38 protein-coding genes are annotated in these 52,962 nt (G+C 63.6%); 22 read left to right on the forward strand and 16 right to left on the reverse strand.

All coding sequences use genetic code 11. The annotated features are described in order from the left end of the window. Positions 1-76: 76 nt before the first annotated feature. The 3 genes from G533_RS25250 to G533_RS0116645 all read right to left on the reverse strand — a co-directional run bounded on the left by G533_RS25250 (position 77) and on the right by G533_RS0116645 (position 2,567). Complete coding sequence (locus G533_RS25250) at positions 77-208, reverse strand: hypothetical protein (RefSeq protein WP_276202575.1); 132 nt, start codon at positions 206-208, stop codon at positions 77-79. Positions 209-501: 293 nt separating this feature from the next. After that, the gene (locus G533_RS0116640; RefSeq protein ID WP_027950948.1) at positions 502-864 is read right to left on the reverse strand and encodes a YajD family HNH nuclease; all 363 of its coding nucleotides are present in this window, start codon (positions 862-864) and stop codon (positions 502-504) included. A 23-nt stretch (positions 865-887) separates the two neighbouring features. After that, positions 888-2,567: a M28 family peptidase gene (locus G533_RS0116645; RefSeq protein WP_035528658.1), complete on the reverse strand. Its 1,680-nt coding sequence runs from the start codon at positions 2,565-2,567 to the stop codon at positions 888-890. 295 nt (positions 2,568-2,862) lie between these two features. Here G533_RS0116645 and G533_RS22435 point away from each other — a divergent pair, with 295 nt between their 5' ends. Both G533_RS22435 and G533_RS22440 read left to right on the forward strand, forming a co-directional pair. Then, entirely contained in the window at positions 2,863-3,285 is a 423-nt protein-coding gene (locus G533_RS22435; RefSeq protein ID WP_035528662.1) for a nuclear transport factor 2 family protein, read from the forward strand. Between the two features lie 185 nt (positions 3,286-3,470). Further along, the gene (locus G533_RS22440) at positions 3,471-7,511 is read left to right on the forward strand and encodes a hypothetical protein (RefSeq protein WP_144079922.1); all 4,041 of its coding nucleotides are present in this window, start codon (positions 3,471-3,473) and stop codon (positions 7,509-7,511) included. A 355-nt stretch (positions 7,512-7,866) separates the two neighbouring features. Here the strand turns inward: G533_RS22440 and recD are convergent, their stop codons facing one another. The 4 genes from recD to G533_RS22455 are packed head-to-tail and all read right to left on the reverse strand — an operon-like array spanning position 7,867 to position 17,219. Further along, positions 7,867-9,636 carry an exodeoxyribonuclease V subunit alpha gene (gene recD / locus G533_RS22445; RefSeq protein ID WP_051230526.1) on the reverse strand — a complete coding sequence of 590 codons (1,770 nt, stop codon included), beginning with the start codon at positions 9,634-9,636 and terminating at the stop codon, positions 7,867-7,869. After that, positions 9,633-13,085 (reverse strand): exodeoxyribonuclease V subunit beta, encoded by a 3,453-nt coding sequence (recB, locus tag G533_RS0116665; protein WP_027950950.1) that lies wholly within the window; start codon positions 13,083-13,085, stop codon positions 9,633-9,635. Before recB ends, recD begins: the two co-directional genes overlap by 4 nt. Beyond that, a complete protein-coding gene (recC, locus tag G533_RS22450; RefSeq protein ID WP_051230528.1) occupies positions 13,078-16,362 on the reverse strand; it encodes an exodeoxyribonuclease V subunit gamma in 3,285 nt (1,094 codons plus the stop codon). Before recC ends, recB begins: the two co-directional genes overlap by 8 nt. Before the next feature lie 14 nt (positions 16,363-16,376). Further along, positions 16,377-17,219, reverse strand: coding sequence for a phytanoyl-CoA dioxygenase family protein (locus G533_RS22455; RefSeq protein ID WP_051230530.1), 843 nt, complete (start codon positions 17,217-17,219; stop codon positions 16,377-16,379). A gap of 143 nt (positions 17,220-17,362) precedes the next feature. Between G533_RS22455 and G533_RS0116680 the strand changes: the two genes are divergently transcribed. From G533_RS0116680 to G533_RS22460, 3 genes are all read left to right on the forward strand, one after another. Beyond that, positions 17,363-18,274: an AEC family transporter gene (locus tag G533_RS0116680; RefSeq protein WP_027950951.1), complete on the forward strand. Its 912-nt coding sequence runs from the start codon at positions 17,363-17,365 to the stop codon at positions 18,272-18,274. 95 nt (positions 18,275-18,369) lie between these two features. After that, positions 18,370-19,848: an amidohydrolase family protein gene (locus G533_RS0116685; protein ID WP_027950952.1), complete on the forward strand. Its 1,479-nt coding sequence runs from the start codon at positions 18,370-18,372 to the stop codon at positions 19,846-19,848. A 125-nt stretch (positions 19,849-19,973) separates the two neighbouring features. Further along, positions 19,974-20,456: a type IV pilin protein gene (locus tag G533_RS22460; protein WP_051230532.1), complete on the forward strand. Its 483-nt coding sequence runs from the start codon at positions 19,974-19,976 to the stop codon at positions 20,454-20,456. A 56-nt stretch (positions 20,457-20,512) separates the two neighbouring features. Here G533_RS22460 and mmsB read toward each other — a convergent pair whose 3' ends face one another. The 5 genes from mmsB to G533_RS0116715 are packed head-to-tail and all read right to left on the reverse strand — an operon-like array spanning position 20,513 to position 25,923. Continuing rightward, the gene (mmsB, locus tag G533_RS0116695; RefSeq protein ID WP_027950953.1) at positions 20,513-21,403 is read right to left on the reverse strand and encodes a 3-hydroxyisobutyrate dehydrogenase; all 891 of its coding nucleotides are present in this window, start codon (positions 21,401-21,403) and stop codon (positions 20,513-20,515) included. Between the two features lie 20 nt (positions 21,404-21,423). Next, positions 21,424-22,536, reverse strand: coding sequence for an enoyl-CoA hydratase/isomerase family protein (locus G533_RS0116700; RefSeq protein WP_027950954.1), 1,113 nt, complete (start codon positions 22,534-22,536; stop codon positions 21,424-21,426). A 10-nt stretch (positions 22,537-22,546) separates the two neighbouring features. After that, entirely contained in the window at positions 22,547-23,335 is a 789-nt protein-coding gene (locus tag G533_RS0116705; protein ID WP_027950955.1) for an enoyl-CoA hydratase, read from the reverse strand. Beyond that, positions 23,332-24,492, reverse strand: coding sequence for an acyl-CoA dehydrogenase family protein (locus G533_RS0116710; protein ID WP_027950956.1), 1,161 nt, complete (start codon positions 24,490-24,492; stop codon positions 23,332-23,334). The genes G533_RS0116705 and G533_RS0116710 overlap by 4 nt, the downstream gene beginning before the upstream one ends. Before the next feature lie 12 nt (positions 24,493-24,504). Next, positions 24,505-25,923, reverse strand: a complete 1,419-nt coding sequence (locus G533_RS0116715) for an aldehyde dehydrogenase family protein (protein ID WP_027950957.1) — start codon at positions 25,921-25,923, stop codon at positions 24,505-24,507. A gap of 299 nt (positions 25,924-26,222) precedes the next feature. On the opposite strand from G533_RS0116715, the gene G533_RS22465 reads away from it, so the two are divergent. The 4 genes from G533_RS22465 (at position 26,223) to G533_RS0116735 (ending at position 33,647) form a co-directional block, all read left to right on the forward strand. Continuing rightward, entirely contained in the window at positions 26,223-26,678 is a 456-nt protein-coding gene (locus G533_RS22465; protein ID WP_051230534.1) for an acyl-CoA thioesterase, read from the forward strand. Continuing rightward, entirely contained in the window at positions 26,666-28,279 is a 1,614-nt protein-coding gene (locus G533_RS22470) for a Na/Pi cotransporter family protein (protein WP_051230536.1), read from the forward strand. The genes G533_RS22465 and G533_RS22470 overlap by 13 nt, the downstream gene beginning before the upstream one ends. 133 nt (positions 28,280-28,412) lie before the next feature. Then, complete coding sequence (locus G533_RS22475; RefSeq protein ID WP_051230539.1) at positions 28,413-30,572, forward strand: PQQ-dependent dehydrogenase, methanol/ethanol family; 2,160 nt, start codon at positions 28,413-28,415, stop codon at positions 30,570-30,572. 132 nt (positions 30,573-30,704) lie between these two features. Next, positions 30,705-33,647 carry a diguanylate cyclase domain-containing protein gene (locus G533_RS0116735; RefSeq protein WP_027950958.1) on the forward strand — a complete coding sequence of 981 codons (2,943 nt, stop codon included), beginning with the start codon at positions 30,705-30,707 and terminating at the stop codon, positions 33,645-33,647. Here G533_RS0116735 and ppnN read toward each other — a convergent pair. Beyond that, on the reverse strand, positions 33,635-34,987 hold the full coding sequence (gene ppnN, locus G533_RS0116740; RefSeq protein ID WP_027950959.1) for a nucleotide 5'-monophosphate nucleosidase PpnN: 1,353 nt from the start codon (positions 34,985-34,987) through the stop codon (positions 33,635-33,637). The two genes, G533_RS0116735 and ppnN, sit on opposite strands and share 13 nt — an antisense overlap. A gap of 2 nt (positions 34,988-34,989) precedes the next feature. Further along, on the reverse strand, positions 34,990-35,310 hold the full coding sequence (locus tag G533_RS0116745; protein WP_027950960.1) for a DUF6482 family protein: 321 nt from the start codon (positions 35,308-35,310) through the stop codon (positions 34,990-34,992). 126 nt (positions 35,311-35,436) lie between these two features. On the opposite strand from G533_RS0116745, the gene G533_RS0116750 reads away from it, so the two are divergent. Both G533_RS0116750 and G533_RS0116755 read left to right on the forward strand, forming a co-directional pair. Further along, positions 35,437-38,112, forward strand: a complete 2,676-nt coding sequence (locus G533_RS0116750; protein ID WP_027950961.1) for a TonB-dependent receptor — start codon at positions 35,437-35,439, stop codon at positions 38,110-38,112. A 75-nt stretch (positions 38,113-38,187) separates the two neighbouring features. Beyond that, entirely contained in the window at positions 38,188-40,044 is a 1,857-nt protein-coding gene (locus G533_RS0116755; RefSeq protein ID WP_035528697.1) for an AsmA family protein, read from the forward strand. A gap of 10 nt (positions 40,045-40,054) precedes the next feature. Here G533_RS0116755 and G533_RS0116760 read toward each other — a convergent pair whose 3' ends face one another. Further along, complete coding sequence (locus G533_RS0116760; RefSeq protein WP_027950963.1) at positions 40,055-41,923, reverse strand: N-acyl-D-amino-acid deacylase family protein; 1,869 nt, start codon at positions 41,921-41,923, stop codon at positions 40,055-40,057. 215 nt (positions 41,924-42,138) lie between these two features. Between G533_RS0116760 and G533_RS0116765 the strand changes: the two genes are divergently transcribed. The 7 genes from G533_RS0116765 to G533_RS22490 all read left to right on the forward strand — a co-directional run bounded on the left by G533_RS0116765 (position 42,139) and on the right by G533_RS22490 (position 50,636). Beyond that, positions 42,139-42,582, forward strand: a complete 444-nt coding sequence (locus G533_RS0116765) for a MarR family winged helix-turn-helix transcriptional regulator (RefSeq protein ID WP_035528666.1) — start codon at positions 42,139-42,141, stop codon at positions 42,580-42,582. A gap of 7 nt (positions 42,583-42,589) precedes the next feature. Beyond that, entirely contained in the window at positions 42,590-43,657 is a 1,068-nt protein-coding gene (locus tag G533_RS22480; RefSeq protein ID WP_051230543.1) for an HlyD family secretion protein, read from the forward strand. Next, complete coding sequence (locus tag G533_RS22485) at positions 43,654-45,162, forward strand: DHA2 family efflux MFS transporter permease subunit (protein WP_035528668.1); 1,509 nt, start codon at positions 43,654-43,656, stop codon at positions 45,160-45,162. Before G533_RS22480 ends, G533_RS22485 begins: the two co-directional genes overlap by 4 nt. A gap of 18 nt (positions 45,163-45,180) precedes the next feature. Beyond that, complete coding sequence (locus G533_RS0116780; RefSeq protein ID WP_027950965.1) at positions 45,181-46,671, forward strand: protein adenylyltransferase SelO; 1,491 nt, start codon at positions 45,181-45,183, stop codon at positions 46,669-46,671. Between the two features lie 117 nt (positions 46,672-46,788). Next, positions 46,789-48,399 carry a tRNA-dihydrouridine synthase gene (locus tag G533_RS0116785; protein ID WP_027950966.1) on the forward strand — a complete coding sequence of 537 codons (1,611 nt, stop codon included), beginning with the start codon at positions 46,789-46,791 and terminating at the stop codon, positions 48,397-48,399. A gap of 9 nt (positions 48,400-48,408) precedes the next feature. Next, positions 48,409-49,284, forward strand: coding sequence for a crotonase/enoyl-CoA hydratase family protein (locus G533_RS0116790; protein WP_205622644.1), 876 nt, complete (start codon positions 48,409-48,411; stop codon positions 49,282-49,284). Then, complete coding sequence (locus G533_RS22490; protein WP_051230546.1) at positions 49,278-50,636, forward strand: sigma-54-dependent transcriptional regulator; 1,359 nt, start codon at positions 49,278-49,280, stop codon at positions 50,634-50,636. Before G533_RS0116790 ends, G533_RS22490 begins: the two co-directional genes overlap by 7 nt. A 37-nt stretch (positions 50,637-50,673) precedes the next feature. Here the strand turns inward: G533_RS22490 and G533_RS0116800 are convergent, their stop codons facing one another. Further along, positions 50,674-50,910 carry a PRC-barrel domain-containing protein gene (locus G533_RS0116800; RefSeq protein ID WP_084639071.1) on the reverse strand — a complete coding sequence of 79 codons (237 nt, stop codon included), beginning with the start codon at positions 50,908-50,910 and terminating at the stop codon, positions 50,674-50,676. A 476-nt stretch (positions 50,911-51,386) separates the two neighbouring features. On the opposite strand from G533_RS0116800, the gene G533_RS24850 reads away from it, so the two are divergent. From G533_RS24850 to G533_RS0116820, 4 genes are all read left to right on the forward strand, one after another. Next, positions 51,387-52,022 (forward strand): BON domain-containing protein, encoded by a 636-nt coding sequence (locus tag G533_RS24850; RefSeq protein ID WP_051230547.1) that lies wholly within the window; start codon positions 51,387-51,389, stop codon positions 52,020-52,022. Between the two features lie 76 nt (positions 52,023-52,098). Continuing rightward, positions 52,099-52,266 (forward strand): DUF1328 domain-containing protein, encoded by a 168-nt coding sequence (locus G533_RS24100; protein WP_027950969.1) that lies wholly within the window; start codon positions 52,099-52,101, stop codon positions 52,264-52,266. A 62-nt stretch (positions 52,267-52,328) separates the two neighbouring features. Beyond that, complete coding sequence (locus tag G533_RS0116815) at positions 52,329-52,610, forward strand: hypothetical protein (RefSeq protein ID WP_027950970.1); 282 nt, start codon at positions 52,329-52,331, stop codon at positions 52,608-52,610. Between the two features lie 96 nt (positions 52,611-52,706). Beyond that, on the forward strand, positions 52,707-52,962 hold a 256-nt coding region (locus G533_RS0116820; RefSeq protein ID WP_144079923.1), incomplete at its 3' end, for a helix-turn-helix domain-containing protein.

Here is a 52,962-nt window from a genome sequence, read left to right on the forward strand (position 1 = left end):
ATCTCGCCACACAAAATAAGGTAGAACTGCGCGAGCTACCCCTGCCACAAGTCCTGGCCACTGCATATCCTGTGGTTCAATTGGCGCTTACGTAGTAGTAGCTGTAGGCAGGCTGGTAGAGCCAGTACCAACCACCGTTCAAGGTGGCGAGTTCTTCGCTGCTCAGGGCGCTGTTGGTGTTCAGGTCGTTTACAGTGATTGTGCTCATGGTCTATCTCCCCGGGTGTCTGTTTGGTTGGGAGTCGCTGTTTGCTGCTCCTTGCCATGGGTATTGCAGAAACAATGCCAACTTTTCAGATACCGCCAAGAAAACTTATAACCCATTGATATTATTGAAAAAATAAAATATGGCGGCGCCCGGAATCAATTTTTCAGGAGACCTGAGCCCCCATACATCTGTTACGAAAATCACAACAGTTTTTAATTATGTTGCTAAAATCACCACTTTCTGACACCCAGCCCACGCTGAATCACTGAACACGCTGCTTGCGCAGATACCCTTCAATCCTTGCTGCCTTCCATGTTTGCCTTCAAATCCGCAAACGGCTGGTGGGTGGCCGCTTTGCTCTTGCTTGCCTTACTGCCGCCGTAGCGTACATAAGCCTCAAACTTGCTGTGCTCTTCGTCATGACAATAGAGACAAAGTAGCTCCCAGTTACTGCCGTCGCTCGGGTTGTTGTCGTGATTGTGGTCGACATGGTGCACGGTGAGTTCCGACAGGTTTCTGCGGTCGAACTCCCTGGCGCAACGGCCACAGATCCAGGGGTAGAGTTTCAACGCGCGTTCGCGGTAGCCCGACTCACGTTTTGCGTTGTACTCCAGCTGTTCGGCACGCACTTGCTCAAAGCTTTTTGCAGAGGACATGACGACGCTCCCGTAAACTCTGCTTAAGGTCGCGCTGCCGCGCTGCTCTCGCGCACCGCCCTGAACTCCGATTCGGCACGCCAATCCGGCCAGCGCGTGGAATTCCCCAGGTCCTCCAGCAACACGCGGAACAACTCGATGTCCTGCACGGCGCCTGTGAGGTCCCAGTCAGGTGACCAGGCATCACAGGGTTTGTGATAGCAGTTGCCTACGTAGTCCGCTATCCACTGGTTGCCGGCGGCGCGGCCCCCCTCCACCAGGTCGGCGCCCCCGGCAATGCCCATCAGCAACAATACCGGCACACCGGCTCGCGCCAGGGAGAAGTGGTCTGCACGGTAGAACAGGCCATTCTCGGGGAGGTTTTCCGGCGTTACATAGCGGCCCTGCTGCGCGGCAACACGCGCCAGGTCGTCTTCCAGGCTGCTCTGGCCTTCGCCCACCAGAATCACATCCCGCGCCGCACCCGCCGTCTGCAGGATATCCAGGGTAAAGTTGGCCACCGTCGTCTCCAGCGGGTACACCGGGTCCACCGCATAGGCCCTGGACCCCACCAGGCCCGATTCCTCGGCCGTCCATAAGGCGAATACCACGCTGCGCTCCAACGGCGGGCCGGCTTTCAGTACACGGGCAATTTCCAGCACGCCGGCGGTGCCGAGTGCATCGTCATTGGCACCCGCACGCACCGTTCTGCCCTGCGCATCGGCGGGGCCTTCACCGTAGGCATCCCAGTGGGCCGAGACCATCAGCACTTCATCTGGCCGCGCGTGGCCCGGCAGCAAACCCAGTACATTGCGGCTGTCAAAGCGGGTGATTTTGACGCGTGATTGCGCGCTGAAGCGCACGCCATCCAACTCAAAAGCGCGGAAGCCTGGTTGGCGCGCCTCGCTGCGGAGTGTGGCCAGGTCGTGACCGGCCATGGCGAGCAGCTGGGTAGCGGCGCCCTCGTGGAGCCAGCCTTGCAGAGCGACCGGCACCGGGCCGCTGGTATTGCCCGCCAGCGCTACGCGTTCGCCGGCGCCAGCAGCCGCCACACTCCAATCGTAACCGGCGGCCTCGGTCTCATGAATGACCAGGGCACCCAGCGCACCGCGCCGCGCCGCCTCTTCGTACTTGTAGGCCCAGCGCCCGTAATAGGTCATGCGACGGTTGCCGAAACGCCCGGCAACGGGCTCATCGGGCGCAGCCGCGAAGTCCGGGTCGTTCACCAGGAACACAGCAATCTTGCCGGTCAGGTCGATGTCGCCATAGTCGTCCCAGTCGCGCTCAGGCGCCGTCACCCCGAAGCCGACAAACACCAGTGGGATATCCCGGGCATCAATACGTTGCGTAGCGCGTACCGTGCTTACCTCAATGTCTTCACCTTGCATCAGCTTTTCCTGACCCTGGGGGTAAGTGAACGCCAACTGCGGTGATTCCAGGAAGGTGCGCATCATCGGCACGGCCTGAGTCCATTGCCCATCCGCGCCGCCGGGCTCCACACCCATGGCCTCGAACTGCTCGATGAGGTAGGACACGGTTTTGTCCTCGCCGGCAGTGCCGGGGGCACGGCCGCCAAACTCGTCCGACGCCAGTACCTTGACGATTCCATGGAGACGATCTGCTTCAATTGCCTCCCTGGCGGAGGTAGCAGAACCCGTAGTTGTGGAACAGGCCACAAGCAAGCCAAGGGCAAGTAACGCGAACAGTGCGGTGCGAGCTAACATGAAAAACCTCAACGCCTTTGTGGAACATACGCGGTCAGCATGAAGCACACCTGCCATAAGCGCAATCTGGCTCCTCGGCTGACGCGCGATGCGCGGAAATGATCTTCACCCTAAAATCCGCTATCTTGGCCTGCAAACTACGCTTGGCAATACAGATGATTCAGCCCTGCCGGCAACGCCAGAATAGTTGGGCCACTGGAAGCCGGCACAGGCTCACAACCTGGCTCGCGCTTCACCCCGCCTGCCACCCGGGGGAACAGTTATTCCATCGACAGAGCACCCGGAGCAGCGACACATGAGCACCAGCAAAAACCGCGCACTGATAGCACAATACTTCGATGTCATTCTCGGCCACGACACATCGCGAGAACTCGCCGATTTCTTTACCGCGGATGTCACCTGGCAAGTACCGGGCAGCAACCCGCACATTACGCCCAACCCCCGCGTGGGCCATGCGGCGGTGATGGACCTGCTGCACAGTGGGGTGGGGGTCTACGAAGCGGGCAGCATGACCCTGGACCTCCAGCCCCTGATCGTCGCCGACGCGCATGTGGTGGCCCAGTTCACCCTGCATGCGCGTCTGGCCAACGGCGACCCATACACCAACACCTATTGCTTTGTGTTCGCCCTGCGCGCGGGCCGGATCTGCGCGGTGACGGAGTATCTGGACACCCTTGCACAGGCACAACAGGGCACCTGGGATGCGCTGACAACCTAGGCAGCGACAAGCTCACTCCTCCATCGTATCAGCCTGTGGGAGGCTACGACTTCCCAAACAGGCCCGCTGCCGCCTTGCCTATAGACGAATGGGCTGGCTGAACATCAGTGTGCTGTCTCGCGAATGGCTGCGGGGATGCTATGTTTACCTTTACGCGCAAGCCCGCGCCCATTCCGGAGATGCCCATGCCTCGCCTTGCCATCAGATACCTGGCCTGCCTCCTCACCTTGCTGGCCAGCCTGCATGCCGCCGCTGATCCGGCGGCATTGCGCTCCTGGGAAGACTGGGTACTCGAAAAGCACCCGGACCACACCTGCCCCTGGGTGGTCGCGAAGAATTCTGAACGCGTGTGCATCTGGCCCGGCCAGCTGGCGCTGGACCTGCGTGCAGACGGAATGTCCTTCAATTACCAGGTGGAGGTATTCCGCGACGACGCTTTGGTGCCGCTGCCAGGGGGCGCAGGCAACTGGCCGCTGAGGGTGATCGTGAACGGGAGCCGGGCAGCCGTTCTGGACCGCGCCGGCACCCCTCATGCTCTGCTCCCCCGGGGCAAACACGAGATTGGCGGCCAGTTCCGTTGGCAGCGCCGGCCCGCGAGCCTGCCGCTGCCGGAGAGCATCGCCCTGCTCAAAGTCACCGAGGCCGGGCAGCCGGCAAACACGGAACGCCGGGGGGCGCAGCTTATTCTGGGGCGCGACAGCGCCGTCGCTCCGGTGAAACAGAGTAATTCGCTGCAGGTAGAGGTATTCCGCAAACTGGCAGACGGTGTGCCGATGACGCTGGAGACGCGCGTGGTCATGACCGTGAGCGGCGAACCGCGAGAAGTTCAGTTGGGGCAGCTCGCCTGGCCGAACACGGCGCTGATGGGTATCGACTCCCCTTTGCCCGCCCGCATTGAAGACAACGGTGACCTGCGCATTCAGTTGAGCGCCGGGCGCCACACGCTGATCGCACAAGCGCGTTTTTTACAGGTCGTGGAGCAGCTGACCACTAACCGGCATGACGATGACTGGCCCGCTGTGGAATACCTGAGTTTCGCCGCCGACAGCAACCTGCGACAGGTCACACTTTCCGGGGCTCCAGGAATCGACACCTCGCAGGCACCCGTACCAGAGGAATGGAAAGCGCTTCCCACCTGGCGCCTGGGCGCGGACACTACGATGCAGATCAACACCGAGTATCGCGGCGACCAGTCGCCCGGGAACAATACCCTGTCGGTGACCCGAAACCTGTGGCTGGATTTTGACGGCGATGCGCTTACCGGTGTGGAATCCATCACAGGCGCGATGCGCAGCGAGTGGCGCCTGAACGCACAAGCCGACACCCGACTCGGCAGCGCGCAAGTGTCCGGCCATCCGGTGTTGGTGACACAGCACGCCGGCGGTGAAGGCGTGGAAATTCGCAGCCCTGAAATTGCACTGGAGGCTGTTACCCGTATCGCATCCCCCACGCAGTTCTCGGCAACGGGCTGGGAAAGCCGCGCTGACACCTTCAGCGCCACTCTGCACATCCCCCCCGGCTGGCGCGTACTGCACGCGGCCGGCGTTGAGGACATACGCGGCACATGGCTGAGCGCCTGGGACCTCTGGGACATCTTCCTGCTGCTGGTGCTGGTGGCCGCTACGCGCAAGCTCCTCGGCTTGAAGGCGGCAGCTCTGGCGATTGCCGCCCTGCTCACCGCCTACCACGAGCCGGGCATGCCCACCGCACTGCTGGCGACTCTGCTGCTGTTGCTGCCGCTCGCCGCCATCGCGCGCGGGCGAATCCGGCGCGGCGTTGCCGTCGCAACCACCCTCACCTGCATCGCCGCAGTCCTCGCCCTGGTGGCCTTTTCCATCAGCAATTTCCGCCTGGCCATCTACCCTTCTCTCGAGCGTAGTTCCGTGGGCGTCTATGATTACGCCTCTCAGTTTGACCACAACGCGCGCTCCGTGGCCAGCGACGCTATATTGGAGAGCACTGCAGCCATGGCCCCGCGTGCGGCCGTGGAAGGGAAGATGCTCGCGGCCGAAGCCCCCCCGCGCACCCAGCAGAACGCCTACCTGCTGGGCGAGACAGACCGCGTACAAACCGGGCCGGGGGCACCGAACTGGCTCTGGAACAGTGTGACGCTACAATCTGCCAGCCCGGTGCCGCAGGCCGCATCACTCTCCGTCATGTACAGCCCGCCATGGCTGACACGGCTTTGGCGCGTGCTCGGCGTGTTGCTCTCCCTCGCGTATGCCGGGGTGCTGATGAGCGCGCTGGTGCGCACCCTGCGCAATCCACCGGCGGCCACGGCACCGACAGCAAGCGGCGCAATGGCGGTGCCCGCAGCCAGTGCGGTGACCCTTGCGTTGACAGCCGGCCTGGTGCTTTCGGGCCTGCCACAGCCGGCCGCGGCACAAGCGTTCCCCTCGCCGCAATTACTCAACGAGCTGGAGCAGCGGCTGCTGCAGCCGCCGGCCTGTGCCCCGCACTGTGTAGCGCTCGACGAAGGGTTGATTTCAACCACGCGCCAAACCCTGAGCATAGGCTTCAGCGCCTATGCCGCAGCCGATGTGCTCCTGCAGCTTCCCACACCGCGGGAGGGGTGGCAGGTGTCCAGCCTGCAGGTAGACGGCGCTGAGGCCACCGCACGCCTGCACGAGGGCTACCTGTCCGTGCGCCTGACCCGGGGCCCCCACGTGGTCAGCCTCAGTGGAGCGCTGGAGGGCGACATGGCCAGCGTCAGCCTGCCGCTGGCGATTCACAACCTCAACACCAGCACAACCGACTGGCAACTGAGCGGCCTGGTGGATGGGCGGGTGCCGTCCGGCACGCTGTCATTGCGCGCTCTCTCGGCGGCACGCCAGGAAGCCGGCAACCGCATCAAGCCCGACCCCATAGCCCCCTTCTTCGTTGTACACCGTGAGTTTGATATCGGGCTGCAATGGCGCGTGGTCACACGAGTCACGCGGCTCGCACCCACAGCCGGGCCCGTGGCCGTGGAAGTACCGCTGTTGGCGTTTGAGCGCCCCCTGTCGGATGCCGTGAACTTCTCCAATGGACGCGCGCGGCTGCAGTTCAGCGACCGTCAGCGAGAAATACGCTGGGAGTCCAGCATCAGCCCGCTGGGCCAGTTGCAACTGCAAGCGGCAGCGGGAGAGCACTATGTCGAAACCTGGCGTGTGCGGCCTTCGGCTCTGTGGCGCGTGAGTCACGAGGGGCTGCCACACACGCGCCCGTTCGGCGGCGCCGACAGCCTGCAACCGCTCTGGAAACCCTGGCCGGGTGAATCGCTCACTCTGAACTTCAGCCGACCCGAGGGTAGCGCCGGGCCCACATTCACAACAGAAGCGGTTAATCTGTCCTTCCAGCACGGTGCCGCACTGCGCCAGAGTCAGCTCAGCCTGAACGTCAAGGCCAGCATGGGGCAGGACTACCGCTTCACCTTGCCCACCGGGAGCCGCGTGACCGCCCTGAGTCACAACGGCAACGAATTGAGCCTGCCCGAAGGGAATACCATCAGCGTGTCGCTGCAACCCGGAGACCAGCTGATTGGCGTCACCTTCGAGGAGGACGGCGGCAGCGGCTGGCTGAGTGAGTCGCCCCGGGTGGAGCTGCCCGATGGCGCCAGTAATATCTCGCTCACCTACACCCTGCCGCAGGACCGCTGGCCGCTCTACCTGAATGGTCCACCCATCGGGCCAGCCATGTTGTACTGGGGGGTCTTCTGCGTCATCGTGCTCGGCGCCCTGCTGCTGAACTGGCTGAACAAACGCCTCACGACCGGCATTCCCATCGGCCTGCCCGGTTGGCTGCTGCTGGGTATTGGGCTCTCCACGGTGAACAGCTATGGCGTACTCGTGGTTGCCGGCTTCCTGTTCCTGCTGGCGTTCAGGCAGCGTATCGACAGCGCTGCCATGAGCCGGCTGACATTCAACCTGATGCAGGTGGCCCTGGGTATTGGCGCCTTTATCGCGCTGGCTACCCTGGTCTCGGCGATTCCGCTGGGCCTGCTGTCCAGCCCCGACATGCTGGTGACCGGCAACAACAGTTGGTCACACCTGTATAACTTCTTCCAGGACCGGGCGGCAGAGGAGCAGTTCCCCACGGCCACCGTGGTCAGCGTGAGCCTGATGGTGTACCGCGCAGTGATGCTTGCCTGGGCACTGTGGCTGGCCAACAAACTGTTGCGCTGGGTCGCGTGGGGATGGCAGGCCTACAGCAAGAACGGTGTGTGGGCGGCGAAGGCAAAGACCTGAGCTGCCGCTGCAAACCAACGACGACCAGAATATCGGCCCGCTGGACGACGGTGACACCTGGGGCGCCGGCCCCGTGGCACTGAAGCTGGTGGGTCCCTGGACTTCGGTGCGCTGGTCAACCACGTCACCGATATCACCGGCGACAATGACCACCTGAACACCAGTTTCATACAGCCGTTTCTCGTCTACACCACCGCCAGCGCCACCAGCTTTGCCCTGAATATGGAAACCATTTACGACGGGGACGCGAAAGAAACGGCGATGCCTATCAACAGGCAGGTCAACCCTTCAATTTCGTGCTGCTGTTTCCGAAATAGCGGCGTGCGGCAAGCTGTCGTATAGCGCGCTCCGCCGCCTACTCCAATTGCAACAGGGTGGCCAGCCCGGAATCTCGGTGTACACGCTGCGTTACGGCAGCAGACCATACGGACTCGCTCGCGACGACCTCCAGCGCATTGCGTGCACGGGTGATCGCTGTATACAGCAATTCACGTGTCAGGCCTGCACTCGCCTGCTCAGGCAACACGAGAGCCACACGATCAAATTCAGACCCCTGCGTTTTGTGAATGGTCATCGCGTACACCAACTCGTGCTCGGGCAGCCGCCCCGGCGCCATGGGCCGAAACCCCCCGGCCACGGGAAACCAGGCCAGCAGCTGTCCGTCATCGTCTGGCCAGAGCAGACCAACATCGCCGTTGTACAAACCAAGGTCGTGGTGGTTGCGAGTGATCATGATGGGCTTGCCGCGGTAGTGCGCCAACCCCCCCGGGTTCATGCGCGCCAGTGCCAGGCGGTTGATCGCCTCCACGCCCCAGGGGCCGCCGCGCGCCGGGCACAGAATACGGAACCGCTGCAGGGCCTGGAAGGCCTCATCAAGGCAGCGTGCTTCCGCAATCGGCCTGTAGTGGGTATCGAGCCAGCGCGTGACAGCTGCCGCGCTGCGCGTCCTGTCCTGCAAGGCCAGCACGTCGCCGGCTGTGGCGAGCGTCTGTAAACTCCCGGCGCCGTCACCGGCGAGTACCTGCCGCGCCAGCTCGCCGATGCCGCCGCTGGCGTCGAACCGACGGCTCTGGCGCAGCGTGGTCAGGTAGTCCGCTTCCACGGCACCCGGCTCCGCGGCATCCAGCGTGACGCCAAGCCCGGCGAGCGCCGCCAGGCGTTGCGCGCTGTAATCACAAGGAGCAAGCGCGGCCAGGTCGGCCAGCACGGAGCCGGCCGCCACGGAAGGCAGCTGGTCGGGGTCGCCCAACAGTATGACGCGACAGCGCGCAGGCAGCGCCTGAAACAGACGGGTCATCAGTGGCAGGTCGACCATGGAAGCCTCGTCCACCACCAGAATATCCAGTTGCAGCGGGTTGCTGGCATTGTGCCGAAAGCCCGGGCTGTTGCGCATAACGCCCAACAGACGGTGCAGGGTGATGCCGCTATCTGGGATGGCACTTAACACGGCCGCAGGCACCAGGCCCGCGAGTTCGATACGCGCCGCCGCGATGGACTCGGCGAGCCGCTGTGCAGCCTTGCCGGTCGGCGCCGCCATGCGAATGACCAGAGGCAGGTCGTGCTCTGTGGACAGGCAGGTGATCAGACAGGCAAGCAGCCGGGTCACGGTGTAGGTTTTGCCGGTACCCGGCCCACCCGCAACCACCGTGAACGCCTGCAACAGGGCATTTGCCGCCGCCACCTTCTGCCAGTCCGGTGGCTCGCCGGCTGTGCGCCGAGGAAACAGCGTGTCCAGCACCGCGCGAGCCCGTTCCAGATCCGCCACCGGCGACGGCTGCAGGCGCGGACGCAGGGCCTCCGCCAGGTTCTGCTCGAACTGCCAGTAGCGGCGCAGGTACAAGCGCTGCCCGTCCAGCACCAGCGGCGTGTTGCGGCCCGGCTCCAGCGGCAGCGCCGCCAGCTGCTGTAACCAGTCATCCAGTGACGGCAAGGTCCCGCCCGCGGCTGAACCAGCCACGCCGCGCCCCGCCCAATCCGGCAGGAACAGGCAGCTGTGCCCTTCCTGCAAAGCCTGGCTAATGGCCATGACGGTGAGCGTGAACCAGTCGGCCTCGCAGCCATAAAATCGGCACAGCGCCTGCGCCAGGGCGCGGTCGAGGCCAGCGCCTTCACCAGAGACATTCATGCGCTGGTCTCCCGCGCCTGGAAAAACGCATCGAGGGCCGCCAGCGCCTCCAGGTCCACAGCGCTGTGGTAAACCCCGGTATCGCCCTGCGGGTGCAAACCGCGCAGATAGAGATAGTGCACCCCGCCCAAATGCTGTGCCGGGTCGTAGTCCGGCAGGCGGGTACGCAGATAACGGTGCAGCGCCAGCGTGTACAGGAGGTACTGCAGGTCGTAGACGTTTTGCTGCACATCCGCCGCGAGCGCAGCCGCGCCGTAGTCACCGAGGCGGTTACCCAGGAACGTCGACTTGTAGTCGACCACGTAATAGCGATTCTCCCAGGCATACACGAGGTCGATGTAGCCGTGCATCATGCCCTTGAGCCGAACCGGGGCCGGCAGCGGCGCCTCGCTACCCTTGCGGTGGCGCGTGAGGATGCGCCCCAGCGCATCGGGGTCGTCAGAACCCTGCATGGGAAAGTAGAATTCCACTTCACGCAGGGTGGTGTGGTGCGCAAGGTCCGCAAGGCGCGCGCCACTGGGCAGCGGTGCCGTGAGCTGCTGCGTCAACCACTGCGTTAGCGCCGTGCGCCAATCGGCCTGCCCGAGCAACAAATTGGGGTAGCGGCGCTCCGCCTGGTCCAGTGCCTGCTCGAAGTCCGGATGCTGAAAATCCAGGTGCTCCAGCACGTCATGCAACAGGTTGCCCGCCTCCGCACCGCGGCGCAGCGCAAAGCGCAGCTCGCCAGCAGCTGGCACTGAAGGGTCTGCTAGCGGGGCCGCGGCACCGTCACGATCCGGTGTCGATAACCCGCCGTGGCGCACATTGCGAGTCAGCGCCGAGAATGACGACAGCCACCAGTCGCGCTCAATGCGCCCGGTAAAGCGCGCCGGCGTCAGGACCGCTGCCGGTGCGGCTGTTGCGGCAACCGCGGGCGCTGACCCGGGCGCGTCCAGCAGCAGGCTCGTGCAGTCACCGGCGGCAGCCATGTCCTCCACCTGGTTTTGCAACGCTTCCCAACTCACGGCGCTGAGGCAACGCGCCAGCGGCGAAGTGCGCAGGCTGGTAAATGCCGCCGCCATCAGGTAAACCCGGCGCACGCCGCGCGTCGCCCCGACATACAGCAAGCGTATATCCTCTGCGGCCTGTTCTTCCCGGTAATACGCCAGTTCCTGCTCCGTGGGTTCGAGCGCGTGCCGGGCACTGAAGTCATCCCGCTGGTGGTAGCGTACAATACCCGGTCGCTGGCGCCCTTCGTCCCGCCCATAACTGACAAAGGGCAGGAACACGACCGGGTACTCCAACCCCTTGGCGCCGTGCAGCGTAACCAGGCGAATCAGCTTGCCATCACTCTCCAGGCGCAGCTGCTGGATTTCCGTTCCGCTACTGCCGTCGGCCTCCAGCCGCGCAGTTGCAAACCAGTGCAGCAGTGCTTCCGGTTGGCGGTGATGCTGACTGGCCGCCTGCAGCAACTCCAGCAGGTGCAGACTGTTGGTGAGCGTGCGTTCATGCCGGGCAGGCAACGGCTGCAGGTGGCGCTGGTACAACCCGAGGGCCATTTTCATGAAACCCTGGCCAAACCACTGTTGGCGCAGAGCCGCCAACTCGGCACAGGCCGCAGCCCAGAGGTGCTCGTCCTGGCGCAGCGCATACAGTGCCGCGGTGTCGTAACCCAGCCAGGGCGTAGCGAGCGCAGCGACCAGCAGCTGATCGTCTTCCAGGTGCAGAATGCCCTGCAGCGCCTGTTGCAGGCTAGCCGCCTCCTCGCTGTTGAACACATTGTCCGAGGCGCTGAGGTACACGGCGTCCAGCCCCACCTCGCGCAGCGCGTTCTGCATCGCCGTTGCTTCAAAGCGGTCGCGCACCAGAATGGCAATATCCGCCGGCGACAGTGCCACGCCGTCCACACACGCCTCACCCAGCAGGCGCGCAATTTCCCGCGCGGACCAGCGCGCCAGATGTTGCTGCCCTGCCCGGGTATAGCCTGTACCTCGCTTGTCGGTACCGGCCAGGGCCGGGTCCGGGGGCAACAGGCACCATTGGAAACTGCCCCGCGGGGCCGGGTCCTGCAGGCCCGCAAGCTCGGCACGCCCCGCCTGTACCGGGTGGTAGTCGATACCGAAGCCGAACACGTCAGCTCCCGTTGCTGCGGACAGCTCGCGACCGTAGAAGAGGCGGTTATAGCCGCGGATGACGCCTGCCGTGGAGCGGTAGTTGGTGTCCATCACCCACTGCGTATCGGCATCCTCGCGCGCCTGCAGATAGGCAAACACGTCGCCGCCCCGAAAGCCGTAAATGGCCTGCTTCGGGTCACCGATCATGCACAGCAAGGGTGCCGGCTGCAGGTCGCTGCGATAGATCGCATTGAGGATGTCGTATTGCTCGGGGTCCGTGTCCTGAAACTCATCCACCAGCGCCACGGGGTACTGCTGCAGCAGAGCCGCCGCCAGTGCCGGGCCTTGCTGCACATCCTGCAGCCGCAGCCGCAGCCGCGACACCAGGTCGCTGAAATCCAGCTGGTCCAGTCGATCCTTGGCCTCGGCCAGGTGTTTGCGGGCGTAGTCGATCCCGGCCTGCGCCAGGGCGGCCCGATGCGCGCGCAGCGCTGCGGGCAGCTGCTGCATCAGCGCGTAGAGCGCCGGCATACGCGTCTGCTTGGCGTCGGTATTCACGTAGGTTTTTGGCGCCAGTATCGACGCCAGCTGCGCCACTGGCGCTGCCTGCCAATCGGCTTCCAGTGCCATGCTGAGCGCATCCAGCACGGACTCGGCCTCCGCCCGCATATGTGCCGAACGCCGTTTGGCAACATCAAGGTCGTGAAAGGCCTTTGACTCTTCGGGCCAGGCCGCACGCAGGTCACGCCAGACGGTGCCCAGGTCCGGCATCGCCGGCGCCTGCACCGGCTCCGTGCCGGCAATGACGCGCCCCCAGCTGGCAAAGAACGCCTCCGGACCACTCCACAACGCGTAAAGGTCCACAAACCCGGCCTCCTGACTTTGCTGCCGGTACCAGTCCTGCAGTGCCTCCAGAATCAGGCTGCGTGTCTGGGCCTCCATATCCGCGTGAAAGCTGATACCGCTGCGAAACGCCTGCTGTGTCAATGCGCGTTTGCAGAAGCCGTGGATGGTGAATATCGCTGCTTCGTCCATATCCAGCAGGGCACGGCGCAGCAGCGCTCGCGCTCTGGCAGCGGGCTGTTGCGCATGCAGGTGAGTAAAGAAAGGCTCTGTGCTGCCGGCATCCCAGCCCTCGAGCGCGCTGTTGATCGCCTGAGCGAGACGCCCCTTCAACTCCGCCGTGGCCGCGCGGGTAAAGGTCATGACCAGAATCTGCTGCACGGGCAGTTCCCGCTCCACCAGCAAGCGCAGGAAAAGACGGGCGATATTGAACGTCTTGCCGGTACCGGCGCTGGCTTCGATCAGCTGGCGCCCGTGCAGCGGCAGCGTATGGGCGCACAAGGGCTCAGTCACCGGCGGCCTCCAGCGCAATCTCGTTGTGCTCGATGTGTTCGAGCATGGGCCCATACAAGGGCAGCAGTTGCGCCTGTAGCGTTTGTGCGTCCGGCGGCTCGGGCCAGAACCAGGCGTGCCAGGGATCTTCACTCAAGCCGGCGCGATGGTAGTCGCCCAGCCACAGCGCGGGGAAGCGAGCCTGAACGAAATCGTCCTCCGCTGCCGCCATACCCAGGCTGCCATGCAGCGGCAGGGGTGTGGTCAAACTCTGCTGCCACAACGCGCACCAGTCAGCCAGCAGCGCCTGGGCCTGCTCCCGGGGCAGCGACGCCGCATGCAGTTCCAGCACGCCACCGTCCTTGCCGCGAAAGCAGCCCAGAGTGTCGGCGGGGGCCAGGCTGTTGGCCAGCAGATGATGCAACCAGAGGGTGAGGTAGTCCCTGGCCTTCGGGTTCGCCAGGCGGGCAAACAGAAGGTCTCCCTGCACCCCGCGGGGCAAGGAGGCCGTGAGCTGCAGGCCGTGCATGTCCAATGCCACGGCTTCGCCCGCGGGCGGTGCCGAGTGCGCTTGCAAATACTGCACGAAACCACCTGCCTGTTCGCGCCATGTGTCGATCTGTGCCGCGGTCATTGTGTGTGCCGGCAGGCGACCGGACAACCGTTCCCGCCGCAACGCTTCATCCAGCCCCGCATGATCGCCGGCCCACAGGCGTTCAACAATAAGCTGTTGCACGCGGTAACGGTCCAGGTGGCTGCTGACAAAGGGTTCACTGTCGCTGAGTTCGGCTGTGGCCGCGCGGCCCGGTGCAAGGCCCAGGCGCTGTTCGGCAAAATAGCGTGCGGGGTGTTCCAGCGCTTTTACCAGCGCGAGGAGTGGCAGCACCTCGGGACGTGTCTCCGGCGGCGGCAAGGTCACTGTGCGCACGGGCGCCGCCAGCGGTGCGGCGAGGCGCTGCCAGTGGGGATCGAAGGTGCGCAACGCCCCTGCATAATTCTGTGCGCTGAAAGGCTGCAGCGGCAGCGTCCACAGGTCTTCACGCTCCCAGGCAGACGATGCCTCCAGGTAGCGGCACAGTTCTTCGAGCACCAGCGACGGCTGGCGTTCGCTGTTGTTGCGCACATCCCGGCCCTGGTAGCTGAGGTAGAGGGCATCGCGGGCGGAAACCAGCGCTTCCAGAAACAGGTAGCGATCGTCGCCGCGGCGCGAACGGTCTCCGGCACGCGGGCGGTCCTGCGCCATCAGGTCGAAGCCCAGAGGCGGACGCTGGCGGGGGAAATCGCCATCGTTCAGGCCCAGCACCGCCACCAGGCGAAAAGGAATAGAGCGCATGGGCACCATGGAGCATACGGTCACCTGCCCGGTGAGAAACTGACGCCCGGTGCGCGTGGGGCTCTGCAGGTTGCGCTGTAGCACATGGCGCACCACCACCAGCGGCAGCTCATCGGCGAAGCCCGCCGCCCGGGCCTGCTCACCCAATTCTTTGATGACGGCAATCAAATCCTCGTGCGCCGCGTCCAGCGCGCCGCCCTGGGCGAACAGGGCAAGCCGCAGGCGCTCGTGCAGAAATGCCTGCCAGTCGGCGATACCGCGCGCCTGAGCGAGGTCATCGCGCAGCGCTTGCAAGGCACCGATAAACGCACAAAGGCGCCCCAGCAGCAGGGCATCCGCGCCCTCCACCTGCGGCAGCAGCAAGCGCTCGGCGAGCACCACTTCCTCGTCGCCCCAGGCGAAGCCCAGTAACAGGCGCTCCAGGCCCTGGGCCCAGGTGAAATCATCACCCGCCACACCGGGCGCCCACGCCTGCCGATGCGCCCCATCCAGGCCCCAGTGCACGGCGGCGGTCTGCAGCCAGTGGCCGATACGCACCAGCTCCGCTGGCGTGACACCCACACACTGCTGGATTGCCGGCACCTGCAACCAGCCCAGCACCTGGCTTACCTGCAGGCGCGCGTCGGGCAGCTCCAGCAGGGCCAGGAAGGCGGCAATCGTGGGGTCGGCGTCCCCCGGATTACGGTCGGCAATCGAGCAGGGAAGCGGCGGTACATCGTCGCCCAGCCCTTCATAGCGGCCCGCGAATACAGCCTCCACAAAGGGCGCGTAGTCCTCCACGTTCGGGCACAGCACCACCACATCGCGGGGCTTGAGGCTGGGGTCAGCGTTGAACCGGTGCAACAGCCAGTCGTGTAGCCCCTGCACTTCGCGCAGTGCGCTGTGCGAGGTGGCGATGGTAATCGAGTCATCGGAGGGCGCCGCCGGGTCCGCAGAGTCCTCGCTGACATGGCGGCCATCGCGTCCATCGACAAACTGCAGCATGTCGCGCTGCAGCTCCGCGAGCACCGTGCTGCCTTCAGGTTCCGCAAACAGCGCGGTCTCACTGTCGGCCCAGTCCGCCAGCAGGCGCACGAACTGCTGGCCCTGCTGCCCCAGGCTGGTGACCAGCGGGTTGCCCTCCTCCTCGAGAAAACCGGCATCGCTGTCGTGTGCATCCAGCCACTGGGCGCGACGACGGGCGACCTGGCGCTCACTCGCCGCCTCTTGCCAGAACTCGTTGCTGGGGTTCAGGTACAGGAGAAAAATATCGACACCCTGCTGGGCGGAAAGCGCCTGCAAAAACTCCAGCCACAGCGGTGCCAGGGAATTGACGCCGAACACGAAGAACCGTGCGGGCAGCCCCGGCACCGGCCGGGCGAGACGCCGCATGGCCTCGCGCAATAACGCCACCGGGTGGCCCGGCACCTCACGGGCCAGCATCCGCCACAGCAGGCCCTGCCAGTGCAGCGGCTCATTCGCGGCAGGCTCGCGCGTGCCGCGGGCACCGCGGTCCCACGCCTCAATCCAGTCCGGGCGGTACATCAGGTACTGCTCGTACAGGTCCGCGAGCTCTTCCGCCAATTGATAGCGGCGCAAGGGCTGTTGCCGCTCTGACTGCTGTTGCCAGTAGCGCGTGGGCTCAGCGAATGCCGGCTCCGCTGTCACTGCCGCGCGACCCAAGAGCTCGTGGATCCGCCAAACCAGCACCTCGCGCTGGTAGGGCGAGGTTTCGGGCACGACGTGCTCTCCCAGCACCGTGCGGATGAGCGTCCACATGAAGCGCACCGGCAGCGGAAACTGCAGGTTCATGGCGATGCCGCGCTGCGGATGCTGCGCCAGCTGCATGCTCAGCCAGTGTTGCATGCCCCGGTGCTGTACCAGAATGTGTTCGGGCGCCAGTGGCGCGGCAGCGGGCACGTTCAGCAGGGTGGCCAGCGCGCCGGCCAGGTGCTCAAGACGGTTGGAGGGGAAAACGTGGATCATGCCCGCCCGAACCCTCAGCTTTCACGCGCCACGGGCGCCACAAACCCCGGCTCTAGCGCCCGTCGCGGGTGGTACGCGGTCACCTGCCCCATGAACGGGGGGTGGATGGAATACCCCAGCAGCGACTGCAGCTGCGGCGACATGTCGCGTACCTGGACAGGCGGAACGCCGAGAAAGAAATTCTCCTGGGGCCGCGCCCAGGGCTGGCAATACTGGTTGGAAAAGGCCCGGCGCGTTCCCGGGCTCACGTTGGCACCACCGCGATGCAACAGCGTACCGGCAAACACCAGGCAGCTGCCAGCGCGCAGGGTTACGCTGCGCGCCTGGGCCGCAACGCGCTGCTCCAGCGCCTGCCCCGTCTGCTCATCACCCTGCAGATAAGCCCCCGCCAATTCTTCGTCCGACCAGCGGTGGCTGCCGGGAATCACCTGGGTGCCACCATTTTCGACAGTGAAGTCCTCCACCGCAACGATCGTGGACAGGCTGATCATGGGCCTGGGGCGCGGCACCGTGTAGAAGGCATCATCCGTGTGCCAGGGCTGTGCGGTTTCTCCCGGGCCGATGACAATCGCCTGACTGGCGGTCAGCAGGTAGTTCGGCAGCAGATGTGCCGCGCACAGCGCGAGAACACGCGGGTCTTCGACGATGTCCTGGAACACCTTGTCCCGCGCAACGAGTGTGTAGATGCGCTCGGTGGACTGCCCCTCAAACGTATTGCGCCCCCGATGGCCACCCAGCCACTGGTCAAAGAGGCCATTGACGCGCTGCAACTGGGCCGCGGACAGGAAGTCCGGCAGGAGGGTGTACCCTTGCTGTGCCAGCTCGGCACAATGCAGTTTGAGGGCGGCGGAATCCATGGTCGGGGGGCTCGCTTGACAGGGAGTTGACCCGCCAGCGTAGCCGCGTTAGCGGCATTTGCAAAGGCATGTGATGCGCGACTACCCATTCCCGCCCCGCTTGCTTACCATGTACGGTCCGGCTGACGAGCAACACCGCCTTCATGGACAATTTCCTGCTGATCCTCGCCTACCTCGGCATCGGCCTGTGCCTGCGCCGGGTGCGGGGCATGCCCGAGAACACCGCTGTGGCATTGAACGCCTACGCGCTGAACGTGGCCTTGCCGGCGGTCATCCTGAGCAATGTGCCCCTGCTGACCTTCTCCAGCGCGCTGCTGATCCCAACCATCACTCCCTGGCTGCTGATGCTGCTGGTGGTGCCGCTAGTGATTGTGCTGGGCCGCCTGCTGCACTGGCCGCGCGAGGTGGTGGGCGCGCTGTTGATCGTGCTGCCCCTGGGCAACACCTCCTACCTCGGCTTTCCGCTGGTGCAGTCCTTCTTTGGCGCTGCGGGCATGCCCTACGCCATGGTCTACGACCAGCTGGGCTCGTTTCTTGCGCTGTCCAGCTATGCCGTGGTGATTGCCGCCCTCTACAGCCCCCAGGTCGACACGCCCTCAGCCGGCGCCATCGCCAGGCGCATCCTCAGCTTTCCCCCCTTCCTGGCCCTGCTCGCCGGTCTCGCACTGCGCGGCGTTTCCCTGCCGCCTCTTGCCGGACAGCTCATCACCAGTATCGCCGCGACGCTGGTGCCCCTGGTCATGGTGGCGGTGGGTTTCCAGATCAGCATACGCCTGGCGCGCAGCGAGCGGCTGACCCTGGCCATTGCCCTGGGCATCAAGTTGCTGTTGATGCCTTTGTGCACCTATCTGCTGTGGCACGCCTGGGGCCAGCGTGGGCTGGCCACGCAGGTCGCCGTCTTCCAGGCCGCTATGCCACCGATGATTTCCGCCGGCACCATCGCCATCATGGCGGGCCTCGCACCACGCCTGGTCACGGGCCTGATTGGGATCGGCATCCTGATCTCGCTGGCTAGCCTGCCAACCCTGTACTGGTTGCTCAGCCACAGCACCTGACACCACTCTCGCCCCATGGAGGCAAGCATGCCTGCCGCGGGGTGGGGAAATGCTCTACCCTAAGTTGAGTTCCACAGCCGACACGGAGTACTCCCATGGCCCAGCGCACCCCACAGGACCCCGACGGCATTCGCCTGCCGATAAAACTCGACACCACATCCAACGGCGAGTTCATGCCCATCCCGCTGGAGGCGATCCACCACCATGCCAACCGGCTGGCACGCAACGCCGCAGATGCCGCCGCGCGACACAGCGGACTCAGGCGGCGCGCCTTTCTCACCAGCGCCTGCGGTGCCGCCACCACGCTGCTGGCCTTCAATCGGGCCTATGCCAGCGGCGGCGAGCGCGGTGGCTATTTCGAGCTGGAGCCCGACGCGCAGTGGGATCAGCAACTGGCCGCCGCACAGGTGGGCGGCAACGAGTTCATTTTTGATGTGCAGGGCCACTTCGTGAATCCCACCGGCGCCTGGACGGAAAAACTGCCGGACGCTGCCCGCCCGCTGAGTGGGCTACCCAACGCCAGTTGTGCTGCGGGAGAAGGGCCGGGACGCGCCTACCTCGACTGCTTCAACGCCGAGCGGTTCGTGCAGGATGTTTTCCTCGACTCGGATACCGACCTGATGGTGCTCTCCTTCGTGCCTTCACGCTCCGATGCCGAGCCCCTGACCATCGAGGAAGCCGCCGCCACGGCGGAGATCGTCGAGCAGATGCAGGGCACACACCGCCTGCTTCTGCACGGCCGGGTAAACCCCAACCAGGACGGCGACCTGGACGCCATGGACGAGCTGGCCGAACACTGGGGCGTTGCCGCGTGGAAAACCTACACCCAGTGGGGCCCGGATGGGAAAGGCTTCTGGCTCGACGATGAAGACACCGGCATCCCCTTTCTGGAAAAAGCGCGCAAGCTGGGGGTAAAGATCGTTGCCATTCACAAGGGCCTGCCCTTCGGCAAAGAATCCTATGAGCACTCCACCTGCGCCGACATCGGCCGCGTGGCCCGGCGCTACCCGGACATCAGCTTTCTGGTTTATCACTCCGGCTACGTTGCGGGCAGTGCCGAGGGGCCTTATGACCCCAACCGTGAAGACGGGGTGGACGCCCTGGTCACGTCCCTGCGCGACAACAACATCCCACCCAACAGCAATGTGTATGCGGAGATGGGCAGCACCTGGCGCTACCTGATGCGCGACCCGGACAGCGCCGCACACACCCTGGGCAAGCTGCTCACCTACGTCGGCGAAGACAACGTGCTCTGGGGCACCGACTCCATCTGGTACGGATCGCCGCAGGACCAGATACAGGCGTTTCGCACCTTCCAGATTGCCGACAAGCTGCAAGCCATGTACGGCTACCCGCAGATGACTGCCGCCCTGCGTGCCAAGGTTTTCGGGCTCAATGCACTGCAGCCCTACGGCCAGCACGTAAGGGACCTGATGCCGCGCTTCAACCTCGATTCCGTGGCGCTGCAGCGCGCCGCCTACCGCAGCGCGCCCGACCCGCACTTTCAGACCTACGGGCCGAAAACCCGGCGGGAGTTCCTCAACCTGATGCGGTGGCAGGGCGACCCGTCGTGACCCTGTGCCGGTAAACGTGAGTCGCATCACATCCTGGCAACGTGCATTGCGGAAATCATCGTCAAACCCGGCGCTATCGTGTATCTAGGATTCTGAGAACAAGACACCCAGCGGGGTACACTCAGATGACTCGCCAATCACGCACTGCTACGCCCCACCGTTTCAAGCTGCTCGACCGATTGCTTGCCGTCGTTTTTCTGGCGATGCTGGCGATACCGGTCACTCTGGCCCTACCCGCCTACCAGGATCGCTCTGCCGGCGAAAACCGCTCGAACGCCAAGGCCGCACTGCTGGCCCTGGCGGGCGCGATGGAGCAACACCTTGCGCTTGGCGGCACCTACGCCGGCGCCACAGAGCACGGTGCGCCCACGCCAGCGGCACCCTCCGCCGAACTCTTTCGCCGCGAAGCGCTGTTCAACAGGGCAGCCCACTATGAGCTGACCATCGAGTCGGCCGATGCCAAGGGCTATGTGCTGCAGGCGAGGCCCATTACAGGAAGCCGCCAGGAAGACGACGGCGTACTACGGCTCAACCATCTGGGCCAGAAGTCCTGGGACCGCAATAACGATGGGGCTATTGTCTGGGCTGAACAGACCTGGGACGCCTGAGTAGGCGCAAGCCGCGACGCGCAACGCTGAGCGAAGGCGCCCCGCGGTCCCTGGCCTCAGTTTTTCTGCTCGAGCAGGGTGAGCACACTGGAGAAATCCTGCTGTCCCATGCCTGCTCCCTGCAGACGGGTATACAGGTCCCGCGCCAGCTGCCCCATCTGGTTGTCCACACCACTCTGGCTGGCAATATCCATCGCCAGGCCGAGATCCTTGGCCATCAGGTCAACCATGAAGCCCGGCTTGTAGCCATTGCTGGCCGGCGCTTTCTCCATCACGCCCGGATAGGGGTTGTAGACTTCCAGCGACCAGTTGCGACCTGAACTCGCCAGCATGATCTCCGACAGCACCGCCGGGTCCAGACCATTGCGCACCCCCATTTCCAGCGCCTCACAGGTGCCTATCATGTGAATCGCCAGCAGCATGTTGTTACAGCCCTTGGCCACCTGGCCGGCTCCGGCAGGGCCGGCGTGGAAAATATTCTTGCCCATGCCAGCCAGAATCACCCGCGCTTTCTCGAACGTCGCCGCTTCGCCGCCACACATGAAGGCCAGCGTGCCCGCAGCTGCGGCCGCAACGCCACCGGAGACCGGCGCATCCATGAAACCGATGCCCAGGGCCGCCGCTGCCTTGCCGACTTCACGTGAGGTTTCAGCGTCTATCGTGCTGCAATCGAGTACGGTGGTCTCTGTGCCCAGGCGCGCCAGCAGACCGTCCTCTCCGAGGTACACACTGGCCACATGCTTGCCCGCCGGCAGCATGGAAATCACGTAATCGGCACCCGCCACCGCATCGGCGGCCGACGCGGCCACCAGCGCCCCCGCCTCCGACAGCTGCTGGCAGGCCGCCTCCGACAGGTCGAATACGGTAACGCTGTGCCCCGCGTGGATCAGATTGGTGGCCATCGGCCCACCCATATTGCCGAGGCCGATAAATGCAACTTGCGCCATGGTGAATCTCTCCTGTGCGATTAGAGGTCGGCCAGCGGGTTGTTTGCCCAGGGGGCCGTGAAGAAGCCGTCGATCAGCGCCTGGGGCACCTCGCGCGTGCTCTTGAAGGCCCAGGCCGGGTTGCGGTCCTTGTCCAGCAGCAGGGCGCGCACGCCCTCGGCGAATTCCGGGTAGCGCACCACATTGGTGGCGAGCTGCAGCTCCGCCTGAAACACCTCCCGCAGTGAGCTGTGCCGGGTTTCCTGCAGCTGACGGCTTATCCACAGTGCCGCCAACGGCGACCCGTGTGCCAGGCCGTCGCGCGCCCGAGACAGCCACTGGTCGGTGGTTTGTTGATTGACGATATTGTCCACTACCTGGTGTACATCGTCGCCGTCACAGAGGGAATTGATCCGGCTCAGGTGCGGCTCCACCTGCCCGCCCGGCATACTGGCGATACTCTGTTCGGTAAGCGGTCGCAGAATATGCCGCACGCGCGCATGGTTGGCCGCACAATCATCCGCCCAGTTGCTGCGTCGCAACTGCTCCAGCACCGCGCCTTTATGCTCGCTGGCAATGAAGCGATCCGCCAGGCCGGTGAACACCGCGTCCGCCGCGTTGATGGACGCGCCAGTAAGGGCGAGGAACTGCCCCGACTTGCCGGGCATATGGTTGAGGAACCAGCTGCCGCCCACATCCGGGAACAGCGCGATGGTGACTTCCGGCATGGCGATGCGCGTGGCCTCGGTGACCACGCGGTGCGAACAGCCGGCCATTACCCCGAGGCCACCGCCCATGACAATACCGTGTCCCCAGCAGATGATCGGTTTGGGGTAGGTGTGCAGGGTGTAGTTCATGCGGTATTCCCGCGCGAAAAAGGCCTCTGCCTCCTCGCAGGGGCCACCCGGGGTCGCGGTAGCGGAACGGTGCAGGGCCTGCACATCGCCGCCAGCACAGAAAGCCTTCTCGCCGCTGCCGTCAATCAGGATGGCACCAATCTCCGGGTCGTCGCGCCACACGTCCAGTTGTTCCTGTAGCGTGTCGACCATCGGCAGGGTCAGTGAATTGAGGGTTTTCGGCACGTTGAGGGTGAGGTGGCCAAGCTTGCGCCCGGCACATTCCACTACCTCAACGATGACAGGGGCATCTGACATGCTTGAATCCTTAGCGGTTTTTCCATTCGGGTTTACGCTTCTCGAGAAACGCGTTCACGCCCTCGCGCTGGTCTTCGGTGGAGAACAGCTCGACGAACAGTTCGCGCTCCGCCGCCAGGCCATCGCCGATCGCCTTGTCGCGAGCCGAGTGAATCAGCTGCTTGCAGCGCCCGATGGAGCTGGGGCTCTGTTCGCAGACCTGCTCCGCCAGGGCCAGGGCGCGCTCCAGTGCTTCACCGGTACCGACCACTTCTTCCGCCAGGCCGATGCGCTCCGCCGTGGCTGCATTGATGCGCTCGCCACAGAGAATCATGCGCTTGGCCCAGCCTTCGCCGGCCAACCAGGCCAGGCGCTGGGTGCCGCCGGCACAGGGCAGCAGGCCGACCCGGGCCTCGGGCAGCGCCAGTTGCGCCTGTTCTTCGACAATGCGCAGGTCGCAGGCCAGCGCCACTTCCAGCCCGCCGCCCATGGCAAAGCCGTTCACTGCCGCAATGGAAACGCCACGGAAGTCCGCCAGCGCTTCAAAGGCCTCGCCAAAAAAGCAGGCCATGCGGTCGGCTGTTTTCGGGTCGCCATCGGCAAACAGCTTGAGGTCCGCCCCGGCGGAGAAGAACTTGCTGCCGGCGCCGGTCAGCACCAGCGCGTAGATATCCAGGTTGCTGTTCAGGGACGCGACCAGATCGCGCAGGGCGGGCAGGCTCTCGGTATCCCAGGTGTTGGCCGCCGGGTTATCGATGGTAACCAGCGCGGTGTGACCGCGAATCTCGACTTTCAGTTTCTCCGATGTACTCAGGCTCATTTGATGACCTCCAGTGCGCCTTCCATTAACAGTTTGCGCCCTACAATGACGCGCATGATTTCATTGGTACCCTCGAGTATCTGGTGCACTCGCGTGTCGCGCACGTGGCGCTCCATGGGGTATTCGCGGATATAACCGTAGCCGCCGAACAACTGCAGCGCATCGTTGCAGACCTGGAAACCCACATCGGTCGCGAAGCGCTTGGCCATTGCACAGTAGGTGGTCGCCTGCGGGTCCTTGTTGTCCAGCTTGCTGGCGGCGAGACGTATCATCTGCCGCGCCGCAACCAGTTCGGTGAGCATATCCGCGAGTTTGAACTGGGTGTGCTGGAAGTCGGCGATGGCCGTGTCGAACTGGCGCCGCTCCTGCACATAGGCCGTGGCCTCTTCCAGCGCCTGCTGCGCCGTACCCACACTGCAGGTGGCAATATTGATGCGCCCCCCATCCAACCCCATCATGGCGATGGAGAAACCCTGGCCCTCGGCACCCAGGCGGTTTGCCACCGGCACCCGCACGTCGTCAAAGGTGACCATGCGGGTAGGCTGGGCGTTCCAGCCCATCTTGGCTTCCTTCTTGCCGTAGCTGATGCCCTCGGCGTCCGCCGGCACCAGAACCGCGGTAATGCCGCGCGCGCCATCGTCGCTGGTACGCAGCATCACCACCAGCACGTCGGTCTCACCGGCACCGGAAATGAACACCTTGCTGCCGTTGATCACGTAGTCATCGCCGTCGCGCCGGGCGGAGGTGCGCAGGGAGGCGGCGTCGGAACCGGCGCCGGGCTCTGTGAGGCAATAGGAGGCCAGCTTCTCGCCGCTAACCAACTCGGGGCACCAGGCTTCGATCACAGCATCGCTGCAGTAATGCCCGATCATGCTGGTCGCCATGTTGTGAATGGTGAGGAAGGCGGCGGTGGTGGTGCAACCGCGCGCCAGCTCCTCGACAATCAGGCTCGCATCCAGGCGCCCCATGCCAAGGCCACCCGCGCTTTCGGGCGTGTACATGCCCATGAAGCCCAGCTCTCCGGCCTGGCGCAGCACGTCCTTGGGGAAGAAGGATTCTTCGTCCCACTGCGCCGCCTGCGGCGCCAGCACACCATCGGAGAACGCACGGGCGCTGTCGACAAAAGCCTGCTGCTCTTCAGAGATGGAAAAATCCATGGTCAACCCTCCTCAGAAGCGGTCCATCACTTTGCCGAACAGCTCTGCGTCAGGCGGTATCACCTTGGTTTGCGCCAGCGGTTTGGACACCCAGGTTTCATTGATGAGGTCGCGCCAGGTAATGTTGTGGTTGATGCTGTTGCCGCCCCAGGAGCCGCAGCCCAGCGAGAAGGTCTGGCGCATGCCGTTCCACAGGTTGCCGCTGTTGGACGCAGACTGTGGCTGGTTCACCATCACCCGCGAGGTGCGCGTGGCGAGGGCCAGCTTCAGAATGTTGTCGTCGTTGTTGGAGTAGATACCGCAGCTGTGACCCTGGCCCTGATAGGCCTGGATGCGGTTGGTCAGCTCGATGGCCTCGTCGATGTCGCGCACCTTGTACAGGGCCATCGTCACCGTGAGCTTTTCACCGGAGAAGGGGTAATCCGGGCCCGCCCCCACTTCGGGCACGATAAAGAACTGCTTGCCCTCAGGCAGGTCAATGCCGGCACGCCCGGCGATGGTGGTGGCGTGCTGCGCCACGATGGCTGCATTCAGGTGCCCGTCCTGCCAGATCACGCTCTGCAGCTTCGATTTGTCGTCACCGTCGACAATAAAACCGCCCTCGTGCTTGAGCTTCTCCAGAAACTCGTCGTAGATGGATTCAAACACCAGCACGGAGTTGTCCGACGAGCAGGAGGCCGCCAGGTCCAGTGTTTTGGAGATGCGAATTTTCTCTGCGGCTTCCTCGAGATTGGCCGTGTCATCGACCGTGATCACCGCGTTGCCCACGCCCACGCCAAGCGCCGGTGTGCCGGACGAGTACGCCGCCGACACCATGGCTTCACCGCCGGTAGCAAGAATGCGGTCGCACTGGCGCATCAGTTCGTTGGTCTTGTCCAGCGAAGGCACATCGATACTTTGCACCAGATCCGCCGGCGCGCCCATGGCAACGATGGCCTCGCGCATGTAATCGCAGATCATCTTGTTGGTCAGTTTGGCGCGCGGATGCGGAGCAATGATGATGGCGTTGCGGCCTTTCACCGCCGAAATCGCCTTGATCACCGGGGTGGCCTCCGGGTTGGTGGAAGGCGACAGTGCACCGATCACGCCCACCGGCTTGGCAATCTTTATGATATTGCGCACCGGGTCTTCCTCGATCACGCCCACGGATTTGTCGTGGAGGATATCCATAAGCGTTGCTCGGGTTTTGCGGTGGATTTTGAGGAATTTGCCGTCGTAGTTACCGAGCTGGGTTTCCTCCACCGTGAAGCGGGCAATCTTCTCTGATACACCTTCACGCGCCACGGACCAGACCATGGCGGTAATCAGCTCGTCCACCTGCTCCTGGGTGTAATGCTCGATCGCTGCCTGGGCCGCGCGAGCGCGTTCCATCATCGCCGCAATTTCCTGCTGCACGGCATTGGGTTCCTGGGATTGCTGGGTTGTCGCCATGGGGCGTACTCCTGTCGAACACGTGATTGCGGGGTTCCGGCTGCTGTGCGCGGCCGGAACTCTTATAGTAGCCGAGCAGCGTACGCTCGCCGTGCCACCCGTCAAAGGGAGAAAATTGCGATATATATGGATTATATTGCTGCCTTATTGCGCCATTATGAGCTATTTAAGTAACCAGAGGCACTACACACCCCGCTGCCCGCGCACCGACGGCATGCCCGGTCGCGTGCGCATCATGCAAATTGGCCCCACCAGCGCTAGACTGCGCTCGTCACTCCAGCAACCGGACGAGCCCGGCCATGCCACGCAGAACCATCACCCTGCCCGAACACTTTCTCTTCGCAACGCACTATGACGTGCTCTACAGCGACGTGAACGCTGCCAACCACCTGGGCGCCGACCGCCTGCTGTCCATCGCCATGGAGGCGCAGTTGCGCTTTATCCGCCAGCTCGGCCACAGCAAGGCGATCGCCTTCGAGGAGGCAGGGCTGATCATGGCGCACGCGGAAACCGCCTACCTGGCGGAAGCGGACTATGGCGACCGGCTGCGGGTGGAGCTGGGGGCGCGTGAGGTTGAGCAGAAAAGCTTCCAGTTCGTCTACCGCATCAGCAAGGACGACAGCGGCGAGGAGGTGGCGCGGGTTGCAACCACCCTGCTGTTCTTCGACTACCAGACCCGCCGGGTGGTGGCCGTGCCCGATGATTTCCGCGCCCAGGTCACAGCGCCCGCCGTGAGCCCACCATGGCCTGGATGACACTGACCCTGTCCCTCGGGGGGCTGGGGCTGCTGCTGCTGGGCATGTCCATGATGACCGACGGTCTCAAAGCCGCCGCCGGCAACGCACTGCAGGGATTTCTGGAGCGCTCCACCCGTACACGCTTGCGCGCGGCGCTCGCCGGCTTCGGCATTACCGCCGTCGTACAGTCTTCCAGCGCCGTCATCGTCGCCACCCTGGGGTTTACCAACGCCGGTATGCTGCGACTGAAACAGGCTGCCTGGGTGGTCTTCGGCAGCAACGTGGGCACCACCATGACGGCCTGGATCGTCGCCCTCATCGGCCTGCGCATCAAGGTTGAGGTGGTGGCATTACCGCTGATTGGCCTCGGCATGTTGCTCAAATTGTTTGGCAACAACCGTCGCGCAGCACATATCGGCATCGCCCTCGCGGGCTTTGGCCTGCTGTTCCTCGGCCTGGGCATGCTGCGTGATGCCTTCATTGACGTTGCCGACTGGATACCCATTGAACGCCTGGGAACCTCCGGGGCCAGCGGCATTGTGCTCGGTGTGCTGTTCGGCGCCCTGCTCACCGCCCTGATTCAGTCGTCCTCCGCAGCGCTGGCCATTGTGCTCACCGCATCGGTTACGGGGGTGCTAACGCCGTTGCTGGGCGCCTCACTCGTCATCGGCGCCAACATCGGCACCACCGCCACCAGCCTGCTGGCCAGCATGGGTGCCACGGCAAACGCGCGCCGCCTGGCGCTGGTGCATGTCGCGGAAAAAATGTTCACGGGCCTGATTGCGCTGATCCTGCTGGGCCCGCTGTGGTGGGTGTCCGAGCAGCTCTCCGGCGGGGGCGCCGGGCGCACCAACATCAGCACCGGGCTGGCGCTTTTCCACACACTGTTCAACCTGCTCGGCCTGCTGCTGATGTGGCTGCTTGCGGACCGGTTGCTGCGCCTGGTGGAGCGCTGGGTGAAGCAACCCGAACTGACGTCGGAACGGCTGCGTTACCTCGACGATACGGTGCTGGCCCTGCCGGCGATGGGCGTCAATGCCATGCACTCCGAAATCAAGCGCGTGTTCAAGCAGTTGCTCTCGCGCGGGGGGATAATCATCGATCCGGACCGGGAACCGGCGGCAGAAGAAACACTGCACACCGGTGTGCTGCTGGCGGCAATCGCCGAATACGGCAACCGCATTGGTGCCCAGCACCTCGACAACGGCCTGTCCGAGCAGTTTCTCAACCTGAACTGGGTGCGCGAGGAATGCATGCAACTGCGCGACCTGTTCCTGGAACTGGCGGAAATTCCGCAAGCGGACATCACCGCAGCGCTGACACCGGCTCTGCAGGAGGCACTGCTGGGCCTCATGCGCAGCGGCGAACTCAAGCAATTGACCCTGGAGGCGCGCCTGGAGCGCAAACAGCTACTGAAACGACTGCGCCGACAGCGGCGGGCCGAGTTGCTGGAGCAGATCGGCTCTGGCCTGCTGAGCGCACCAGAGGCCACACGCAGGCTGCATGTGGTGGCCCTGCTTGAAGACAGCGCCAAGCGTATTCTCCACATCGCCGAGGTGATCCATCCGCAGGCGGCCTCGGGGGAAAACAATGAACCCGCGCCCGCGGAGGCGCGGTGACCCCGCACCCGGGAAAGTTCAAGTATTTACGCCACGCCCGGGGCGCTGCCGGGAAGCATGGCCACAACCGGGTTTTTCCGGCCCAATAGGTCAGAATTGACCCCGACGATAATCCGCAAGAGTGCCTGATCGCATGCGTTTCCTCGCTATACCCTTTATTTCCGCCTGCCTGATTGCCAGCCTGGCAAGCGCTGAACCTGTTACCGAAGCGCGCCTGCTCGCCGCCGGCAACGACGTGGACAACTGGTTGAGCTACGGCCGCGACTACAGCGAACAACGCTTCACACCCTTGGAGCAGATCGATGCCGGCAACGTGTCGGAACTGGGCATGGCCTGGTACTTTGAAACCGACACGCACCTTGGCCTGCAGTCCACGCCACTGGCAATCGACGGTATCCTGTACTTCAGCGGCGCCTGGAATACCGTGTATGCGGTGGACGGCGCCAGCGGCAACATGCTTTGGTCCTTCGATCCCGAGGTGCCGCGCAGTAAAAGCATTACCGCCTGTTGCGGTGTGCTCAACCGCGGCCTCGCCGCCTGGGATGACCTGCTGTATATCGGCACGCTGGACGGCCGACTCATCGCCATCGACCGCGCCACCGGCACCCTGCGCTGGTCGGCACAGACCACCGACCCGAACCAGGCCTACTCCATCACCGGCGCGCCGCGTGTGGCCCGGGGCAAGGTATTCATTGGCAATGGCGGCTCCGAGTTTGGCACTCGCGGTTTCGTCAGCGCCTACGATGCCGCCAGCGGGGAACTGGCCTGGCGCTTTTACACCGTGCCCGGTAACCCTGCCGACGGTTTCGAGAATGCCGCCATGGAGCGCGCGGCTGAAACCTGGAATGGCGAGTGGTGGAAGTATGGCGGCGGCGGCACGGTGTGGGACAGCATCGTCTACGACCCCGAGTTCAACCAGCTCTACCTCGGCGTAGGCAACGGTGCGCCGCACAACCGACGCATCCGCAGCCCGGGCGGCGGAGACAACCTGTATCTCACCTCCATCGTAGCCCTGAACCCCGATACCGGCGAATACCTCTGGCACTACCAACAAGTGCCAGGCGACAACTGGGATTACACTGCCAGCCAGCAGATGACACTCGCGGAAATCCCCTGGGAAGGGCAGCAGCGCAAAGTGATACTGCATGCGCCCAAGGCCGGCTTTGTATACATCGTGGACCGCGAAACGGGCAAACTGCTCTCCGCAGAGCCCTACACCACCGTAACCTGGGCCAGTGGCTACGACCTTGATACCGGCCGTCCCCAGGAAAACCCGGGGCAGGACTACGATGGTGAGCCCGCCATGGTGTTCCCTTCTGCCATGGGCGGGCACAACTGGCACCCCATGGCCTACAGCCCGGATACCGGTTTACTGTACATCCCGGAGCTGGACATGGGCATGGAGTTCAACGAGATCGATGCCGTTGACTACAAGCACCTGCGGCGCCACTACAACACCGGCTACGAGCTTTCCGGTGAGGCCTACTCCCAGGCCTTCACCCAGGCCATGCTCACGCACCTGCCCAAAGCCAGCCTGCTGGCCTGGGACCCGGTACGCCAGCAAGCGGCCTGGAAGCTGCCCCACCCCTACACGCACAATGGCGGGGTACTGGCCACCGGCGGCAACCTGGTGTTCCAGGGCACCTCGGACGGGCGCTTTATCGCCGTACGCGCCGATAATGGCGAGCTGCTCTGGACCTTCCCGATGGAGACCAGTGTCATGGCCGGGCCGATCAGCTATCGGGTCAACGGCGAGCAATACATCGCGGTCACGGCAGGGCGCGGCGGGGCGCTGATGATGAACATGGGCAAGACTTACCCCACCGGCAACCCCAACAACCGGCTGGTCGCCTTCAAACTCGGCGCATCCGGCGCACTGCCCGTGACACCCACCGTCGAACGCCCCTCGCCACCGTCCATGCCCGAAGCGAGCGAGGACCAGATCGCCGAAGGGCGCAACCTGTTCAACCGCTTCTGTGCCCGCTGCCACGGCGCCGACGTGGTGGGTGACGGCTCAATACCCGACCTGCGCTATCTGGCACCGGTTTGGCACGAGAACTTTGCCGCTGTGGTCCGGGAAGGACTGATGGAACAGGCCGGCATGCCGCGCTTTGATGATGTGCTCGATGCCGCGCAGGTAGACAACGTCCACGCCTACGTGATTTCACGCGCTCACGAGGACTACGCGTTGCGCACGGAGCAGGGCTGGCTGGCCCGCGCGCGCAACTACCTCACAGACAAGGCAGCACAACTCGCCGCATGGCTGGTACGCAGGGACGCGACCACGGACTGACCCTGTCAGGACGCGAACCGGGTCACACCAGCTTGTGTAACAAGTTGTGACCTGTGCGCCGCTGACGTATCCTGCCTCGCTTGGCAAGATGGTGGCTCCATCCTGAACGCTTCACGCACAACAACCCGGTTATTGCGCAACTGGCTAACCCCCTCGTGGTTGCTGCTGGCGAGCCTGCTATCGCCTTCCGGCTTTGCGCTGAACCCGGACCGCCTGCCCAGCCAGTACCTCTTTGACCGCTTCGGCCGCGAGGAGGGCCTGCCCTCCGATACCGTCTGGATAGCCCGGTCTGACCTGAATGGATTCCTCTGGCTGGGGACCAAGAACGGCCTGGCGCGCTTCGACGGCGTCAGCTTCACGCTCTTCAACAAGCAGAATCAACCGGCTTTTCGCTCCAACGATATCCGCGACATCGAAATCCTCGATGACGGCAGCATGTGGCTCGCCACCTACGGCGGAGGCGTCCTGCATTATGTCGACGGGGAGTTCACTGCGTATACAACAGCGGAGGGGCTCAGCGACGACATCGTGCACGATGTGCTGCCAGCCGCCGACGGCACACTGTGGTTCGCGACCAGTCAGGGCCTGTCGCGACTGCGCGGCAAGGAGATGCGCAGCTGGACGCAGGATGATGGCCTGGTGGACAACCGTACTTTCCGCCTGCTGGAAGAACCAGGCGGCGCCATTTGGGTAAGTACCCTGACCAATGGACTCAGTCGCTTCGATGGCGCCCACTTCACCAACTTCACCGAAGGCAGTGGCCTGGATTCGACCCAGGTACACCTGCTCCACAATGACCCCGAACTCGGGCCGATGGCGGCGACGGCGGCAGGCACCACCTACCGCCTGACCGAGTCCGGGCCGATAGTCCATGAGAGTGCGGCGCTGCAGACGGGGATGACTCTGCATTCGGCGCTGCGCGACCGTCACGGCAATCTGTGGTTGGGTACGTATGGCGATGGCCTCTGGCGGGTGAGCAAGAATGGCAGTCTGCAGGCCTTCCCGCTCGCCACCAAGCAGCCAGGTTATGTTTTCGAGCTGGCCGAGGATGCCGAGGGCAACGTCTGGGCGGCGACCATGCACGGTGTTCACCGCCTGCGCGACAGCGACTTCCTGCAATTCGGCCCGGCGGAGGGCCTTGGTGCCGCCACCTTCGTAGTAACGCAAGCCCCGGACGACAGCATCTGGACGGGCACCGAGGGCAGCGGACTGTTCCGCCTGAGCACCGATCATGAGGTTACCCAATTCACCCGCGAACAGGGGCTGTCCAGCAACGACATCTCATCATTGCTCGCGGAGCCCGATGGCTCACTCTGGGTTGGCACCTTTGGCGGCGGGCTGAACCACCTGCACACTGACGGCTCAGTCACGCAGTACGGCAAGGAAAAGGGCCTGATCAATAGCCACGTCATGGGGCTGCAACGCGATGCCAGCGGTCGCCTCTGGGTCGTCACCGATGGCGGGCTCGTATGGTTTGATGCGCGCAGGAAGCGCTTTGTTGAGGAAACAAGCCTGCCGGCCACCTTGCTCCGGGAGATCCGCAGCGATGCGCTGGGGCGCCTCTGGCTCACCAGCAACGGTGGCCTGATGCAACTCACAGGAGACGGCTACACGCTCTGGACCGAAGAAGAAGGCCTGGGCAGTAACCTGGTTAGCACAACGTATACCGATGCTGAAGGTGTGGTCTGGATAGGTAGCAGGGAATCGGGTCTGTCGCGGCTGGAGGGAGACCAGCTGTTTCAGTTCACGCTGGGGCACGGCCTGCCGCAGCTCTCCGTGCTGGCTATTCTCGAGGATGACACCGGGCGATTGTGGATGAGCGGTGCGGACGGGCTGGTCTCGGTGGAGCGCGCGGCGCTGAACGCGGTGGCGCGCGGCGAGTCGAAACGCTTCCGGGCCAGGCTGTACGATGAAACCGACGGCCTGCGCTCCGCACAGTTCCTCGGTGGCTTTCAGCCCGCGGGCTGGAAGGCACGGGATGGGCGGCTCTGGTTCCCGACCAACCAGGGGCTGGTGGCTGTCGTGCCGGGAGATTTCAGCACCCTGCCGCCACCGCCGCCGCCGCTGATTGAGGCGGTGCGTGTGAACGGCGAGCGTATCCCACTCGCGGACCCGTTGCTGCTGCCCGCCGATGCCTCCACCCTGGAAGTGGACTACACGGTGCCGCGACTGGGTGCGCCACACACACTGCGCTTCGAATACCTGCTGGAAGGCTTTGACCGCGACTGGCACCGGGTGGGCAGCCGGCGCACCGCATACTTCACCGGCCTGCCCCCTGGGTCGCTCTCCCTGCGGGTTGCCGCATCCAACCACGACGCCGCCCAGGACGCATCACCGCGCGGCGCGGAGGTGAACCTGGACATATACCGGGCGCCTTTCTGGTACCAGACGTGGTGGTTCCGGATCATCGCCGGCTTGCTTGCAGTGCTGCTCGCCCATCGCCTCTACCTCCTGGCCATTCGTCGCGCCATGCTGCGCGAGAGACAGCTTGAGCTTCTGGTCAACCGGCGTACGCGCGAACTACAGATTGCCCTATCAAAGGTGCAGGAAATCTCCCGCATCGACAGCCTCACCGGGCTTGCCAACCGACGCTTTCTGGATGAGAACCTGGATAGTACCTGGGCGCAGTGCGGCGAGCAGCACGCACCGGTCAGCATCATCATGCTGGATATCGACTGCTTCAAACAGTACAACGACGCGGTCGGCCACATCGCCGGAGATGAATGCCTGCGCAAGGTAGCCGAGGCGCTGCAGTCCGGCGTGTTGCGCGACGAAGACCTCGTGGCGCGCTACGGCGGCGAGGAGTTTCTGGCGCTGCTGCCCGGTGCGGATGTCGGCGCTGTGACGCAGGTGGCTCAGCGTATCCGCTCACTGGTGAAGGACTTGAGAATCCCCCATCCCAACAGTCCGGTTTCAGACTACCTGACCGTCAGTGTCGGTGGCGCTACTGCCTGGCCTGCGGAGAAAGGCACACCGGACGAACTGATCCAGCGCGCTGACCAGGCGCTCTATGCCGCCAAGGCCGCCGGCCGCGACCGGGTGCGTATCGAGGAAAACAACGGTCAAATGCGGTAGCAGGGCTGATAGTCGAACTCACCCTCACCCAGCTTCATGCGCTTCTCCTTGACCAGCAGGCGCAGCAGGCGGTCCATGTGCTGCAGTAACGCGACGTCGCCGTGCAATTGATAAGGCCCGTGACGCGCCACCTGCTCAATGCCGAAGGTCTTTACATTCCCCGCCACCAGGCCTGAAAACGCACAGCGCAACTGACTGGCAAGCTCGTGACCGGGCAGCGCCGAGCGCAGGTCCAGCGCCGCCATGTTCTTGTGGGTGGGCAGGAAAGGCCGCTGCAGCGCCGGGGCAATCGCCAGTTCCCAGTTGAAATAGTAGGCCTGCTGCAATTTGCGTCGCCGCACGTGCTGGGTCTGCACCGCCTTGCGCACGGCGGCGCCCACTTCATCGGGGGCACCCAGTATGATCCGGTAGTGATCGCGTACGCCCTCTCCCAGGCAGCCGACAAGGAACCGCTCCAACTCGCTGAAGTACTCGGCACAGCGCCTTGGCCCGGCGAATACCAGCGGCAGACTCTGCGCGTTGTCGGGGTGCATCAGAATCGACAGCAGGTAGAGGATTTCCTCCACCGTGCCGACACCCCCGGGAAACACCACAATCGCGTGCGCCAGCCGCACGAAGGCTTCCAGCCGCTTTTCGATATCGGGCATGATCACCAGTTCGTTAACGATCGCGTTGGGGGACTCTGAGGCGATAATGCCGGGTTCACTGATACCGATATAGCGGCCGCTCTTGATCTGCTGTTTGGCATGGCCGACGGCGGCGCCCTTCATCGGGCCCTTCATGGCACCAATGCCGCAGCCGGTGACGATATCCAGGCCGCGCAAGCCCAGCGCGTAACCTACGGCCTTGGCGTAGTCGTACTCGTCGCGCGGAATGGCATGACCGCCCCAGCACACTACAAGGCGGGGCTCCTGGTTGGGGCGCACAACATCGGCGTTGCGCAGAATACGAAACACCTGGTCTGTGGGGTCTGCCGCGCCGGCTACCGGCTGAGCCGAGTGGCGAATCTCCGTGTAGACGATGTCACGCAGCGCGGCGAACAGGTGTTCCCGCAGGCCACGAATCATGCGCCCATCGACAAAGGCCTGCGCCGGGGCATTGAACACCTCCAGCCGCAAGCCGCGTGGCTGCGGCACAAACTGCAGATCGAAGTCCGAGAAGTCGGCGTAGATCTTCGCCGCGTCGTCCTTGTTGCTGTCAGTGTTGAGAATAGCCAGTGCACAGCGCCGGTAGAGGTCGAACAGCTCGCCGCGGGTGGTGGTAAAGGCCTCAATTTCCGCCTGGGACAGCAAGTTCAGTGAATGAATGGGGTTGACGATGGCATGTGCGCGCTTGTCCATTGTCACTGGCCTTCCGGGAAATCGCCCCAATCGCGCGCGAGCGGCACCTCCAGGCTGTTGTCGCCGACGCGCACCGGCTGCCCCACCATTTCATCGTAGGCGCTCTGGTGGCGCAGAAACAGGGCCGGGACTGGCACCGCTGCCAGGCGCTGCTTCATCGCGGTAATGTTGTGCGTGCGCAACGGCTTGCCATCGGCCTCGGTGACCAACAACGGGTCACCCCCGAAATCGGCGTAGGCCAGGTAAATGCTGAAATCCAGCGAGTGAATGACAACGCGAGTTAAACCCACACTGTGCTGCAGTTGTTGAAGCGTGATTTTCACCGGCTTTTCCTTTGCGACCAAAAAAAGTTGCCAAGTTGCTACGGTAACCTGATTGTGCATAAACTTGAACCAACCCGCGCAGGGCCAGCATAACTTGACACCAATAATGATAAATCAGGAGCTGGAATGAAAAACGCTGTTTGCACCACATTGCGCCGCTTGTGGCCGGCGCTGATTGCCGTCGGCGCCAGCGCGCTGCCGACTGTTGCACAGGCACAGCTGGAAGAGGTCATCGTCACGGCACAGAAACGGGCCGAATCGGTACAGGATGTGCCCATTGCCATCACCGCGTTCGACGAAGAGGCCCTGCGCAACAAGCAGATCAACGGCTTTGCAGACATGCGTTTCACCGCGCCCAACGTGTCATACACCAAGGGCAACTTCACCGGTAATAACTTCCAGATTCGCGGCGTAGGCACCAACCTCGTTGCGGCGTCCGCTGACAGCGGTGTGGGCGTTCACGTCAATGAAATCCCGTTGATTTCGCCGCGCCTGTTCGAAACAGAATATTACGATATCGAGCAGGTGGCCGTGCTGCGCGGCCCGCAGGGTACGCTCTATGGCCGCAACTCAACCGGCGGCGCCGCCAACATGATCACCCGTCCGGCGAACCTCGATGGCCGGAACGGGAACCTTGAGGGACAGTACGGTAACTTCGATCACAAGAAACTCAGTGGCGCCATCAACCTGCCGCTGACCGACAGCCTGGCACTGCGCTTCGCGGGACTGTGGCTGGACCGCGAGGGCTACACGGAGAACGTGTACAACGGCAGCGATGTCGATGGCCGCGACCAGGTATCGCTGCGGGCATCCCTGCGCTGGTTACCGACCGACACCACCCAGGTCGACCTGATGCTGTCCTGGTTCGATGAAGACAGCACCCGCACGCGCAGCCAGAAAACCCTGTGCCACAATGACCCCAGTGGTGTCATGGGCTGCTTGCCGGACCGTCTCGATTTCGATGTTCCCAACCCCTCCTCGCAGCTGTCCAACATCCTGGCGTCCAACGCCCTGCTCGGTCCGCTCGGCGCTTTCACACTCGGCTCCAACGTGCGCGGCGAGGTGCCTCGGGACCTGCGCAAGGTAGCCAGCGAACGAGCGCCCCTCTACCGCGCCGACGAGACGCTGGTTACCCTGAACATCGCCCAGGAGATCGGCGATTACACGCTGGCCTTTGTCGGCGGCTACCAGGACACCACCGTGCTCTCGCAAATGGACTACCAGTGGACCGTGGCGGACCCGTTTCCCATTCCGGCACTGCTGCCGGTGGTCGCCCCCACCGCCGCTGGCACGCTGTATGCCGACGGACTGTGGCCCATCTCCGCGCCTTCAGCCAATTCCACCGGCAGTGTTGGCGGCCATATCGACTCCTTCAGTCCGGGCCTTGAAGCTTACGATCAATCCAACCAGTCCTCGGAGCAGGTATCCGCGGAGCTGCGCCTGCAGTCCGATTTTGCCGGGCCGCTGAACTTTCTCGTCGGCGGTTTCTGGATGGATGTTGAACTGGACAACCAGTACTGGGTGTTCTCATCCGGCTTTGACTACTTCGCCAGTGTGTTTCCCGCAGCAGCCCTGGGCCTCGACGGGATGGGCTGGGTAGGCCCCCAGTTCAACAATGAAACCGGTGACTACGGCATTCGCTCACAGGCGCTGTTCGGTGAAATCTACTACGAGCTGACCGACACACTGAAACTCACCGTCGGCGCGCGCTACACACAGGACCGCAAAACCATCGAAGACCGGCAGATCCTGTTCAACAACGACCCGGTGACTGGCGCCCCCGTACTACAGCCCCTGGGCGCAGACCTGCCCATTCCCACCGCCACGCGGCGCGCCAGCAAAGATTGGCGGGAAACCACCGGGCGCATCGTTATCGACTGGTCCGTAACGGCTGACACACTGGCCTACGCCTCACTGTCCCGAGGGTACAAGGGCGGCGGCTTCAACCCGCCCTTCGACCCCGTGCAGTTCCCCAGCCAGAAGCCCGACTTCGCGCCGGAGTTCGTCGACGCGCTGGAGATCGGCACCAAGAACACGCTGCTCGACAACACCCTGCAGGCAAACTTCAGCGCCTTCCTGTACGACTACACCGACATGCAGGTATCCAAGATCGTCAACCGCACTTCGTTCAACGAAAACACCGATGCGCAGATCTGGGGCGGCGAGGCGGAGCTGGTGTTTGCCCCGAATGCAAGCTGGGTTGTAAACGCCAACCTCGCCTACCTGAACACCGAAGTGAAGGACTTTGAGAGCTTTGATACCCGCGATCCCACCGCGGGTCGCAGCGACGTCACCCTGCTCAAGGACCTGTCCAACGCCTCCAATTGTGTAGCCCTGCTGGCGCCGGACGTCTACGCCGCGCAGTTTGGCTCACCGTTCACCAGCTGCAGTGCGCTGGCGGCGGCCGGTGTGCCGATTACCGATGGTATTGCGCAGAACCTGGATGGCAACCAACTGCAGAACGCCCCGGAGTGGTCACTGAGTCTGGGCGCGCAGTACAACCTGTCGTTTGCCGATAGCAGCGCACTGTCACTGCGTGTGGACTACTACTGGCAGGACGCCATGTATGCGCGAATGTTCAACCGCCCCATCGACCGCATTGATGCCTGGGACATCTGGAATGCACAGGCTACCTACACCTCGGCAGACGGGCAGTGGTACGCCCGTGCCTACATCAAGAACATTGCTGATGACGACCATCTGGTGGCCATGTATGTCACCGATCCGTCTTCCGGCCTGTTCACCAATGTCTTCTCGATCGAGCCGAGAACCTACGGCCTGGCGCTGGGCTACAACTTCTAGCGCGGGGCGCGACGCGCGGATTCACGGCGATTTCTGCTACCATCGTGAGACAGGTTTTTCACGATGGTTGCTCTCATGCCCAGACTACTGATTTACATCGTTGCCATTCCGCTGGTGCTGGTGCTGGCGGTCGCAGCGCTCCTGCCGCTGCTTCTGGACGAAGCGCGGCTGATACAGATCGCGACGGAAACGCTGGAAGAGCGCAGTGGCGCCAAACTGCGGGTAAACGGCGATGCCGGGCTGTCGCTGCTGCCCCGCCTGTCGCTGCGCCTGGAGGATACCGAGCTGCAACTCCCGGGCGAGCAACAGCCGGACGTCAGCGTGCAGCGACTGTCGGTGGAAGTTTTCCTGCTGCCATTGCTGTCGAAGGAAGTGGCCATCAAGGGCATTGAGCTGGCCGGCCTTGAGGTGACCGTGCCCGCGGCCGAAGCCGCACCCGCTAGCACCACCGCCGGCCTCAGCGATGCCGAATTGAAGGCCTTCTATGAGCAGCGCCGGCAAGCCCTGCGCGCTGGCGCCGCGGCCGGCGCGGGCGCGGCACTGGGCCTGCCGCTGGCCCTGAATATCGCCAATGTCACCGTGAGTGAAGCCCGCGTGCGCCTGCTACAGCCCAACGGCGCAGCACCGCAGGTCATCGAAATTCCCTCACTCCAGGCGAATGACATCAACCTTGAGGGCCGGCCTGCCGAACTCAGTGCGAGCGTGGAGATCGCCGGCGAGCAAGCGCTCGCTATCACGCTGCAAACCCGCTTTACGGTCAGTGCCGACCAGAGCAAGGCCACAGTTGAAGCACTCAATGTCACCATCACCGGGGCCACCCCGGAACCGGTGGAACTCCTGGCCAGCGGCACGATCGGTATCAACACCCAGCGGGCCGAACTGGCCCTGGAGCTGGCAAGCGGTGAAATCACCGGCCAGGGCACACTGGCCTACAGCAGTTTCGAAAGCCCGCAAATTGATGCGGAGCTGCGCCTGAACCTGCTGGACCCCGCGCTGCTGCTACTGGCCGGGCCAGATGCTGCCGCTACCGCAAGCACGGACACTGACGGCGAAGACACCGCACTGCCGCTGGACGCCATCCGCCTCGCCGACACCCGTGCCGACCTGCGGGTTGAGCGCGCCGTGTTCGGGCCGCACACGATCAATAACCTGCGCCTGCGCCTGCGGGCGCTGGAAGGCGTACTGAAAATCGACACCATCACCGGCACTTTGCATGGCGGGGCGTTGAACGCCAGCGCCAGCATGGATGCACACCGCGCCACCGCCGTATTGTCATCCCGCGGTGAACTCATCGGGTTGGATAGCGCAGCACTGCTCGCGGCGCTGGAGTCGGAGCCGCTGCTTACCGGCCTCGCGGACGCCCGCTGGGAACTGCAGAGCCGTGGCAACACCAGCGACACACTGGTGCACAACCTGCAGGGCCCGCTGAACCTGACAACCCGTGACATGGTGCTGCAGCAGTTCGGGGTTGAGCGCATGCTCTGTGAGGTGGTTGCACAGGTCAATCAGGCATCGTTGAGCGCGCAACTGCCACAGCAGAGCACCTTCGAAGACTTGAGTGCGAGTGTGACCCTGGGCGAAGGCAAGGCGCGGCTCGACCCGCTGCAGGCCAATCTGGCGCACATGGGCTTGCGCGGGACCGGCAGCCTGGATATCGACAGCAATGCTTTCAACGCGAAATTCAGTGCGCGGCTTGCGCCCACCCTCGGCGAACTCGACCCGGCCTGTCGAGTGAATGAACGCCTCACCGCTATCAGCTGGCCCGTGCTATGCAGTGGCACCCTCGATGGCAGCCCGGCAAGCTGGTGCCGCGTCGACAGCAAGGACATCATCGCTTCCCTGACCCGCAATGAACTCGAGCGCAAGGCGAAGGAGGAAGGCGGCCGCTTCCTGCAGCGCTTGTTTAAAGGCAAAGACTCCGACGGCAATTAGGCTGCAGCGGTCAGGCAGCCCGCAACGCCCGCCCCAGGCGGCGGCTACCCAGCACCTCGGTGAAGTCGCCCTCCTGCCACACCGGCTCGCCCTTGATGAGCACTCGCGTCACCACGCCGTCGGAACGATTCACCATCTGCTTGTGGTCGAAGAGCTCCCGATGAATGAGGGTACGATGGTCGTTGCTGTCCCATGTCTGCAGCGCCTCCGGGTCGACCATGGTGATGTCTGCCTGCGCACCGATTTCGAGGCTGCCTACATCCAGGCCAAAGAAGGCAGCAGGCTCACGGGTCAGGCGCCGAACCATGGTGGCAACCGTCGCCATGCCCTCAGCCTGCGCCAGCTTCAGTGACATCAGGTTGCCATCAAAAAATGCCATGTTGGTGAGGTGTGCCCCGGAGTCGTTGAAACCCGGCAAGGCGCTGGGGTGCAGCAAGTAGCCAAGAGTCGCGCGGTTGTCCTTGTTGCCCACATCCACCCACCAGCGAAACGACTTGTCGTACTCGCGCAGCAGGTGCAGCATGAAATCGACGTCGTCGGTAGTGGGTGCGGGGAATTTGGCAAAGGCTGCGGCCTCGGCTTCCGAACGCGCCTCGCCAGATTGCCCGCGCTGCACACGCTGCAGCCGGTCAAACACCTGTTGCATGCTCTCGCCGTCCCAGTCCTGCACCGGGGCACCGTCAAAGATCATGCGGTCGAGATCCCGAATAACCAGCTTGTCCGGCAAGCCCAGCTTCGCCTTCAGGTGCGCCAGGTTGCGCCCCTTGCGGCCATGCTCCCAGTCGCGGCGGAACTCGGCGACGAAATCCGGATCGTCGAGCAGCGCGCGCCGGCCGGCAACGTCATCGTATTCTTTCGCGATGAGCTTGCAGGTGGAGGGCAACTCTTCAAATACCGGGCTGACAATGCCGTCCGACCAGAGACGGAAATTGGTACCCAGAGCCTGGAAGTGAATACGCCCCTTCAGTAACGCACTGTTGATCAACTTCGATAGGCCAAGAAACGCATTGGACGCCTTGGGAGCAAGCACGAACTCCATCACCGACAAGGCCGACGTTTTCAGTGGTTTGCCGAACAGCCGGCCGCTACTGAAGAGAAAATAGAGCATGCCCTTGGCACGGTTTTCGATCAGCGGCGTCGTTTGCCATACCCGATCGCGCCGGCGCACCACTCCAAGCAAACGCTTGAGCTCCGTGTAACCGGCAAACTGGGTGGGAATACGCTGGTCTGTATGCGGCTCGTTGGCGAGATAGTGGAAGGGCAAGCCATCGGTACTCAAACCCAGGTAACCCTGCTCCATCGCCTGGTCCAGCAGGGTTTCCATGCGGGTCAGCTCGGCATCGGTGGGTTTGCGACTGATGCTGTCGCGCAGGCCCATCACCTCAACGCGCAGCATGGAGTGCGGCACGAAAGCGCCGATATTCGGCCCCAGGGCGAGGCCGTCAAAGTGGTCCATGTAGTCGCCAGTATTGTCCCAGGTAATCGCCTCGACACATTTGCTCAGCACCTTTTTCGGGATGTTCTCCACGCGGGTAAAGCAGTCAACGATCGGATTCTGCTCACCTTCCACCTGCTGGCCGAAGCAGGTGCCCAGGCTGCAGTTGCCCACCAGAACGGTTGTGGTGCCGTGACGCACCACTTCCGGCAGGCGGGGGTCCAGGTCCACCTCCAGGTCGAGGTGTGTGTGAATATCCAACAGGCCAGGCATCAGCCATTGGCCACTGCCGTCGATCACACGGGCCGCCGCGCTGCGGGGGAGCCCCGCGCCGCGAGCCGCCACCTTGCCGTCCCGGATGGCGATATCGACCGTGGCGGGTGCCTCGCCGCTGCCATCAAAGACCAGTGCGTCGGTGATCAGGGTGTCCCAGGTTGTGCTCATGTTGTGTTGGCTCCGTGCCCGATCGCGGGGGCTGTTGTTATCAGTAGCGACAATCTGCCATTGGCGAGGGGTGTAGTAAAGCGCTCCGCCGGCGGGAAGTTACGCCAGCCCTATACCAGAACCAATGTACACAGCGTTGGTCATCAGGCCCTCCCGCTTGCCATTTTAATAAGCATGCTTATAATAAGTCACTCTACGACCATGAGGGCAGGCACGTGAGCCGCGCGCGCAACGACGCCACCGACCAGCTCAGCTTCGAACTGCACACCACGGCACGTCTGCTGCGGCGCAACTACGACCGTCGCGCCCGGGCCCACGGCCTGACCCGCTCAAAGTGGCAGGTACTGTGGTCCCTGGCCAGGGAAGAAGGCGTGAAGCAGGCGGAGCTTGCCGAGCGACTGGATGTGGCGCCCATCAGCCTGACCCGGCAGCTGGACATACTGGAGCAGGAGGGCCTGCTGGTGCGCCGCCGCGACGAACAGGACCGACGCTGTTTCCGCATCTACCTGACGGCAGCGGCGCAGCCGGCGCTCACCACGCTGCGCGAGCTGGCGGAGCTCACCCGAGGCGAAGCCCTGGCGGGCCTGTCCTTCGAGGAAATCGTGCAGTTGAAATCACTGCTGGAACGCATTCGCCTGAACTTGGGCAAAGAGGAGTAATACGACCATGTCACAGCTGCTGCAAAGGCGCCTGCTGATGGGCGCAGGCCTGGTTGCCGGTGCCCTGGCCGTTGCCTGGTTCGCGCTGGGCGGGCAAGGCAGCATCAGCACCGAGAACGCCTACGTGAAAGCCAACAAGCTGGCGCTGTCCAGCGAGGTGAATGCCATAGTCAAGGCGGTGCTGGTGCAGCCCAATCAGCCGGTTACCGCAGGACAGCTACTGGTGCAGCTGGAGGACGAGCCGTTCCAGCTCGCCGTGGCGGAGGCCGAAGCGCACCTGGCGCAGGTACAGAACCAGATCATGGTGCGCCGGGCCGACTACGCCGAAGTGGAAGCCGAGATTCGCCAGGCCGAGGAAGACGCCGCGTTTTATCAGCGCCAGCTGACACGGAATCAGCGTATGGGGCCTTCAGCGATATCCGAGGCGGATCTTGATGATTCGCGGCAGCAGCTGGCGCGTTCACAGGCACAAATCGCCATCAACCGGCAGAAGCTCGCCGGCCTGCGTGCCGCTTTGGGCGGCAGCCCCGACGTGCCGCTGGAAGCCCAGGCCGACATCCAGGTGGCACAGGCGCAGCTGGACCGGGCCCGCTACCAGCTGTCGCGCACCCGCATCACGGCACCGGCGGCCGGCACTGTGGCCAATGAAGTACCCCAGCTCGGCGAGATGACTGTGGCCGGTTTTGCCGTCGTCACCCTCATGGCGACGGACGATATCTGGATTGAGGCCAACCTCAAGGAAACGCAGCTGACAGATGTGCGCCCGGGGCAAATGGCCGAGGTGACCATAGACGCCTATCCAGGTCAGGTTCTGAGCGCGCGCGTGGATACACTGAGCCCCGCCAGCGGCTCCGAGTTCGCCATGATTCCGGCACAGAACGCCAGCGGTAACTGGGTCAAGGTCGTGCAGCGCATTCCCGTGCGCCTGCGACTGGAGAGCAAACCTGAAGACGCAGTACTGCGCGCCGGCATGAGTGCTCAAGTGCGCATTGCCACGGAGCCGCCCCAATCGCTGGCGAGTGCGCAAGCGCAGCCCGCACCCGGCGGTAATCAGGTGGCTGCCAGCCCGCTGTGAGCCCGCGCACCGTAGCGCCGTGGCTGGTGGCCGCCAGCGTCATGCCGGCCACCATTATCCAGGTCGTCGACACCACCATCGCCAACGTCGCCCTGCCGCATATGCAGGGCAGCCTCGGTGCGAGCAGCGATCAGGTTATCTGGATTCTCACCTCCTACATCGTCACCGCCGCCATCATGACCCTGCCTGTCGGCTACATGGCGCAGCGTTTCGGCCGCCGTTCGGTTCTACTGTGGTCGGTGGCCGGGTTCACCCTTACGTCCATGCTTTGCGGTCAGGCCGACAGCCTGAATGAAATGGTGATGTGGCGTATTGCACAGGGTGCTTTCGGGGCATCACTCGCGCCGCTGTCACAATCCATTCTGCTGGACACCTTCCCCAAGGAAAAACACGCCTCTGCCATGAGTATCTGGGGCATGGGCATCATGATCGGGCCCATTCTCGGCCCCACGCTGGGCGGCTGGCTGACCGATGCCTATTCCTGGCGTTATGTCTTCTACATCAACGTACCACTCGGGGTGGCCTCGCTCGTCGGCATCTACTGGTTCGTACCGAAAACCGCGACCGTGGAAAAGCGTTTCGACCTGCTCGGTTTCGGCTTGCTGGCGGTGGCCGTGGGCGCACTGCAATTGCTGCTCGATCGCGGCGAGCATGTGCTCTGGTTCGAGTCGCTCGAAATACAGCTGTATGCAGTCCTGATCTGTCTCGGGCTGTATCTCTTTACCGTGCACACCCTCACCAGCGACCAGCGCTTCGTGTCGCCGGAGCTGTTTCGCGACCGCAATTACGTCACCGGCGTCCTGTTCATCTTTCTCGTCGGCATCGTGCTACTGGCAACCATGGCCCTGCTGCCGCCCTTCCTGCAAGTATCGAAGGGCTACCCGGCGGTCACCACCGGCCTGGTGTTGATGCCCCGTGGCGTTGGGACCATGCTCGGCATGATGGTGGTCGCACGATTGATGCAGCGTATCGACCCGCGCCTGCTGATCATCACAGGTATGTGCACGGCCAGCCTCACGCTGGCGGAAATGGCCCGCTTTACCATGGAGGTGGGGCAGACAACGCTGGCGATTACTGGATTTGTACAGGGCCTGGGCCTCGGGCTGGTGTTCATTCCAACAACAACCCTGGCCTACGCTACACTCGCGCCGCATTTGCGCGATGAGGGCGCAGCACTGTTCAGCCTGTCGCGCAACCTGGGCAGCAGTATCGGTGTCTCCATGATCATGGCATTATTGACCCGCAATATGTGGATCAACCAGCAGGAGCTGGCCGCGCGGCTGACACCGGAGTCCGGACTGCCGCGCGGCATGCACGACCCCGGGATACTGACTGCGCTGCCCGGGGAGGTGGTGGCCGTAGTGAGCCGCCAGGCGGCGGAGATCGCCTACGTGAACGACTTCCACCTGCTGATGTGGGTAAACCTGGCGGCCATTCCCATGGTTCTGCTGCTGCGCGTTCCAAAACACATGCGTCAGGCCAGCGCTGCAGACGTAGAGGCCTGATCCGGAGAGAGTTCCCTCATGCCCACCCCTGGCACACCACCCACCCTGGAACACACGTTCGCCGAGCTACCCGAGCGTTTCTATCAGCGCCTCGAGCCCACTCCGGTTGCAGCGCCTGCGCCGATACACGTCAACCGTGCGTTGGCGCAGCGACTCGGTCTGGATGCCGACTGGCTATCCTCGTCCGCGGGCACCGAATGGCTCGCCGGCAACACGATAACGCCGGGCTCCCGTCCGCTGGCAGCGGCCTATGCGGGGCACCAGTTCGGCGGCTTCAACCCGCAACTCGGTGATGGCCGCGCCATTCTGCTGGGCGAACTGCGCGATGGCGAGGGGCGGCTGTTCGACCTGCAATTGAAAGGCGCCGGCCCCACCCGCTGGTCGCGCGGCGGGGACGGGCGCTCACCGCTGGGCCCGGTGCTGCGGGAGTACATCGTCAGTGAGGCCATGGCCGCACTGGGTGTCCCCACCACCCGGGCTCTGGCTGCTGTGGCCAGTGGGGAGCCGGTGATGCGAGATCGCATGCTGCCCGGCGCCATTCTGGCGCGCGTTGCCAGCAGCCATCTGCGTATCGGCAGCGTCGAGTATTTCTCCTCACGCAAGGACACCGAGGGGCTTCATCTGCTGGTGGACTATGTCCTGCAGCGCCATTTCCCGGCGGAAGCCAACGCCGAAAACCCTGCCCTGGCACTGCTGAACGCCGTGATACAGGCGCAGGCGCGGCTGGTTTCCCAATGGCAGTTGCTGGGCTTTATCCACGGCGTCATGAACACCGATAACATGCTGCTCTGCGGAGAAACCATTGACTACGGCCCCTGTGCCTTCATGGACGCCTTCAACCCGGACACCGTATTCAGCTCCATCGACCACTCGGGGCGCTATGCCTACCGCAACCAGCCCGGCATCGCCCACTGGAACCTGGCGTCCCTGGCGCAGGCTCTGGTACCGGTACTGCACAACGATGCCGAGCAGGCTGTGGCCCTGGCGCAGGCTGCCGTCGATACCTTCAGCGACCACTTCCTCCAGGCACACACCGAGGGCCTGAACGCCAAGCTGGGGCTGGGCGAACCACAGGCCGATGACGCGGCGCTGATTGAGCAGCTCTATACCCTGATGGCGGAGCACGCCACTGACTTCACCCTGACCTTCCGCCGCCTGGCTGACCTGGCGCACCCCATTCCCGGCAACCCGCAGGATATCGGCGAGGTGTATACACTGCCCAATGCCTTCGACCCCTGGCTGGCACAGTGGCGGGAACGGTTGGCGCGAGAAGCGTGCGAGCCGGAACAACGCCAGGCCGCGATGTACCGCGCGAACCCGGTGTTCATAGCCCGCAACCACCTGGTCGAGGCGGCGTTGGCAGCGGCCACCGACAACGCCGACTTCGCGCCCTTCCACGCCCTTGTCGAGCGCCTGGCGGCACCCACGGAGTGGCAGCCAGGGAGCCGTGCGCTGGCCCTGCCCCCCGAGGAGGGGCAGCGTGTCTACCAGACGTTCTGCGGTACCTGAGCGGCCGGTGCGCGCAACTGACGCCCCGCTCGGGGCCCGCAGCGCACCGTGTTTCGACTCGACTGGGGCAAGGCAGTATAATGCCGACTTCGCCCAGCCCATGCTTCGAGTGACACCTTGACTACGCAATTTTTCGGCAAGACCCTTTCCGGGCCCTTCACGATTCCGTCCGGTATCGTGACCACGGCGACATCGATCATCCAGTATGTTTTCGACCACATGCCCGAAGTGGGCGTCGTCACCACCAAGAGCATCGGCTTGAAGCCGCGCCTGGGCAATCGTGAACCCGTGCTCAGCCAGTACGCGCCGGGCTGTTTTGTGAACGCCGTGGGGCTGACCAACCCCGGCGCCGAGGAGTCCGTGGCACTGTTGGGCCAGCTGCGCGTGCCGCATGACCGCTTCCTGCTGACCTCTATTTTCGGCGGTAGCCTCGAGGAATTCGTCGAGGTGGCAAAGCTGCTCGCACCGGTGTCCGACGGCCTGGAGTTGAACCTGTCCTGCCCGCACGCCACGGGTTACGGCATGGCCATGGGCCAGGACCCGGAAATGGTGCGCGCCATCACCGCCGCGGTGAAAGCCGTGGTAGACATCCCGGTCATACCCAAGCTCACCCCCAACACGCCGAATATTGCTGAAATTGCGCGGGCTGCCGCCGAGGGCGGCGCCGACGCACTCTGTGCCATCAACACCCTGGGGCCCGGTTACACGTCTGCACACGGTCACCCCGTGCTCAGCAATGGTGCCGGCGGCATGTCCGGCAAGGGCGTGCTGCCCATCGCCCTGAAATGCGTCAGGGAAGTTATCGCCGCCACGGGGCTGCCCGTGATCGGCTGTGGCGGTGCCAGCAGCGCGGCCGATGTGCGCGCCTTCTTTGACGCCGGTGCCAGCGTGGTGGGTGTCGGCTCAGCACTGGTGGGCATGACCACCGCCGACATGCAGGCCTACTTCCACACGCTGCAGCTGGACCTGGACCACACACAGGACCGCGCCGAAAGCCTGGTACGCTACGACATCGACATGCAGTTCCGCCCAGTGTCGCTGGTCAGTAACCAGCGGGTCTGCGACGATATCGCCATCCTCACCTTCGACCGCAAAATCAATGTGCAGGCCGGGGAGTTTATCTTCCTGTGGATTCCTGGCCTGGGCGAAAAGCCCTTCTCGGCGCTGACCGACGACCCCTTCTCACTGGTTGTCATCGACCTGGGTGAGTTCACCCACACGCTCATGGACCTGCCCGTGGGTACCGAAGCCTATGTGCGCGGGCCACACGGCGTGCCAGTCGAGCCGCCGGATGACGCCCGCATCATGGCGGTTGCAGGGGGCACGGGGCTCGCGGCGGTATACCAGATTGCGCGGGATTTCGGCAATGCAGACATCTTTGTTGGCGCACGCAGTGAAAACCGGCTTTACTTTCTCGACGAGTGCGCGCAAATCGCCGACCTGCACGTGGCAACAGACGATGGCAGTAGCGGCTTCCACGGCCGCGTGACCGAGCTGCTGCGGGAACGGCTGAGCAACATGAGCGAAACTGAACGGAGCGCGCTGGTGTTCTACAACTGTGGGCCGGAGCCCATGGTACACGCCGCGGAAGCCGTACAGCGCGAGTTCTGCAAGCCGGAGCAGATCTTCAGCGCCATCGACTACCTCACCAAATGCGGCGTGGGCATTTGCGGCGCCTGTGCCGCGCCCGATGGACGCCGCGGCTGCGTTGATGGACCATTTCTCTAGGAGATCACCGTGTATCAGTACCAGACACTCACTACCCACATTGAAGACCGGGTCTGCACCCTCACCCTGAGTCGCCCGGACCAGTTGAATGCCTTCACCGTGGAAATGGCCCACGAACTCATCGACTTCTTCGGCCGGGCCAGCAACGACGATTCCATCGGCGCCATTGTGGTCACCGGCGCCGGACGCGCTTTCTGCGCCGGCATGGACCTGTCTGAGAACGGCAGCCCGTTCGGCCTCGACGAGTCGCTCGCGCCCACCATCGACGATGTGCGCGAGCGCGGTGAGGACCCCGAAATCCTCGATGGCGTACGCGACACGGGCGGCCGCGTGACACTGGCTATCTTTGACTGTACGAAGCCCGTCATCGCTGCCATCAACGGGCCCGCAGTGGGCATTGGCGCCACCATGACGCTGGCAATGGATATTCGCCTGGCCTCCGACCGCGCCCGCATCGGCTTCGTGTTCGGCAAGCTCGGCATTGTGCCCGAGGCCTGCTCCAGCTGGTTCCTGCCACGTATCGTCGGCATTCAGCAGGCACTGGAGTGGGTGTACACGGCCGACATCTTCGATGCACAGGAAGCCCTTACCGGTCGCCTGGTGAAAGCCGTATACACACCCGATGAATTGCTACCGGCAGCCCGAGCGCTCGCACTGCGCATTATCAGCAACCGTTCGCCGGTGGCGACGGCGCTGGCCCGGCAGATGCTCTACCGCAACGCGGCCGCCGAGCACCCCCGCACGGCGCACGAGGTAGACTCTATTGCCATGTTCTACACCAGCCTGGGTGATGGCAAGGAAGGCGTCGCCAGCTTCCGCGAAAAGCGCGAGCCGGCCTTCACCGGCAAGGCATCCGCCATGCCTGACTTCTACCCCTGGTGGTAACGCCAAGCGCCCCGGCGCCACTGGGCCTGATCATCGACCCCGACGGGGACACGGTCCAGTCACTTTCTACCTTGCTCACGGACAAGGGCTTTGAGGTGCTGCACTGCAGTTCCATCGCCGAGAGCCGGGCGGCCCTCAAGGACAAGGCCAGCACTACCGCAGTAGCCTTCGTTGCGCTGGACCTGCCGGATGGTGACGGGCTTGAACTGCTGGGCGAAGAAAGCCTGCTGCAGGATCACACCGATGTCGCCCTGATGCATCACGACGACGACCCGGCGCGGGCGCAGCGCGGCATACGCGAGCAGGCGAGCTACTTTTTCCGCAAACCACTGGACACCGAGTTCGTCTCGGAACTGCTGGAGGACATCAGTCAGGAATATGAACAGCAGCGCACGAAGGCCGGTGTCGACGACAGTGTCGCCATCGACCAGTTCGGCATGATGCGCGGCAACTCCCCGGCCATGCGCAAGCTCTATCGCGTGGTACGCAAAGTGGCACCCTCCAACGCCACCGTGCTGGTCGTTGGCGAGAGCGGCACCGGGAAAGAGCTGGCCGCGCAAACGCTGCACCAGATGTCCGGCTCCAGCGGCCCCTTCGTGGCCATGAACTGTGGCGCCATTGCCAGCGAGCTCGCCGAAAGTGAACTCTTTGGCCACGAAAAGGGCAGCTTCAGCGGCGCCGAACGACGCCACGCGGGCTACTTCGAAAGGGCCGAAGGAGGCACGCTGCTGCTGGATGAAGTGGGTGAAATGCCGCTGGACCTGCAGGTCAAGTTGCTGCGCGTTCTGGAAACCGGCAAGTTCCGCCGTGTGGGTGGCACACAGGACCTGACCATGAATGTGCGCTTCCTCGCCGCCACTAACCGCGACCCGGAAACGGCCATTCGCGACGGCCTGCTGCGCGAGGACCTCTACTTCCGTATCGCCCAGTTCTGTCTGCGCATGCCGCCTTTGCGCGAACGTGAGCGCGACGTTGCCGGCCTCGCACATGCGTTTTTACATGAGCTTAACGCCGAACACGACAGCGCGAAGCGTTTCTCGCATGATGCCATCGAAGCGATTGTCGCCTACCCGTGGCCGGGCAATGTGCGCGAACTGAAAAGTGCTGTGGAACGGGCCTACATCCTAGCGGAACAGACGCTGGAGCCGGAGCATCTGCCTGAGGGGCAGATTGAGCAGGCCGGCGAGTATCTGCGCATCTCGGTGGGTGAATCTCTGCATCAAACCGAAAAGCAGCAAATCCTGGCCACCATCGACGCCTGCGACGGCAACAAGAAGGAGGCGGCCGAGGCACTCGGCATTGCTCTGAAAACGCTGTACAACAAACTCAAGGAATACGACGAAGACGACTGACCGGGAGGCCCCGGACACCGCTCGTGAGGATTGCTGGCTAACCCTTGTTTTGCTGCAACAACTCCTCGCCCCGGTGGGTCAACACGAAGCCGCGCTTGTGCTTCACCCTGAACATTGCCGCCCAGGGCATAAGCACGGCGTCCCGCTCGGGTCGCGTTATGCACGCAAACCTGACGATCCCTGCCGCGGGATCAATCTGCAATTCCGAGATAACTCCAATCTCCACGCCGTCAGCGGTGTAAACCTGGGCTCCCAGCAGATTGGAGGATGGCATTCCCTGGTCCACATCGACACCCTCTTGAAACTTCTATCTCCCTTCGCCATGCAGGTTTCGCACCAACCCACCCCGGCCGCCCTCAGGCGGGCGGTTGCGCCGGACGCACGCGATGCCGGCCAGTGAACGCAGCACATTTTGTAAAAAGATCTCCTGCGAGCAGTCATTTTTTCAAACCCGCTTGCCCTCTCTTCAACCGGGCCGCAGCGGGTTCTCCCACAAACCCATCCGCTTTGTCACACCTGCCAACAGGCGCCTCATGTGGCCCGTACACCCCGCCAGAAAGCCCGTTGTGCGCGGCTTTCCGGCCGCATCGGGCATGTGAGCGAAGGGTTCCGCGAGGTGTGTGGCGGCTGCCGACCCGGGTTGTGATATGCATCGCTGGCACGGTTCTCGCATCACCCTCCGCAACTGCCGCACGTATCGCCAAAGACAACGCCAGCGATACATCAGGCGCAACACAGGAGAAACACACGATGGATACACGCAAAACTACCCGATTGCTCTGTGCCAGCGTTGCCATGGGCTCGCTGCTATCGATGCCTTTGCATGCCAGCCAGCATGGAGACGACCACGCGTCGAAAGCCGCTACGCCGACCGACAAGCAGGACACAGCGGTAATGAGCGGCGCAGACATTGAACAGCAGGCGAAGGACGCCTGGCTCGAAGGCAAGCTCGAAACCGTCTACCTGTTCAACCGGCACCTGAACAACTTCACCATTGACCCTGAAGTTGCCCATGGCGCGGTCGTCCTTACCGGGACGGTGGATTCTACGGTCAGCAAGGAATTGGCCGGTGAACTCGCCCAAGGCGTGGAAGGAATCACGGACGTGACCAACCGCCTGACAGTGGCCGACGACACCCGTGGGAACGACAACGGACGCGATTTCTCCGAACGCGTTGAAGACGCGACCCTCACGGCGGAGGTGAAAACCCTGCTGCTTGCCAACAGCGAAACCAGCGGCCTGCAGATCAACGTCGATACGACCGGCAGTGAAGTTACCCTCAGCGGTCGTATCGATAGCTCTGCAGAGAAAGACCTCGCCGGCGAGATTGCCAGTCAAGTTGACGGCGTGAAGGGCGTGAACAACGAACTGCAAGTAAACAGCTGATAAACAGCGCAGCACCGGTGGCGCTACTGGCGCTGCCGCTTATCACCAAAAGAACCACTAAAAAAGGAGAACTACCATGCTGTATTGGGCACTTATATTCCTGGTTATCGGCCTCGTTGCCGGCCTGCTCGGCGCATCCGGCATCGCCTCAATCGCCGGGCAGATATCCTGGGTACTGTTTGTGATCGGTATCATTCTGCTGGTCATCCACCTGGTGTCCGGCCGCAAACCGCCGGCGCCGTAAACATGCTGCCGGGGTCTGGAACGACCCCGGCTTCACTTTGCCAACTTCACGGAGAGATACGTATGTCACTACTGGATTCTGCTACCGAAATGATTGAAAAGCGCATTGAGCAACTGAATCACAAGATCGATGCGGAGCAAGCCGAGGCGGAACGCAAGATGGCCGAGGCGGAGAGCGAGAAGGCGCGTGCCGACCTGCAGACGGAGATGAAGAGCCGCACGCAGGCGCTGCAGGATAAGGTCGATGGGGCCGGTAAACAGCTGGCAGACGCAAAAAACGCCAGTGAATCGCGTTTGCAGGCGATTGTCGACAGCTTCAAGAATACTGTAGTACCTGAGACATAACTTACAGCATATACCGGAGCGCCGGCCGCCGGAGACATGGTTTACACCTTTAGGTATTTGGGAGACGCCCAAATGCCCTGGAAAGAGTGTAAGCCAATGGATGAACGCCTTAAGTTTGTAGCGAGGCTCCTGGATGGCGAGAAGATGTCATCTCTTTGCCGCGAGTTCGGTATCTCCAGACCCACTGGTTACAAGATCTTCAGTCGATACAAGGATTGTGGCCTTGATGGATTGCAGGATCGTAGCCGTAGGCCTTACCGCCACGCCAATCAACTGCCTTTCCAGATCGAGCGCACAATCTTGCAGCTCAAGCGCGAATATCCCAGCTGGGGTGCCCCCAAGATCCGCGATA

It is taken from the genome of Haliea salexigens DSM 19537 (assembly GCF_000423125.1).
GTDB lineage: Bacteria > Pseudomonadota > Gammaproteobacteria > Pseudomonadales > Halieaceae > Haliea > Haliea salexigens.

Coding starts and splice junctions, on each gene's coding strand:
- G533_RS25250 (WP_276202575.1), bottom strand. CDS start 208: ATGAGCACAATCACTGTAAACGACCTGAACACCAACAGCGCCCTGAGC.
- G533_RS0116640 (WP_027950948.1), bottom strand. CDS start 864: ATGTCCTCTGCAAAAAGCTTTGAGCAAGTGCGTGCCGAACAGCTGGAG.
- G533_RS0116645 (WP_035528658.1), bottom strand. CDS start 2,567: ATGTTAGCTCGCACCGCACTGTTCGCGTTACTTGCCCTTGGCTTGCTT.
- G533_RS22435 (WP_035528662.1), top strand. CDS start 2,863: ATGAGCACCAGCAAAAACCGCGCACTGATAGCACAATACTTCGATGTC.
- G533_RS22440 (WP_144079922.1), top strand. CDS start 3,471: ATGCCTCGCCTTGCCATCAGATACCTGGCCTGCCTCCTCACCTTGCTG.
- recD (WP_051230526.1), bottom strand. CDS start 9,636: ATGAATGTCTCTGGTGAAGGCGCTGGCCTCGACCGCGCCCTGGCGCAG.
- recC (WP_051230528.1), bottom strand. CDS start 16,362: ATGATCCACGTTTTCCCCTCCAACCGTCTTGAGCACCTGGCCGGCGCG.
- G533_RS22455 (WP_051230530.1), bottom strand. CDS start 17,219: ATGGATTCCGCCGCCCTCAAACTGCATTGTGCCGAGCTGGCACAGCAA.
- G533_RS0116680 (WP_027950951.1), top strand. CDS start 17,363: ATGGACAATTTCCTGCTGATCCTCGCCTACCTCGGCATCGGCCTGTGC.
- G533_RS0116685 (WP_027950952.1), top strand. CDS start 18,370: ATGGCCCAGCGCACCCCACAGGACCCCGACGGCATTCGCCTGCCGATA.
- G533_RS22460 (WP_051230532.1), top strand. CDS start 19,974: ATGACTCGCCAATCACGCACTGCTACGCCCCACCGTTTCAAGCTGCTC.
- mmsB (WP_027950953.1), bottom strand. CDS start 21,403: ATGGCGCAAGTTGCATTTATCGGCCTCGGCAATATGGGTGGGCCGATG.
- G533_RS0116700 (WP_027950954.1), bottom strand. CDS start 22,536: ATGTCAGATGCCCCTGTCATCGTTGAGGTAGTGGAATGTGCCGGGCGC.
- G533_RS0116705 (WP_027950955.1), bottom strand. CDS start 23,335: ATGAGCCTGAGTACATCGGAGAAACTGAAAGTCGAGATTCGCGGTCAC.
- G533_RS0116710 (WP_027950956.1), bottom strand. CDS start 24,492: ATGGATTTTTCCATCTCTGAAGAGCAGCAGGCTTTTGTCGACAGCGCC.
- G533_RS0116715 (WP_027950957.1), bottom strand. CDS start 25,923: ATGGCGACAACCCAGCAATCCCAGGAACCCAATGCCGTGCAGCAGGAA.
- G533_RS22465 (WP_051230534.1), top strand. CDS start 26,223: ATGCCACGCAGAACCATCACCCTGCCCGAACACTTTCTCTTCGCAACG.
- G533_RS22470 (WP_051230536.1), top strand. CDS start 26,666: ATGGCCTGGATGACACTGACCCTGTCCCTCGGGGGGCTGGGGCTGCTG.
- G533_RS22475 (WP_051230539.1), top strand. CDS start 28,413: ATGCGTTTCCTCGCTATACCCTTTATTTCCGCCTGCCTGATTGCCAGC.
- ppnN (WP_027950959.1), bottom strand. CDS start 34,987: ATGGACAAGCGCGCACATGCCATCGTCAACCCCATTCATTCACTGAAC.
- G533_RS0116750 (WP_027950961.1), top strand. CDS start 35,437: ATGAAAAACGCTGTTTGCACCACATTGCGCCGCTTGTGGCCGGCGCTG.
- G533_RS0116755 (WP_035528697.1), top strand. CDS start 38,188: ATGCCCAGACTACTGATTTACATCGTTGCCATTCCGCTGGTGCTGGTG.
- G533_RS0116760 (WP_027950963.1), bottom strand. CDS start 41,923: ATGAGCACAACCTGGGACACCCTGATCACCGACGCACTGGTCTTTGAT.
- G533_RS22480 (WP_051230543.1), top strand. CDS start 42,590: ATGTCACAGCTGCTGCAAAGGCGCCTGCTGATGGGCGCAGGCCTGGTT.
- G533_RS0116780 (WP_027950965.1), top strand. CDS start 45,181: ATGCCCACCCCTGGCACACCACCCACCCTGGAACACACGTTCGCCGAG.
- G533_RS0116800 (WP_084639071.1), bottom strand. CDS start 50,910: ATGCCATCCTCCAATCTGCTGGGAGCCCAGGTTTACACCGCTGACGGC.
- G533_RS24850 (WP_051230547.1), top strand. CDS start 51,387: ATGGATACACGCAAAACTACCCGATTGCTCTGTGCCAGCGTTGCCATG.
- G533_RS24100 (WP_027950969.1), top strand. CDS start 52,099: ATGCTGTATTGGGCACTTATATTCCTGGTTATCGGCCTCGTTGCCGGC.
- G533_RS0116815 (WP_027950970.1), top strand. CDS start 52,329: ATGTCACTACTGGATTCTGCTACCGAAATGATTGAAAAGCGCATTGAG.